The sequence below is a fragment of the Pseudoalteromonas sp. K222D genome (assembly GCF_017653575.1).
Classification (GTDB): Bacteria; Pseudomonadota; Gammaproteobacteria; order Enterobacterales; family Alteromonadaceae; genus Pseudoalteromonas; species Pseudoalteromonas nigrifaciens.
Window position 1 is genome coordinate 1 of record NZ_JAGGDL010000028.1, and the last position, 50,069, is coordinate 50,069.

Consider the following 50,069-nt stretch of genomic DNA (forward strand, 5'->3'; position numbering starts at 1 on the left):
TCCATTTGAGCAGCACCAGTGATCATGTTTTTAACATAATCGGCGTGACCAGGACAATCTACGTGTGCGTAGTGACGAGTAGGCGTATCGTATTCAACGTGAGACGTTGAAATTGTGATACCGCGCTCGCGCTCTTCTGGAGCGTTGTCGATTGATGCGAAATCTTTAGCAACACCGCCGTATACTTTTGCAAGTACGTTAGTGATTGCTGCAGTTAATGTAGTTTTACCGTGGTCAACGTGGCCAATTGTACCTACGTTAACATGCGGTTTTACGCGTTCAAACTTTGCTTTTGCCATGACGGAACCTATCAGTTTTGTGTATCTATATTACATATGAAAATAATCCACCATAGGTAGATTAAGTTGATTTTTTCAAATTTCAAATAGTTTTTTCTGACAGATAAAGGAAGCGCTTAAGGAGGTTCTTAAAACTGGTGCTGATAGGCAGAGTCGAACTGCCGACCTCACCCTTACCAAGGGTGCGCTCTACCAACTGAGCTATATCAGCATCACCATAAACTGGAGCGGGCAGCGGGAATCGAACCCGCATCATCAGCTTGGAAGGCTGAGGTAATAGCCATTATACGATGCCCGCGTTAGGAACCTGTTCTTAAAATACCTCTAACCGTCAAGAATAAAGTGGTGGAGGGAGCTGGATTCGAACCAGCGAAGGCTGAGCCGTCAGATTTACAGTCTGATCCCTTTGGCCGCTCGGGAACCCCTCCACGATAATTCTTTACTAATGCACTTTCGGTAAAAAGGAAAGTGGTGCCGACTAACCGAGTCGAACGGTTGACCTACTGATTACAAGTCAGTTGCTCTACCAGCTGAGCTAAGTCGGCACTGCTTTAGTACGGGGCGAGATATTAGAGTAAGCTTTATTGGGATGCAACTATAAAATTAAAATAAATGAGAATTTATTGTTTAAATGCTCACAATTCAGGCAAAAACCGGCTTTTTTATAATTTATTGCTGTTTTCATCTAATTCATACCAATAATTTAAGCCTTTAATAACCAGCATAGGATCAAAAATACTCTCTTTGAATTGCTGTTGTAATAACGAACCATAACCACCGGCAAAAATAATTTGCGTATTTTTATCATTTAAATAAGGTTTAGCTTGGTTAATTGCTCCTATGGTGGCAACCAAGGCACCATTTTTTAAACCATTTGGGGTGTTTATTCCCAGTTGATTAGTAAATGGCGTATTTTCATCATCAAAAACGCGCTGGGTATTTTGCGTTAACGAGCGGGTCATTAAATCAAGGCCAGGTAAAATCCAGCCACCTAAATGCTGCCCGTCACAATTGAGTACATCAATTGTGGTAGCCGTACCGGCATCAACAACTATGCAGGCCTTATTTGGATACAAGGTAAAACTTGCAATAAGTGCCAGCCATCTATCTATGCCTAAATTATTAAAATGCTCGTAAGCACAGGTGAGCCCACCTAGCGTTTTAGTTACTTTAGCTTCAAAGCAGCTAATACTATTAAAGGCGGCTTGCGCTAAAATAGCATTAAGTAGCTCACTGCGCCCTACGCAAGCATAAATAACGTGTGTAATTGCATGCCAAGGTAAATTATTTAAATCACATGCTTGAACTTGCTCGTTTTGCCACAGCTTAGCTTTAAGTGAAGTATTGCCTACATCTATGAGTAATTTCATAGTTGCGCCTTTCTGAGCGATATTTCGCCGCCGTAATAGCTTTTTACTTCACCATCTTGGCGAATACGAATTCCGCCTTGTGGGTCTATTCCCTCACATATTCCGCGCCAACTACGATGTCCGGTATTTAGCTCTACACATTCACCAGCAAATGCATTTAAAGCATTCCATTGCTGATGCATGCTCTGTAAGCCACTTTCACTATACTGCTCTAAACGCTGCTCTAAATAATAAGTAAGCGAGGCAACCAACTGATTTTTATTAAGCTGCTGCGTATGTTGACTTAAATCAGTCCATGCTTGATCAATGTGCTGACTAAAGCTCTCTGGCATTTGTAAGTTAATACCTATGCCTATAACTAACTGACAAGGACCTTGCGGTTGCGCGTCGAGCTCAACTAATACGCCAGCGAGCTTTTGTTTATTGAGGTAAATATCGTTAGGCCATTTTAGCTCTACTTCTATGTTGTATAGCGCTTTAATAGCATCATATACAGCTAAGCCAACCACTATAGATACGCCCATAGCGGCTTGTATGCCATCATCTAAACGCCAAAAGTAACTATAATATAAGTTGGCTCCAAATGGCGACTGCCAAACCCGGCCCCGACGCCCACGCCCCAACTGCTGCATTTCGGCCACAATAACAGTACCCGACTCAAGCTCAGTTTTTGCTTGTATGCGGCGCATTAGCTCACTATTAGTGGAGTCTATTATGGGGTGTACTTCTACTTTGGCGGTAGTTGCACCTAACGCTTGATAGTGTTGTTGTATTTGCGCTTGGTTTAACAGTCCGACTTGGCTATTTAAGCTGTAACCTTTACCAGTTACCTTAAAAATATCTAAGCCCATTTCTTGTAAGCTTTTAATATGCTTACTAATAGCTGCGCGGCTAATACCCAGTTGCTCGCCTAATACCTGCCCTGAAATAAAACCACCTTGATTGAGGGCATTTAAAATGGCGAGTTTATTTCCATCGGGTGCTTTCATGGCGTTGGCTCCGCTGTAATATGGCATTCACTATTGTTATTAATTAAGCGTACTTCGTGCTCTAACATAATGTTGTAACGAGAAAATACGCTGTGTTGAATATGTTTAATCATCGCAATTAAATCGCTTCCTTGGCTTTGGCCGTAATTTACTAGCACTAGGGCTTGTTGTTTATGTACCTCAATACCTGCAATGCGGTAGCCTTTTAAACCCGCTTGCTCTATTAGCCAACCCGCAGCCACTTTATGGTGCTTTGCACCGTGTTTATAATGCGGTAAATCTGCAAAGGTTGTTAATAAGGCAGCTAAACATTGATTAGTAATAATGGGGTTTTTAAAAAAACTACCTGCATTAGGTAAGGTATAAGGATTGGGCAATTTGCTGTTACGTGTTGCTATTACTTGCTCAAATACCGCTTGTGGCGTAACGGCTGCAAGTTGCTGCAGCGGTCCATAACTCAATACCGGCTGCCACTCTTTAGGCAAGGCTAAATGCACAGTAGTGATCACCGCTTTATTTTTTAACGCGTGTTTAAAAATAGAATCGCGATAGCCAAATTCACATTGCGCATTATTTAAGGTATTAAAGGTTTTGTTTGCTATATCAAAATACTCAACCGACTCTACAAATTTAGCCAATTCAACTCCGTAGGCACCAATATTTTGCACCGGCGCAGCACCCACAGTACCGGGAATAAGCGCTAGGTTTTCAAGCCCGGGAATGTTTTTAGTCAACAGCTCGCTGACTAGTTGATGCCAGTTTTCGCCAGCGGCCACGCTAATTAAGTAATCGTTTGCGCGCTCTTTTATTTGTACACCTTGAGTTGCCATTTTAATAACAGTACCGGTGTAATCATTTAAAAATACCGTATTACTGCCCTCGCCTAATAGGCAAAATGGGGGCTTAAAGCTTTGCGTTTTAAGCTGCTCTAGGTTATTAATTTTAACAAATTGTTGGCATTGGCTGGTTAATGCAAATGTATGTAACGTTTGTAATGAGTGCGCCACAAAGCTCTCTAAATATACCGGTAACTAATCGCGTTAGTTTAACGCATTGTCGCAAATAGCGCATCTGAATGTAAAAATTGCTCAACCCGCCTCGCCAATCATGATATAAAACCAACACTTATTTATTTGTGTTCAGGGTAATTATGAAAATCACACCTCTTTTTTTAAGCCTAGCTATGGCTGGTATGTGCTCACAAGCAATGGCCAATGCTATTGATCAAAACTCGTATGCTAATCTTAATGACGTTATTACTACGCATTTAAACCTTGATTTAGATGTCGACTTTGCCGACAAGCAATTAGAAGGTTTTGTTGAGCACACCCTAGAATGGCAAAATAACAACAGTAAAACTCTAGTGCTCGATACTCGCGATTTAGATATTGATAAAGTAATGTATCAAACGCAAAACGGCACATGGCATAAAGCTAAATTTAGTTTAGCAACACGCGATGATGTTAAAGGCTCAAAATTAACTATTACTTTTAAAAGCCAAGCGCCAAAAGTACGTATTTACTATAATAGCCGCCCTGAAGCGTCTGGCCTACAATGGTTAACACCAGAGCAAACAGCCAGCAAAACACACCCGTTTATGTACAGCCAATCGCAAGCAATTCATGCACGTAGCTGGATCCCAGTACAAGACACGCCAGCAATGCGAGTAACGTACTCAGCGCGCATTCATACTCCTAAAGATATACGTGCGGTAATGAGTGCCGACAATAAAGACGCACTTTATAAAGATGGCGACTACATTTTTGATATGCCACAAGCTATTTCGCCTTACTTAATTGCTATTGGCGCAGGTAATTTAGAATTTAAAGCAATGTCGCATCAAACCGGTATTTTTGCTGAGCCAACTATTTTAGATGCTTCAGTTGCCGAATTTAACGACACCCAAGCGATGATCGATAAAACTAACGCACTTTACGGCGATTATGCATGGGGTCGTTACGATTTGCTTATGCTACCGCCAAGTTTTCCGTTTGGTGGCATGGAAAACCCACGCCTTTCGTTTATTACCCCAACCGTGGTTGCAGGCGACAAAAGCTTAGTAAATCTAATTGCCCATGAGCTTGCTCATTCTTGGTCTGGTAACTTAGTTACCAATGCAACCTGGGAAGATTTATGGTTAAACGAAGGTTTTACCTCGTACGTTGAAAACCGCATTATGGAAGAAGTATTTGGTCGCGACCGCGCAGTAATGGAACAAGCCCTTGATGCAGCAGGTATTCGCGCCCAAATTAAAACGCTTGATGCACCAGACACGCGCCTTAACTTAAAGCTTAATGGCCGCGATCCTGATGATGCGTTTAGCTCTGTACCTTATACCAAAGGGCAATTATTCTTAATTTACCTAGAAGAAAAATATGGCCGCGATAAGTTTGACGCCTTTGTAAAAACTTACTTTAACGAATTTGCCTTTAAATCTTTAACCACTGCACAATTTGTTACTTACCTAAAAGCTAACTTAATTGATAAGTACCCTGGTATTGTGAGCATGGATAAAGTAAATGAATGGATTTTTGCGCCAGGTTTACCAAGCGATACACCTAACCCAACATCAGATGCATTTGATAAAGTAGATACAGCAACAGCTACTTGGTTAAATGGCGATATCACAGCAGCGCAATTGCCTACAGCTAATTGGTCGGTGCATGAATGGTTGCACTTTTTAAATAACTTACCGCGCGATTTAAGCCAAACACATATGAGCGAGCTTGATACTGCGTATAACTTAACGCAATCAACTAACGCTGAACGTGCATTTGCTTGGTTTATGCTAGCGGTAGGTAATGGCTACCAGCCAATTTATCCGGCGCTTGATAAGCACTTAACCAGTATTGGTCGTCGCAAGCTAATTGTCCCGCTTTATAAGTCACTTATTGATAACGGCAAAAAAGACTGGGCACAAAGCGTGTACTTAAAAGCACGCCCGGGTTATCACCCACTAGCACATGGCACTATAGACGCATTATTTGAATAAATTATTTAAATAAAAACGAGCTTAATAAGCGAGTGTTTAAAATACAAAAAGGGCCGACATTCGGCCCTTTTTAATTGCATAAAAAAGCTACTTGGTTACTTTTTCTAAAAAGGCTTGTTGCTGAGCTGGAGTTGCTTGTTGCCACCAAAAGTCGAGCATTGCTGCTGCGCTAGGCATGCCTTTACCATTAATAGGTGCAACGAGTTTACTTACTTCGCTGGCGCTTGTTGCCATTGCCGTTGTATTACTAACTTGCTGTACTGGCACAGTGTTTGTAAGCTGGGCATTAGAAATTACACTTAATGGCGCAGCCAGTGCACTTCCTTTTGCTTTTAAGCTTACTTGTGGCGACTGTGCAAATACTTTAGCCGCAACCGCATTTTTGGCACGATTAAACTCTAAAGTATAATCTTTACCCGCTTCAATAGTTACATTTACCCAAAATGGTTCAGACTCTACCACTTCGTGATCGTCGTAACCTAGGTCATACAAGTCAGTATATTTAAGCTTTAATTTATAACTACCCGGTGCTAGCTCTATGTCGTCAACACGGCTAAATATCGAGCTTTCAATAATACGCTCACCAACTTGCAGAGGTACAAACTCTTCTGGAAAGTGAATATTTTCTGCCATGCTCGACACACTAAACAATAGCGCTGCGGCACTACCTAATAATATTGATTTACGCATATTTTCTCCTTTATTTGATTTCAGTTTGACACTGCTTGTAAAGTTTGTCATTAGTGGAGCTTACTTTAATCATACTTAATTAGGGGCCATATAATGAGCCAAGAGACTATTTTTACTAAAATAATTAATCGTGAGATCCCAGCTGATATTATTTATGAAGATGAGCATACTCTCGCCTTTAAAGATATAAACCCTCAGGCGCCATTTCACGCACTTATTATCCCCAAAAAGGCAATTGCTACTATTAACGATGTAACGCCTGAAAACTCGCATTTAGTAGGTAATTTATATGTAGTAGCGGCTAAATTAGCCAAGCAACTAAACTTTGCCGACGATGGCTACCGAGTGGTCATGAATTGCAATGAACATGGTGGCCAAACCGTATATCATATTCATTTACATATGCTTGCAGGTAAAGAGATGGGCTGGCCTCCTTATCAAAACACCAAAAAAGTGGCGCTATAAACAGCTATTTATTTTATACAATTAGTTATAAGCTTTTTAGGTTGTTTTATTTTGTAATCGCAATCAATAAATAATTACTTATTTGCAACATTTTATGTTTAAATAATCATAATATCGTACTTGCTTTTTGCGTTACAACGCGACTTTCTAATACAAAAGGTGTGGAGGTCGTGGTAAACTTAATCATAAGCTTTATAAAAGAGTAAAAATAATATGAGCAGTTCAGCCTTTTTGTTATTAGATGAAGAGCCCATTAACACTATTGGTATTAACGTTTTAGAACCTTTGTTAAAAACGCAAGGTATTAGCGTAACCACAGGCACCAATATTTTAGATGTGCCTGTAGGAACACGACTTTTGTTTATCGAAACATCGAGCAAAGATGCGTGGGGAAAATTAAAAGAGCAACTGGTTAATTTACGGATTAAATGCGATATCGTATTATTTAATTTGGATGAAAACCCAGAGCTTGCTAATCGTGCCTTACTTAGCGGAATTCGTGGTGTATTTTACACCACAGATAACGCCGATGTATTGATGAAAGGTATTCGCTTACTACTTGAAGATCAACTTTGGTATCGCAGAGATATAATGTGTAATGCATTAAATCGTATGTTGCAGTTTAATAAAGATGCACTGCATAAGCTTACCGAAGGCGATATTGAGCCAGTTAAACTTACCAAGCGCGAAAAAGCCATAATTTCATTAATGAGTAATGGCTCAAAAAATAAAGAAATTGCTGAAGAGCTAAGCATTAGCCCTCACACAGTTAAAACTCATTTATACAGCGCATTTAGAAAAACAAAATGTCGTAACCGTATTGAGCTACTATCGTGGGCACAGCAGCATATTCCAGACGAAATACGTTAATTTAAACTTTAGTTTAAACACAAAACAGGCACATACGTGTCTGTTTTTGTATCTGGGCAAGCTTAATCAGCAAACTCAAACTTTAAATAATAAGTCGCTCCCCAGCAAATAAAATATACGTTTTAATTTCAATACAGTTCAATGTGTTAAACAATATATTGAGCTATTTTCGGTTAAGTAATTATTGTTATACTTTTAATCTAATAACACGCTATTGGTGCCTCAATGCTCGACTCTTTTACCCTATATTTTGCCAGTATCGCCGTTATGGTTGTAATGACCCTGCTAAATTTTTTAACCTGGCGCACCAATAAACACACTCCAGGCACTCTGCTTTATATTTTTTATCCTGTTTTATTGCTCGGCGTTATTATTGGCTTTACTCTGATCGGGCGAGTCCCTGAACTTGTCGCCATTAGCATTGCCAATATATTGATGTTTGCGGCCTCAATTGTGCATTGCCTTGCTATTAGCCAGTTTTTAGATTATCGCGGTATTGGCTTTAAACTTGTTTGTGCATTTACTGCTTTTAGCAGCGTAATGCTGGGTTATTACAGCTTTTTTTCGCCATCTATTCAAGATAGGCTGTTTATATCTGATATACAGCATATAGCTGAAGCTGCATTTTTACTGTTTATATTTATAAAGTATGCACGTAAGCCCTATCCCAACGGCAGCATTGTTTATATTATAATTTTAACTTTAGTTGCCGTAAGCTTTATTGCCCGCTCGATATTTATGCAAAAAATTGAGCAACATGACACCCTATTAAGCCCTTGGTTTAGCTCGTTACTTTTTTTAAACGGGGTTATAGCACCTATGTTTTATGCCGCTGGCATGGCACTGTTGTGTAATGAGCGCAGAGAGCAGCATCTTAATAAGCTCACTAAAAAAGCCCGTAAAGACCTAGAAATACGTGGGTTGTTTTTATCAACTATCAGCCACGAAATTCGCACCCCTTTAAACGGCATTTTAGGCAGTGCTCAGTTAGTTATGAACCAAACAAGTGATGCTCGCAATAAAGCCTATTGCGAGGCAATTATTAACTCTGCCGAATCCCTTAATTTACTGGTTGATAAAGTACTCGACTACGCCAGCCTTGATCAAAGCGACGAAGCTCTTTACGAAGAAGATATTGAGTTTAAAACTTGGATACAAAATTTATGCTTATTACTAAGCCCTCTGGCAGAGCAAAAGCAACTTAAGTTTGAGCTACTTTGCAATATACCCGATCAAGCCTGTTACTACTGCGATCAGCAAAAACTCAGACAAATTATTATTAACCTTGTGGGTAACGCAATTAAATTTACCGACCAAGGTAGCGTTAAAATTCAAATTGATCTAATCACTGAAAAACAACTTGAACACACTATTAAAATAAGCGTAAAAGACTCAGGCCCCGGCATCGAGAATGACGAAATAGCCTACCTAACCGAACCCTATGTGCAAAGTAGCGCCGGAAAAGAAAAAGGCGGTACAGGCCTTGGTTTAGCAATAACCAGCCGCTTACTCGAAAAACTGCATAGCAAGTTAGAAATAGCCAGTAGCCTAGGGAGTGGCAGCGTGTTTAGCTTTGATATTACGTGTGCGCTGGGCGAACTCAGCCTAGTAGCGCAACGTCATCAAAGTAAAGATTATTTAACCGGTTTAAAGGTGTTGTTAGTAGAGGATTTAGATTTAAATCAAAAAATAGCCGTAGAATTTATGGCCGACGACGAACATAAAATTAAGTTAGCAAAAGACGGTAAAACTGCAATAGAGTTAATGCAAGCGCATCATTTTGATGTAGTGCTGCTCGATATGAACCTACCTGATTTGACCGGCCAACAAGTACTTAAAACATTGGCTAAAATTGAGCATAAAAACCAGCGCACTCCCGTACTAGCCTTTACTGCAAGCTTAAGCCCTAGTGAGGTAAAAGAGTACTTAGCGCTGGGTATAAAAGACATTGTAGGTAAACCTATTAAACACCAAAAATTGCGCCAAGCACTAAGCGATTCACAGTCAACTAAAACGGCTACTGTAGCTGTAGATTTGGTTGATACTTTATATGACGCAAGCGCTAGCGAAACGCTTACCAGCTCTTTTAGTATTGATGAAGTGTCGTCTATTTATAACGAGTTTGTGCTCTCTACCCGCAGTAAACTAAATCGCTGCCAAGCGCTCGTAGAACAACAGCCCGAGCAATGCATTAAATTATTACATCGCCAAGCCAATACCGCACTACAGCTGGGCTTTAACCGTTATGGTTTAGCGCTGAAAAAAATAGAGCGTCGTATGCTTGATAAAAAGCCGCTAAAAAACGCCATCAATGAAGCGCTCGACCTTTGGCAGCAAAGTTTAGAAGAGTATTTAAGGTGTGTACGCAAAGGGCTGCAGTAAAGCGTTGTTAGTTTCTGCCATATTTATCATCAAACCGTTCAATGTCGCTTTCATCTAAAATAGTGCCTGTTTGTACCTCAATTACTATTAACGGTGTATTTTTATTATTAGCCAAACTATGAATTTGCTTAGCGGCAATATAACAAGACTGATCTGCACTGAGTGTTAGTGCTTGCTTATCAATGCATACATCGGCAACCCCAGATACAACTACCCAATGCTCGGCACGATATTGATGGCGCTGCGTAGAGAGCTTAGCGCCGCTGTTTACGGTTATTTTTTTAACCTTAAATCCACTGCTTTCTACCAAGGTACGATAATTTCCCCACGGCCGATAAACAACTTGGTGGTGGGTTAACTTGTCAGTTTGCGTAAGTGCTACTTTTTTGAGTAATAACGGCAGTGCATCAAGCTCATTTTGATTCGCAATAAGTGTGGCATCGTGGGTATGAATAACAGCTAAATTACTTACCCCTAAGGTGGCAATAGTATGATCGGTTTCGCTTATTATTAGATTGTTTTTACTGTTTTGCGCTACATAATTAGCATTTACATTGTTGCCTTGCGGATCTTTTTTTAGCAACTTAGCAAGTGATGAAAAACCACCTACGTCACTCCAGTTTAAGGCAACAGGCATGACAACTACGTTATCACTGCGCTCTAAAATAGCATAATCTATGGAGTCACTCGGGCAAGCTTCGAGCGTTTTTGCACTGGGGCGTGTAAAGCCTAAGTCCTGACTAAAATTGGCGGCGTTAGCCACACAATTGGCAATTTTAGGTGCAAAGCGAGCCAACTCTTGTAAATACGCTGCAGCAGTAAACAAAAACATACCGCTATTCCAACTATAACTTCCATCTAACAGGTAGCTTGTTGCGGTGGTTAAGCTGGGTTTTTCTTTAAATTCAGCTACTTCAAAGCAGTCAGTACCGGTAATGGCGCTTCCTTGTTTTATATACCCGTAACCTGTGTGTGGCTCGGTAGGCGTAATAGAAAAGGTAACTAATTTACCTTGCTCAGCTAATATTGTCGCGCCGTGTAACTGCTCGGTGAGTAAGTTAAAATTATTTATATGATGATCCGCTGGCATAACTAACAGTGGCCCTGTTATGCCATTTTGTAGCGCATAATGCGCAGCTAAAGCAATTGCTGGGGCAGTATTTTTACCTGTGGGTTCTAAAAGTAATGCGCGCGGATTTGCACTAGCAGCTTGCTCAGCAGCAATAAATCGGTGCTGTTCGTTACATACTAAAATAGCTCGATTGAATACCCTACCGGTTACCCGTGTTAGGGTATTTTGTAATAACGACTGCCCAGTAGGTTCAGCATCGAGTAAGGGTAAAAACTGTTTTGGCATTGCTTGGCGCGACAACGGCCATAAACGAGAGCCAATGCCGCCCGCTAAAATAACTGGAGTGATTAAAGAGTTGTTCATAGTGCTGCCGCCAATAAATATCAGCGGCTATTTTAACACTTAATTAGCCGCTGGCTAATTTAAGCTGCTTTATACTAAGTTAAAAGCATCCGCATCTAAATGCGCCGGAAATTTAGCCTTAAAGTCATTTAATGGTGCTTTGTGCAAAGTAATGGTTATTAGCGCTTGGCTATTATCTGCAGCTTTTACTAAAGCATCACCTTTAAAGTCATATACCGCTGTGCCACCATTGTGAGCAACACCATTGGCATCATCACCAATGCGATTTACCCCAACCACATAACATACATTTTCCATCGCTCGCGCCATTAATAATGTATCCCAAACATGGCGTCGCACTGCGGGCCAATTAGCAATATTAATCATTACATCGTAATCGTTGTTATTGCGCTGAAATACCGGAAAGCGTAGGTCGTAGCACACTTGTGGTAATAGCTTAAAGCCATTAATATTAAACACTTTGCGCGCTTGTCCTGCTACTACAAAGTCGCCTTCGTTGCCTAAACAAAACAAATGACGCTTATCGTAAAAGTCTACTTCTCCATTGGGCTGCACCCAATAAAACCGGTTGGCCTTTTTACTGCCTTGCGTAACAAATACTGAGCCTGCAATTACTGCATTATGTTTATGCGCTTGCGCCTTTAACCAGGTAAGTACTTTGCCGTTTTCAGGCTCAGCGCAATCTAAGTTTATTGCAAAGCCTGTGGCAAAGGTTTCGGGCAGTAAAATCAAGTCTGACTGCTGAGTCACTGCATCTAACTGCTTATTAAACATAGCTAAATTAGCGTCTTTATCGAGCCAGTGTAGTGAGCTTTGCAATAATGTAAGTGTTAAAGTTGACATAGCTTTGTGCCGCCCTCTTTTAAGTTTTTAGTGTAACCTGAACTCTGGTTAAGAGATTTACTAACGTATTGAATCATATTTATATTTAACTTTATTTTCTCTAGCCAAAGATTTTCAGTGAAAATAAGGCGAATTTACGCGTTAATAGCTGGCCTATTGCAAGTAAATTCAACGCAGTTAGCGCTGAAAATAGCTGCTTGAGATAGGTTTATTATCCGGAGATCAGGTTAAGTATAAATGACCAACTTAATTGTTATTAGAGTTTGATAAAACATACCTTATGCTGGTAGCTTAGTTATTAACACTCTATATCCTTAATTGTGGTTTTGCACGCAAAGCGGTGCTACCATCACTTAAGATAGAAGTTTAGCCGTCTAAATACAATTAACTGATGCTCGTTTGTGAGGAATATATGCAAAACAACAATACCGCTATTTCGCAACTTATTGAAGCTGGGAAGTGGGTTAGCCAAAAAGAGTGGATACCCGCAACCGGTGGGAATTTTTCAGCAAGAACTGAGTCGGGCTTTGTAATAACAGCTAGTGGCCAAGATAAAGGCAAGTTGACCAATGAGCACTTTTTACAGCTAGATCTACAAGGCAAGCCTCTGGCAGGAACAAAAAAACGCTCAGCCGAAACACAACTGCACTTGAGCTTGTATCAGCTAATTCCCGAAGCGCAATGTGTACTGCACACGCATTCTGTTGCGGCTACCGTGCTTTCGCAAATAACAAAAAGTCATAAACTCGATTTAACTGGCTACGAAATGCAAAAAGCTTTAAGCGGTTTTACCTCGCATTTAGAAACCCTAAGCATTCCTATTTTTAATAACGACCAAGACATAGACCATTTAAGTTTATTGGTAAGCGACCATCATTTACACACTCCTATTGAACACGGAGTGCTTATACGTGGCCATGGTTTATATGCTGTAGGGCGAAATATTGATGAAGTTCGTCGTCATTTAGAAGTGCTGGAATTTTTATTTAGCTGTGAATTAGAGCGTTTAAAAATTACCGGCATTCAAGCAAGTAATAATAATAAATAAATAAATAAATAAAATTAAGGCCCATTGTTATATTGCGTAACAATGGCCCTTAATTAATGACCTAATAAATATTGAGTGCATAAAAAAGCAGCTTAGTTTAGTGCGCTTAAGCACTCACATATTTAATGCTCACTGTGTTATTTATAATTTTCGTAAATTTTATCTAATGGCTCTGAAAGACCACTTTCTTGAACTATACGCACATGTTCACGTTTTAACTCTCGCGCACTAGATACGCCGCACGAGTGCGCGATTAAGCCCGCTCCATAGTGCACATACTTATTATAGTTTGCCACACGCTGTGCTTTGTCTGCCACATTTAAGCCACGTTGCAGGCGCTTGTCGTGCGTGGTGATCCCTGTAGGGCAAGTGTCTTTATTACATTGCATTGCTTGAATACACCCTAGTGCAAACATATGGCCGCGAGCAGATACAACAAAATCAGCCCCCAGTGCTAATGCCCATGCAACTTTAGAGGGTACGATTAACTTACCTGAGGCAATAACCTTTACTCGCTCTCTGAGCCCATGTTTTTCTAACAAATTAATTACTAATGGCAAGCTTTCTCGCAGTGGTAAGCCCACTGAATCTAATAATGACTGTGGTGCGGCGCCTGTGCCACCGTCTGCACTATCAATAGTAATAAAGTCGGGCGCTGACTCAATACCGCGATGATTTATTTCAGCGAAAAGAGTTTCTAACCAAGTATACTCACCAATTACCGCTTTAAAGCCGGTTGGTTTACCGGTTGCGTTACGTACGGTTGCCAACATATCAAGAATATCTGACGGCTTTTTAATTTCAAGATGGCCATTAGGGCTAATTGAATCTTGCCCTTCGGGAATACCGCGTATTTTTGCAATTTCAGCGTTAACTTTTCGCCCAGGTAACATACCGCCTTTACCTGGTTTAGCGCCTTGGCTTAGCTTTATTTCAAACATTTTTACTTGTTCGTGAGCTGCTATTTCTTTTAATTTAGCAGTGCTTAAATTGCCATTATCGTCGCGCACACCGTATTTAGCAGTACCAATTTGAAATACAATATCTCCCCCGCCTTCTAAATGATACGGGCTTAAACCGCCTTCACCGGTATTATACCAACAGCCAGCAAGCTTAGCTCCTTTAGATAAAGCACGTACTGCAGGTTTTGACAAAGCACCAAAACTCATACCTGAAATATTAAATATTGAATTAGTGGTGTAAGGTGTTTTACAGTAAGGGCCTAAAGTCACATTACTAGGATCGAGCGCTTCTTCATCTAAAGTAGGAAATGCACAGTTCATAAACATCACTGTACCGGTTACTTCAAGGCTTTGAGTCGAGCCAAACGCAGCAGTATGATCAACATCTTTTGCAGCGCGATATACCCAACTACGTTCAGCACGATTAAACGGCATTTCTTCTCTATCAAGTGCGAAAAAGTACTGGCGGAAAAATTCGCCTTGGCGCTCAAAAAAATATCGAAACCGACCAATTACCGGATAGTTGCGCCTAATTGCATGCTTTGTTTGGGTTATATCTCTAAAATAAAAAATAATAACCGATAAAACTATAAACCCTAATACAACAATAAAAAGGCTCGCAAATACATTAATACTTAGAACTATAAAATTGTTCACTCAAAACCTCTCTGCAGTACTTTTTCGCCAATAAATGAAAATGGCTTCAATAGACAAATGCGCATATCACTTATTATAGATGATATGCGCATTTTATTAATTTATAACCCTAGGGTCTGTTGACCTTTGCGGATTGAAATTTGTTCAAACTAGGGGCGATTTAATCACGGCGCGAGGTTTGTAACCTAGTGGGCTAAGTAAAAACCGAGCAAAGCTTCCGCGTCCTGCTCACGCCCCTTACCTACATCCATGTAGGCAACAAAGAGTCAATCGCCCCTAGGCAGAACCCTTCGGGCAGCGCATGTTTGGCATTGATGCTACGTTATCGCCTATTTATGGGGAGTAACCACACCACATAGGCTCTGCCTTGCCTAAATACCAAACACACTGCTGCAAATTTAACCTTGAAAGATAAACAGACCCTAATATAAGCCATTACGATTGATGCGGATTAATTAAATATCCTGTTTAGCTAGTTCGTTTTTAATATACAAACGAATTTGCTGCTCAAGTACAGATAACGGTACTGAACCATGGCGTAGCACTTGATGATGGAACTCTCGCACATCAAATTTTTGGCCAAGGGCCTGCTCCGCTTCTTTACGTAAGCGCTTAATAGTTAATTCTCCAATTTTATACGATAACGCCTGCGCAGGCCATGAAATATAACGATCTGTTTCAGTTTTAACGTTGTGCAACGACAAAGCAGTGTTATCGCCCATAAAGTTCATCGCGCGTTCACGGCTCCAGCCATACATATGCATTCCCGTATCAACAACTAAACGTGCAGCGCGCCACATTTCATAGGTTAAACGTCCGAAACGGCTATATGGATCTTGATAAAACCCAGCTTCTATTCCTAAGTACTCAGAATAAAGCCCCCACCCCTCGCCAAATGCTGATAAATATGCATCACGACGATAACTCGGCAAATTTTCTAGCTCAGTATTAAGTGATATTTGTAAATGGTGCCCTGGTACAGCTTCATGCAGCGTCAACGCCTCTAGCGCGTAAAGAGGTCGCTTATCTAGCGCATAAGTGTTTACCCAGTAATAACCAGCTTGATCGTCGCGGCTCGAACCCGAGTAACGCCCTGTAGTATATTTAGGAGCAATATTGGCGGGAACAGCCACTACGCCATAAGGTTTGCGCGGCAAGGTATGAAATAATGTAGGCAGTTGCGCATCCATTTTTTTAGCAATATAAGCAGCTTCTTTTAGTAACTGCTCAGGGGTCGTTGCGTAAAACTGCGGATCAGTACGTAAAAAGTGGATAAATTCAGCGAACGTGCCTTTAAAACCAACTTCTTTTATTACCTCTTCCATTTCGCTACGAATACGTGCCACTTCTTTTAGGCCCAACTCATGAATTTCTTTTGGGGTCATATCTGTAGTGGTGTAATGCTTGGCGCGATTAGCATAAAAAGCAGCCCCATTAGGCGTTGCCGAAATACCAATACTGTCTCGAGCACCTGCTTGATACTCTTCAGTAAAAAAGGTGAGGTAATCTTTATATGCTGCTATTACTTGTTCTTTAATTATTGTTTTAGCTTGGAGTTGCAGCTCATAAAATTCGCTGCTACTTAAGCCTGCAGTATTCGTTAAAAATGGCTGATAAAATTCAGATTGTGTTACATCATCAACAATATAAACACTAATTGAATCTTCATAACCTTTAAGTACAGCTTTAGGCTGCGTTAACCCTATTGCTAAACCTTGTTTCATCCAATAAACATTTTGCTCAAAAAAGCGTGGTACCTGAGCTAATCGCGCTAAATAATTTTTATAATCTTGTAACGTTTTATATTGTGAACTTTTAACCATAAACGACAAGCTTGAATGAAACCCATATTCAGATGTAAGCGGCATATAGTGGGCATTAAATACATACTCATCCACGCTATTTTGCACTTGAGCACGCAAAATACTAAAGTTAATCCGATTTTCATCACTTAACTTATCAATGTTTACCGTATCTAAATCGGCAAGTAGTTGGGTATTTTTTTTATATTCTTGCGCTAAATACTCGGCAGTTAAGTTAGGTAGTAAGTAGCCATCTACCCCCTGAGGATTATTACTGTAGGGGCTAGCATCTTGTCTATTTTGCACAATGTTTTCGGCAACTTGAGTAAATTGCTTATCGGCATTAAGTGAGGTTGTTTGGCATGCACTTAAGGTGCATAAAAAAGTAATTCCCAGTAGCGAGTGGCGTAATGGTCGAGATAAAAGTTGATTCATTATTATATAGCTTCACAATTAAATAGATTTTGTAAACCTATCGCAGGCTAAATAAATAGCAAGATAAATACGACCAAGCACGCAAAAACTAATACGACTGATATAAGCAGGTTGGTATTTAATAACCAGTAATAAAACATGCTTTTGAATGAAACAAAAAGTAATTGATGATAAAAGCAGCCATTATGTTGCTAAAGTTACAATTTAGATAACTAACTGTCGTTTTTACTTTTAAATAACCGATATAATGATTATGGTACAAGTGCTTGGATGCGAAACGCTTCATTGGATGAGTTTATAAATTAATACGCATATGTATTTAGTTGGTATTTGCAAATGATGTTCCATGACTCTATGACTGTAGCACAAGATAAAATGACAAAAGTGTGTGTATTTTTAGAGCGCCATGCTTTGCCACCTACACCACTTAATTATCAGGTTGTTTATACTTATATTAGCCAAGTAAACAACGACCTTAATAGCGCCATTGAGCGCGCTATTGCAAGTAACACTCTTATTGACAGTTTATTTACCGAGCAACTCTACTTTGAGCATTTAAATCAAGGCCATGCCACTGAAGTGTCGATGATAGAGAATGTTAATGGGGTAATTAACTCGCTGTCTAAAAGCGCACAACACACTGAAAAACAATTTATTAATTTTGCCGGCCATATTAGCGAGTGTATGCATTCGCTTGATGAAAATAACATTAAAAATAGCCGGATCGCACTTACAAGGCTAGATCAGCAAACAGCAACACTGTTAACGCAACACAAACAGTTTAAACAACAATTAAGTAATGCTAAACAACTCCACGAAAAAACTAAAAAGCAGCTTAACACCCTGCGTAAACAACATATTATTGATAGTCAAACTGGCTTGTATAAACGCCATTATTTAACCAAGCAAGTGCAAATATGGGCAAATCAACATAAACCGGTTTGTGCTATTGCTATTCAAATAGACAATTTAGATCACTTTATTGATAACTTTGGCGATGTAATCGCAGAAGCAATTTTAAGCAAAGTGGCTAAACAAGTACAAAAATATGTGTTTCAAAGCGGCCTAGCGGGGCGTACTGCAAAAGATCAATTTACTGTACTACTTACCGACGTAGATTGTGAAACAACCAATTTAATTGCAGAAAAAGTACGCGCTGGTGTTGCAAAGCTGCGCTTTATCAGCTCAAAAAACGCGCTGGCATTACCTGCAATTAAGCTCTCTTTGGGGATTGCACAGCAACAACAAGCTGACTTTGAGCAATTAACTAAAAGTGCTTCTAATGCGGCATTTAAAGCACGCTCTTTAGGGCAAAATAGCTTTACTGCGGAGCATTAATTAGCTGATAAATCATATTCAAATTGCACCTTCAGGGCACAATCAAGTACACTAGTCTTTATTACCACGATAGAGATTAATGATGAGCGAAACACCACAAAAGACCACGCATTTTGGCTATAAAACGGTAGCCGAAAACGATAAAGCCTCAATGGTTGCAGACGTATTTCATTCAGTTGCGGCAAAATATGACGTAATGAATGACTTAATGTCTTTTGGGGTACATCGTTTATGGAAACGTCAAACAATAGCCAGCTCTGGCGTTCGTAAAGGCCACCATGTTTTAGATTTAGCCGGTGGTACGGGCGATTTAACTGCAAAATTTAGCCAACTAGTCGGAGAAACCGGTCAGGTTATACTCGGTGATATTAACTCGTCTATGTTAAAAGTGGGCCGTGAAAAACTCCATAATTTAGGCTTAGTTGGCAATATTGACTACGTGCAAATGAACGCTGAAGCCTTACCATTCCCAGATAATAGCTTTGATCTGATCACTATTGCATTTGGTTTACGTAATGTAACCGACAAAGACAAAGCATTACGCTCAATGTACCGCATTTTAAAACCAGGCGGGCGCTTACTGGTATTAGAGTTTTCAAAGCCAGAGCATGAAATACTCAGTAAGGCATACGACTTTTATTCATTTAACTTATTACCAACTATGGGTAAGTTAGTGGCAAACGACAGCGAATCGTACAAGTATTTAGCTGAGTCGATTCGTATGCATCCAGATCAAGACACGCTTAAAAGCATGATGTCTGATGCAGGCTTTGAGCAAACCACTTATCAAAACTTAACCGGTGGTATTGTTGCGCTGCATCGTGGCTTTAAATACTAAGGTAAATAATTATGGCGCTTGAGCAAGCAACCGAAAAAAATTCTACTGAGGCTCCCTCAACTGATTTTTTTATGTTACCCAACTTAGTACTTTCGCTCGTGGAGCGAATACTTAATCAAGCACTTAAACTCGATACAAGCCTATCGGGAAAGTTGGCAGCAGTTAAGCATCAGCGCTTAGTCGTTGATGTTAGGGGCTCTCAGCTAAAGCTGCTGCTAGTGTTTAGCGACAAGCAACTTCATTTATATAGCGCAACCAGTGATACAGACGCAGATTGCATGATTAGCGCCGACCTTAACACCCTGCTTGCGCTAAAAAACCCAGCCATGCTTACCCAGCTAATTCGCCAAGACAAACTTGATTTACAAGGCGATTTAAACATAGCTCAAACCTATAGCAATGCATTTTCAACACTAGATATAGATTGGCCTGAGCAGCTTTCATCGCACCTTGGTGATGCTCCCGCACAACAATTATATTTACACTTCAAAACGCTCCAGCAACACGGCAATAAAGCAAAAGCGCAGTTAAGCCGCACCCTAACAAGCTTATGCCAAGATGAATTGGCAATTACCATTCATCCGTTAGAGCTTAAACAATTTAAACAACAAAACCGTGAGCTTAAAGGCCAAGTTGCTGCTATAGAACAACGTATTAATGCCTTACTAACCACTTTGACTACCCGCTAAGGATTTTTTGTGTCAACTGCACGACTGTATTACATCACTAAAACACTGCTTAGCTACGGATTAGATGAGTTAGTACCAAAACATAAAATCCCTTGGTTTGCGAAAATAGCCCGAGGTAGTTTATTTTGGCTGCGTAATCAGCATAAAGATAAGCCCGCAGGGCTGCGATTACGTTTAGCCCTACAACAGCTTGGCCCAGTATGGGTTAAGTTTGGCCAAATGCTCTCTACGCGTCGTGACTTACTGCCGCACGAAATTGCATTAGAGCTGGCATTTTTGCAAGATCAGGTTGAACCTTTTCCCGGCGAACTTGCACAAAAAATAATAGAAAAAGCTCTCGAAATTAATGACATAAGCGAGCGTTTTAGTGAGTTTTCACAAACACCACTGGCGTCGGCATCAATAGCACAAGTACATACCGCAACGTTAGTTGACACAAATGGTATAGAGCAAGATGTAGTTATTAAAGTAATCCGCCCTAACATTAATCAACAAATTAACGCCGACTTAGCCTTAATGGAAAAGCTCGCTAAGGTGTTAGCAAAAGTACACCACGAGTCAAAACGTCTGCGTCCTGTGGAAGTAGTAAAAGAGTACAAAAAGACTCTACTTGATGAACTTGATTTAATGCGCGAAGGTGCAAACGGCATTCAACTTAAACGTAACTTTGAAGACTCAGATTCGCTTTACATCCCTACCGTTTATAGCGATTACAGCCGCCATAATATATTAGTAATGGAGCGTATTTATGGTATTGCGGTATCAGATACTGATGCTTTATTAGCGCAAAACACCAATATGAAACTACTGGCTGAGCGTGGCGTTGAAGTGTTTTTTACCCAAGTGTTCAGAGACAGCTTTTTTCATGCTGACATGCACCCAGGTAATATTTTTGTTTCTCGTGAGCACCCCGAAAACCCTAAATATATTGGTATAGATTGCGGTATTGTAGGCACCTTAAACAAAGAAGATAAACGCTATTTAGCGGAAAACTTTATAGCCTTTTTTAATCGTGATTATCGCCAAGTTGCGCAGTTGCATGTGGACTCGGGTTGGGTACCGCCCGACACCAGTATTGAAGAGTTTGAATTTGCTATTCGCACTGTCTGCGAACCTATATTTAATAAGCCTTTAGCTGAAATTTCGTTTGGTCATGTATTGGTTAATTTATTTAATACTGCAAGGCGCTTTAATATGCAGGTACAACCACAATTGGTATTACTGCAAAAAACCTTACTGTATGTTGAAGGTTTAGGCCGCCAGCTTTATCCACAATTAGATTTATGGAAAACCGCTAAGCCCTTTTTAGAAGACTGGGTTAAGCAACAAGTTGGTCCGTTATCGGTTATAAAGCAAATGTATGCACAATTACCCTTTTGGGCCGAAAAAATGCCAGAGCTGCCCGATCTAATTTATCAAAGCTTAAAACGCCCATCACAAATTCAAGTACAGGCTCCGAAGAGATCTCATAAACCTTTGGTTTTAGGTTTGTTTAGCAGTGCGGCTATGGTTATTGCTGCATTATTTTATTTACAGCACGATTTAATTGCTGCAAGTATCGCTATAAGTAGCGCTATTATTGGTTTTATAGCAGCATGGCGTAGCACATAAACTAAGTGCTATTTACATTTTTAGGCGTATAATTAGTATTTAAAATATACACTTTATAATTATGAAAACGGGAGATAAACATGGGATTTGGCGGTATTAGTCTTTGGCAGTTATTGATTGTATTAGCAATTATTGTACTTTTGTTTGGCACTAAAAAATTACGCGGTATTGGTGGTGATTTAGGTGGAGCAGTTAAAGGCTTTAAAAAAGCAATGTCTGACGAACAAAATACAGATAAAGAAAAGCCAGAGCAGATTCAAAAATCAGAAGAAAGTGCACCGCTTGATTCTGCCGATACTGAAAAAAATAAAGACAATAACAAGGTTTAATTAGCATGGGGATGTGGGAGCTAATTGTTGTTTTAATTGTTGGTTTAGTGGTGCTTGGTCCAGAGCGTTTACCTGTAGCAATTAGAACGGTAAGCCGCTGGATAAAAACTGCAAAGTCGCTTGCTAACTCAGTGAAAGCTGAAGTGAGCGAAGAGTTGCGTGTGCACGAATTACACGAAAACCTTAAAAAAGCGGAGCAACAAAACTTAACCGATTTAAGTCCTGAACTACAAAGTTCACTAACTGAACTACAACAGGCCGCTCAGTCTGTGACCCACAGTTATAAAAAAACTCAAATCGATCCCTCTAATAAGCAAAATATTGATGATACAAAGTGAAATTAATTTCTCACTTTGTGGTCAGCTTACTAAATGGTATAAATAATAATGGCTGAGGAAGTAAAACCGGGGTTTGTCGCGCATTTAATTGAATTACGCGACCGGCTGATTAAATCACTATTAAGTATTTTAGTTATTTTTATTGCAATAGTGTATTTTGCAAACGACATTTATACATTTGTTGCAGCGCCATTAATTTCACATTTGCCAAGCACTGCAACCATGATAGCAACTGATGTCACAGCGCCATTTTTTGCCCCTTTTAAACTAACGTTATTTGTCGCATTATTTGCCTCTATTCCGTGGATATTACACCAGGTTTGGGGTTTTATAGCTCCGGGGTTGTATAAACACGAAAAACGTATGTTAATGCCAATACTCGCCTCAAGCATCTTTTTGTTTTATGGTGGTATTGCCTTTTGCTACTTTGTAGTACTGCCTATTATTTTAGGCTTTTTTACCAGTGCGGGTCCTGCAATGCTCACCTTAGCACCGGATATAAGTAGCTACTTAGGGTTTGTACTAAAACTATTTTTTGCCTTTGGTGTCGCTTTCGAAATTCCAGTAGCCATTATGCTGCTGTGCTGGAGCGGCGCTACAACAACGCAAAGTTTAAAAGAAAAACGCCCCTATATTGTAGTGGGTGTTTTTGTAGTGGCGATGTTTTTAACACCGCCCGATGTATTGTCACAAACTTTATTAGCGCTACCTATGCTTATTTTGTTTGAGCTAGGCCTAATTCTGGCTAAATTTTATACCGCTAAACCACAACAAGAATCTGAGGAATAATATGAACAAAAAACTACTCTCACTATTAGTTTTGTTAAGCGCACCGACTTTTGCAGCCACTGCTATTAACGAGCAAGCACTGCAAGCATGTAGCTTTATTGAAAACGACTTTAATCGTCTGCTTTGTTACGATAATACGGTTGCCGGTAAACCGCTGAGCAAACCTACTGTAAATAAAACACTCTCACCAACAAATACAGAAGCCACCGCACCTGTTGCTGTAGCGGTAACACAAGCAGAAGAGTTTGGTTTAGAGCATAAAAATATTGCGAAAGAAAATGACAGCTCTATTAGCTCAACTGTATCAGCCATTAAAGAAGCAGCTTATGGTGAGTTAATTATTACTCTAGAAAACGGCCAACAATGGCGCCAAATTGGATCTGACGGCATAACGCTAAAAGAAGATGACAACGTGGTTATTAGTCGTGGTGTATTTAATTCTTTTTTATTAAAAAAAGAAGGTCAAAACCGCTCTATACGCGTTAAACGTACTCAATAATGCCATACAGTTTAATTGATGCTGGGGTTAATTTAACTAACCATCAGTTTGATGAACAGCATCAAGATATTATTGCCCGCGCTAAAGCTGCGGGAGTAAAGCATATGCTGATTATAGGCTGCGATGTAGCAGCCAGTGAGCAGTCGCTTGAGCTGGCTATAGAGCATCAGCAATTTTCTACAGCAGGCGTACATCCTCACGATGCTAAATCGGCTACTGATGAGCTTGAGACGCAACTCACTCAACTTGCAAGCCATAAACAAGTTATAGCCATTGGGGAGTGCGGCCTTGATTATAACCGTGATTTTTCGCCTCGCGATGTACAACGAAGTGTACTTAGACGCCAGCTTGCCCTAGCTGAACAGCTAAACTTACCTGTATATTTGCATGAACGTGATGCCAGCGAAGACATGCTCAGTATTTTAAAAGAATTTAATGTACGCGGCGTATTACATTGCTTTACAGGTAACGCTCAGGCATTAAAAAGCTACTTAGCGTTAGGGCTTTATATAGGCATTACCGGCTGGGTTTGCGATGAACGCCGTGGAAAAGAACTACAACAATTAATCCCCAGTATCCCTCTTAATAAACTGCTAATAGAAACTGATGCGCCTTTTTTGATTCCGCGCACCGTTAACCCAAAGCCTAAATCTCGCCGTAATGAACCTGCCTTATTAACTTATGTGTGCGAAACAATTGCCCAATTATATAACCTTACTCCTGAGGCAATAGCGCAGCAAACGACTCTAAATTTTTATAATATTTTTGATTTAAAAGCTAAGTAATGAAAGTTATTGGGGTGTTATTAAGTCTATTAACTATCCTTTTTGCTGGTTTAGCAGCCGCTAATACGATAGAGATAGATGAGCAGTTTACATCTGAAAAAATAAACTCTATTTATTATTCTTTTGCGCCTACATCTATAACAACCGCCCAGCAGAGCGATCTTAAACAGTGGCAAACGTTAACCAACAAACCTCTTAATTTAGGCGTTGAACAACGCCCTGTTTGGATCCAATTTACAATTAAAAACACGCTCAATACACGTGTAACGCCAATACTCTCTATCGATAATCCGCTATTAAATGAAGTACAGGTATATCACTTACTCGATAAGCGACGATCCTCCTCAATAAATATTAATGCCCCTCCTTTACTGCCACAACAACAAATAAAAAACGAACCTTTGCTGGTAAAATTAACGCTTCCTACTCACAGTAATACCACTGTTATCGTTAAAGTGAGCAATAGCTCAGGATTACGCGTGCCTTTAACCTTATGGCAGGCAGATGCGCTCTTTACATATAAAAGTAAGCTTAATTTGCTTTACGGATTATTAATTGGCTTTGTTTTTTCTTTAGCGATTAGCTGTCTTATTTTATATGCTTTTTCGCGTAAGCAATACTTTGCTTATACGGGCGCTATAACATTAATGCTCAGCATCTTATTATATTTTATTTGTGGCTTTAGTTTCATCCACACACGTTCTGCGGGCACAGTACAACTTATGATCCCCATGTTGGTGATGCTGATAACGGTACTTTTTTTACCTCTACAGCAACAGGTATGCCAGCCTAAAACCGTTACATGGTTTAAAGTGCAAAAAATTATAATAGCTATATATGCACTGCTTATTGCGTTTATTTGGCTTTTTCCCACACTTGTTGTCACCTTATTTTGCCTTATTACCACTCCCATTGTTTTAGGCTACTATGTTGTAACAACCTTACTTTGTATTCGCCAAAACCCATCAGAACCCCAAAAAGCACTTTTGCTAGCTTTATGCAGCTTTTTAGCCGCAATTGTTTATTTTATTATTACTGTTTCAGGGCTTTATATATTTACAAACAGTAGAGTGGCTTTTGTGTTTATTTGCTCTCTTAGCTGCGCTTTCTCCCTTGGATATGCGGTGATGAAACTCTTTATTTTACAGCGCGATGAACAAGTAACTACTCAACAAACCTTAATAGCCAAAAGTGCTGCCCAAGATGCCTTATTACATGAGCGGCTATCTTTACAAGAAAGCGTGCGTCAAGAGCTCGAAACACAAGTAGATGAGCGTACTTTTGAGTTACAAGTAACACTAAGAGAACTAGAAGAAAAAAACCGTGAGCTTGAACAGCTAAACATGGAAGATCCCTTAACTGGTATTAAAAACCGACGCTTTTTTGATAAAAAATTAGTGATGGAGTTGCGCCGCTCGCGTCGCGAACAAACACCATTAAGTGTTATTATGCTTGATATAGACAAATTTAAGGTAATAAACGATACCTATGGCCACCTAACTGGCGATCAGGTTATTCGTACTGCTGCTGATACTATTAAAAAGCAATTACAACGCCCGCTTGATGAAGTAGCACGTTACGGCGGCGAAGAATTTGTGGTGCTATTGCCCAACACCCAAAATGATGGCGCGATAGCCATTGCTGAAAAAATTCGCCACGCTATTGCTACTAATAATGTGCATGTGGCTGGCACTACTATTTCATTTACAATCAGCGCGGGAGTGTATACTAGCGTTGCTGAAGATATAAATAATCCTGAAATTTTTACCGAACGTGCCGACAAAGCACTGTATTTTGCCAAGCAGCATGGTCGTAACCAAGTGATTAATTTTCCAATCCCACAATCCCAAAGTAGGAGCGTATAAATATGGCCCAATCTGGTCTAGATCTTTTCCCATATACTCGCATGCGCAGAATGCGCCGCGATGATTTTTCACGCCGTCTTATGGCTGAAAACCAGCTTAGCGTTAATGATCTTATTTATCCGGTATTTGTACTCGAAGGTAAAAACCGTCGTGAAGCAATTGAATCAATGCCCGGTATCGAGCGCTTATCAATTGACTTACTGCTTATAGAAGCCAAAGAACTGGTTGAGCTCGGTGTGCCCGCCATTGCTATTTTCCCGGTAACACCGGCCGACAAAAAGTCATTACATGCTGAAGAAGCGTATAGCGATGATGGTTTAGCACAACGTACAGTACGTGCATTAAAAGAAGCATTCCCTGAGTTAGGTGTAATTACTGATGCCGCGCTAGACCCGTTTACCACCCACGGACAAGACGGCATTATTGATGAAAGTGGCTATGTAATTAACGACATCACAACTGACATACTAGTTAAGCAAGCACTGTCGCACGCCCGAGCAGGTGCTGACGTTATTGCCCCTTCGGACATGATGGATGGCAGAATTGCCGCTATTCGCGAGGCACTTGAAGCCGATGGCTACATTCACACTCGCATTATGGCTTACTCAGCTAAATACGCCTCAAGCTATTATGGCCCATTTAGAGACGCGGTAGGCTCTGCCGGTAACTTAAAGGGTGCTGATAAAAAAACCTATCAAATGGATCCAGCTAATTCTGACGAAGCCATTCGCGAGGTCGCGCTTGATTTGCAAGAAGGCGCCGACATGGTAATGGTTAAACCTGGCATGCCATATTTGGATGTTGTACGCCGAGTTAAAGATGAGTTTGGCGTGCCAACCTTCGCTTATCAAGTAAGTGGGGAATACGCTATGCACAAAGCTGCTATTGATAACGGCTGGTTAGCTGAAGAGGCCACTATTATGGAGTCGCTACTGGCATTTAAACGTGCTGGCGCCGACGGTATTCTTACCTATTTTGCTAAGCAAGCTGCACAATACTTAGCTAAAAAGTAAGCCTTACAAGGCGGGCAACAAGCCCGCCTTACTTTATTTTTAATTACAAACTTAAATAGTGCTACATCATTTTTACGCTGCTATAACTCAACAAAAACTGCTACCTATATAACCAGTATTAGCCCTCCTCTTTGCTTTATTTAATTGGGATTAATTTTGTACCAATTAAAACCTAATATATACAAATGTAATTCAGACAAGCTTCAGTAAACTTTGTGTACTATCCGTACTAAATCTACTCACTCTCGTATTTAGCCTGTAAACAACAAAGCATACTTGAGCCTTTTTATACGTTTATTATTAAAAGTACCAATGAAACAAATTAATAAATCGATATTAATCTTAACTGTAAAAATAAGTCATGTTTTTATAAAGGAACGAAAATGAAAGCACCAATTCACCTAATATCAACATGGAAAAAAGCCTCAGTACCATTACTTAGCTTGTTTCTTGTTTTTTCAGCTCAGCAAGCATTTTCCGCTACGCTTGACGTTGCCATCCCGCAAGACAGTTTATTTGATGTGATCAGCGCCCGCGCTCAAAAATTAGCGAGTGAGGAGTATATTGCCCCTAAAAACATCGAGCTAGATGCGCTAAATAATATTGAATATCAAGATTATCGCTCTATTCGTTTTAAACAAGACAAGTCAATGTGGAAAGATGAAGGTCTTTACGAGCTACAGTTGTTTCACCCCGGCTTTTTATATAAAACACCAGTAACAATTAATACAGTTGATAGCGATTCTAAACTTAGCCGTTTGCCGTTTAGTACTGACTTTTATCAGTACGATGGTACTGCAGCACCTTTAAAAGATGAAATAGCCAAGAGTATTGCCAATAAACAATTAGGCCATGCTGGATTTAGGCTGCATTACCCAATTAATACCACTGAGTACAAAGATGAAGTAATGGTGTTTCAAGGTGCTTCTTATTTTAGAGTTGTTGGGCCTAATCAAGTGTATGGCCTATCGGCGCGAGGGTTAGCAATTGATACTGCTGAAGCGTCTGGTGAGGAGTTTCCTGTGTTTAAAGAGTTTTGGCTAGTAAAACCACAGCCAGAACAAACTAACATTATCATTTTTGCACTGCTTGATAGCCCATCGGTTGCCGGCGCCTATAAGTTTAGTATTGACCCTACCACCAACACCAGCGTTAAAGTAGATATGCAAATTTTTGCCCGTAAAGACGTGAAAAAATTAGGCGTAGCACCACTAACAAGCATGTTTTATCACGGCGAAAACAGCACTAAATTTTTTGACGATTACCGCCCAGAAGTGCATGACTCAGACGGACTGTTAACCCAATCTCAGGATAACAACTGGATTTGGCGTCCGCTTAATAATCCGTCGCAACTTAGCGTAACCTCTTTTTCATACGAGAACCCTAAGGGATTTGGCTTAGCGCAACGTGATCGTGAATTTAATAATTACTTTGATATTGAAGCGCATTATCACAACCGCCCTAGCCTGTGGATAGAGCCTGAAGGTGACTGGGGAAATGGTCGAGTAGAGCTGGTAGAAATACCGACAGATACAGAAACAAACGACAACATAGTGAGCTACTGGGTACCTGAAAAACCATTTAAAGCAGGCGATTCGTTAAAGCTAAGCTATAAAATGACCACCTTTAATGCTTACTTAACTCAGCATGATAAGGCACGCGCAGTTCGCACTCGCATTGGTAGCGCGGCATTACCGGGTGAAGATAATCCGCCACCTAAAAGCCATCGCCAATTTACGGTTGATTTTGCTGGGCCTGATATAAATAAGCTTTCAGAAAAGTTAAATTTAAATGCCGACATCCAATTAACAACGGGTGAGGTTAGAGATGTAACTGTGCAAAAATTACCTGATTCATTAGGCTGGCGAGTTGCTTTTAAAATAGCTCCACAAAACGGCAAACCTGTAGACATGCGCTTATCGTTAAAGCTGCATGATAAAGAAATTAGCGAGGTATGGAGTTATGTTTGGTATCCAAATGACATCAAGTAAACAAACCACCAAAATATCTATGCCCTTTAAGGCACTTCGTATTTGGTTATTTGCCATTGCCGCAATTGGTATATCTGCGTATGGCATCTCTATTATGTTTGAAATTTTAAACTCAAATGGTATGACACCACTTGAATATGCTTTGCTGGCATTATTTTCAATTACCTTTGCATGGATTGTTACCGCATTTTGTAGTGGTACTATAGGGTTTGTACTGCAGTTACTGCGTATTGATCCGCTTACCCTTAGGCGCATAAAACCTATAAAGCTTGATAGTCAGGCATTTTCTCAGCAAAAAACTGCCATAGTAATGCCTATTTATAACGAAGATACACACCGTGTTATTGCTGGCTTTGAAGTTAGCTTACAGTCATTAAAAGAGACTGGGGAATTAGCCAACTTTGATTTTTATTTACTCAGTGATACACAAGATCCAACAATAGCTAAAAATGAACTAAGTGCTTGGCATGCTTTGTGTGAGCGCCTAGGCGAGACATCAAAGCAGTTGTTTTATCGTCGCCGCGAAGATAATAAACACCGTAAAGTAGGTAATTTAACCGACTTTTGTGAGCGCTGGGGAAGCCAGTACGATCATATGATTGTGCTTGATGCCGACAGCGTTATGACAGGTAAATGCATGCTAGAGCTAACGGCAAGCATGATTAACAACCCGCAAGTAGGACTTATTCAAACCATTCCTATTCCGGTACGCCAAGATACCTTTTTTGGTCGTTTTTTACAGTTTGCTTCGGTACTTTATAGCCCTATGCTGGCAACAGGATCGGCATTTTGGCAAACCGATAAAGCAAACTACTGGGGCCATAATGCCATAATTAGAGTAAGCGCATTTATTGACTGCTGTGGTTTACCCACACTTAAAGGCAATGCTCCTTTTGGTGGTGAAATACTCAGCCATGACTTTGTAGAAGCATCATTACTACACAGTGCAAATTGGGAAGTATTACTACTTGCAGATATTGAAGGCAGCTATGAAGAAGTCCCAAGTAATATTTTAGATTATGCCGTGCGCGACAGACGTTGGGTACAGGGTAATATTCAACACATTGGATTACTCCCGTCACCAAAGTTAAAGCTGATGAGCAAATTTCACTTTTTACTTGGCGCTACCGCTTATATTTCGTCATTAATATGGTTACTTATGCTCGCGTTAAGTACGGTTGATGCCGTAACACGTGCTTTAAATAGCGACGTTTATTTTAACCGCGCTTATCAATTGTTCCCTACTTGGCAAATAGCTAAAACCGATTTAATTGATGCTCTGCTCTATCTTACTATTGTTATTTTATTGCTACCAAAACTAATGGGTATAATCGTAACCTTGGTGCACAGAAAAAACCGCTTCGGTGGTGCTATTAAGCTTACGTTAGGCGCAATTATAGAAACAGTTTTTGCTATTGTCATGGCTCCATTAATGATGGTGTTTCATGCTTATTTTGTTGTTTGTGTGTTTTTAGGCAAAAAAGTTAAGTGGGATGCTCAACCACGAGAAGGCCGTATGGTGCCATGGAAAGAAGCGTTTAGTTATACGTTATTTTCTACTTTGGTCGCTATTGCTTGGGGTAGCACAGCGTATTACTTCACGCCGGTATTTTTTTGGTGGCTATCACCTATATTACTAGGTTTAGTACTAGCTGCACCTATAGTGCGTTATTCAAGCAGTATAAAACTGGGGGTTAAACTCAGAAAGCTAGGTATATTTATCTGCCCTAGTGAAGTAGATAACGATACCATGCTAGAGGCACTTAAAGTGCACCTTAAAGAGATTTCGGTACCCACCGCAGGGCAATACCCTTTAACTATACCCGCATTGCCAAAAGAGCACTTGGTTACCATGCCAATACAAAGCTTTAATAAGTCACGCTCGCCAAAGATGAAAGCGCTAAAAGAAAAGCTAATTAAAAAGCTTAGCTAGCGCCACACTTTAAAATAAAAAAGGAGCTACAAATAGCTCCTTTTTTATTGTCGGCAATTAGCTGTTTACACCTTTTTTATTAATTGTATTAAATTAGTAGCGTTTATAGGCAAAGGTATACCACTCAACAATAATATCATGGAGTATAGCGCATCATCGCAATACTCCTCACACTATATAACTTTTCATACACACAGCTAAGTTAATAACTCATTGGGCTCGCTGTAATCGTTATATTTAACGCCAAATTAGCGCATGCTGGGCATTTACGCGCCGTTATTACCTAGCCTTAAAAGGAAACGCAATGCTGTAAATTTAACCTCGAAAGATAAGCACACCCTAATATATCAATTTTATTATGGGCAATAAAAAACCCGCAACATGTGCGGGTTTTTTTAAAGAGTTAAGGTGCTAATTACTTAGCAGCTTTTTTCTCTTTTTCTGCAGCGATTACAGCTTCAGCAACGTTATTAGGACATGGTGCGTAATGTGAGAACTCCATAGAGAACTGACCACGACCTGATGTCATTGTACGTAATGAACCGATGTAACCGAACATTTCTGATAACGGTACGTCTACTTTAATGCGAACGCCAGTTAAACCAGGCTCTTGGTCTTTCATCATACCACGACGACGGTTAAGGTCACCGATTACGTCACCTACATGATCTTCCGGCGTGAACACGTCAACTTTCATGATTGGCTCAAGAAGTTGTGCACCCGCTTTAGGGATAGATTGACGGAAAGCACCTTTAGCAGCGATTTCGAACGCGATTGCTGATGAATCCACTGCGTGGAAGCCACCATCAAAAAGCTCAACTTCAACGTCAAGTACTGGGAAGCCAGCTAGAACACCAGTGCCCATCATTGACTTAAAGCCTTTCTCAACTGCAGGCCAGAATTCTTTAGGTACGTTACCACCAACAACAGATGATTTAAACGTGAAACCAGAAGCAACTTCGCCTGGCTTAATACGGTAATCAATTTTACCGAACTGACCAGAACCACCAGACTGTTTCTTATGCGTGTAGCTATCTTCAATTTCTTTAGTGATAGTTTCACGGTAAGCAACCTGTGGTTGACCAACAATAAGGTCTACACCGTAAGTACGCTTAAGGATATCTACTTTGATATCTAAGTGAAGCTCGCCCATTCCTTTAAGAATAGTTTCGCCTGAATCTTCATCAGTCTCAACTTGGAAAGATGGATCTTCTGCAACCATTTTACCGATAGCAACACCCATTTTCTCATTACCGCCTTTATCTTTAGGCTGTACAGCAATCGAGATTACTGGAGTTGGGAATACCATTGGCTCAAGTGTTACTGGGTGCTTAGGATCACATAATGTGTGACCAGTTTGCACGTTTTTCATGCCTACGATAGCAATGATGTCACCAGCTTGTGCGCTAGCTAATTCATTACGGTCATCTGCTTGCATCTCAACCATACGGCCAACACGCTCAGTTTTACCAGTAAACGCATTAAGGATAGTGTCACCCTTGTTTAGTTTACCTGAGTAAATACGTACGAATGTTAACGCACCAAAACGGTCATCCATTATTTTGAATGCTAACGCTTTAAATGGTAGGTCTGTAGATACGATAGCGAATTCGCCGTTTTCATTACCTTCTTCATCCATAAGAGGTTGAGGATCAACTTCTGTAGGAGATGGTAAGTAATCAACAACTGCGTCAAGAATAAGCTGCATACCTTTGTTTTTGTATGCTGAGCCACAGTATGTTGGGAAGAAAGCAAGGTCACGAGTACCTTTACGAATACAACGCTTCACATCTTCAATTGAAGGGATTACACCTTCCATGTACGTTTCTAGTAGCTCATCGTCTTGCTCAACAGCAGTTTCGATAAGTAACTCATGGTATTCCTCAACTTGGTCAACCATGTCTGCAGGAACGTCTTCAATAGTGTAGTTCTCTGGAAGACCAGTCGCATCCCAAACATATGCTTGCTTGGTTAGAACGTCAACAACACCAACAAACTCATCTTCTCTACCGATTGGTAAAGTCATGATTAATGGAGTTGCACCAAGTACTTTTTGTACTTGATTAGTTACACGGAAGAAATCAGCACCCATACGGTCTAATTTGTTTACGAAAATAACACGTGCTACACCTGACTCATTCGCATAACGCCAGTTAGTTTCTGATTGTGGTTCAACACCACCAGAGCCACAGAATACACCGATGCCGCCATCTAATACTTTAAGTGAACGGTAAACTTCAACAGTGAAGTCAACGTGTCCAGGAGTATCGATAACGTTAAAACGGTGATCTTTCCAGAAACAGCTTACAGCCGCAGACTGAATAGTAATACCGCGCTCAGACTCTTGATCCATGAAATCTGTAACTGATGTGCCATCGTGCGTGTCACCACTTTTGTGGATTTGACCAGTAAGCTTTAGTATACGCTCAGTGGTGGTAGTTTTACCCGCATCAACGTGCGCGAAAATACCAATGTTTCTGTACTTCGATAAATCTGCCATTAGTTTACTCTTAATAAAGTCGAAAAATTATTCGGCCAGAGTATAACATCACTTAAAGCGAACATCACCATAGAAGTCGCTTAAAATGCAGCCAATTATATAAAAAAAATGATCCATCCTTTGAAATAGCTATTTTTTGTAGTGCGAGCGAGCGATCTATTTACCTAATGAGGCCTTACCTTACTCTGTACTCTTTATTTTATTGGCATATTTTATAGCAACGCTCTGGACGACCAATACTACCATAGCTTTGATCAGCTCTAACCTGCTCTGCTTCAAGCATGTATTCTAGATATCGGCGAGCAGTCAATCGGCTTACACCCACTAAATCACCCATTTGCTGAGCTGTAAATGCTGTTTCTTTATGTTTATTAAATGCAGTTATTATTTTTTTTAAGGTAAGCGAGTCGACTCCTTTGGGTAAGCGTGTTGTGGTACTAACACGCTCTTTTGAACCAAATAGGGTATCAACCATAGACTTCGTCACCTCAACAGCAGCCGAAAAACATTGTTGGCGAGCTTCAAAACGTGCCAGAGCTTGATCTAACCTACTTAACATGAGTGGTTTTATAATAAATAAATTGGTAGCTTTTTAAGTTATAAAAAACCCGCAACAATGCGGGCTTAATTAATAAGCTATTATTAAAATGTCATTTCGGGTGTGTTTTTAGGGATAATTAAACGCCCCTGTGTTTTCGCTTGAATTTCTTCTACGCTCACTCCGGGGGCGCGCTCTAATAAATGAAATGCACCATCTTTAATTTCCAGTAAGGCCAAGTCGGTAATTACTTTATTAATACACCCCACACCGGTGAGCGGTAAGCTGCACTCACTGAGTAATTTTGACTCACCATGCTTATTAGCGTGGGTCATGGTACAAATAATGTTTTTTGCACCAGCCACTAAATCCATCGCACCGCCCATACCTTTTATTAACTTATTGGGGATCATCCAGCTAGCAATATTGCCGTTTTGGTCAACCTCAAAGGCACCCAATACGGTTAAGTCAACATGACCGCCGCGGATCATCGCAAAGCTTTCGGCTGAGTTAAAAATTGCTGCGCCAGTGGCGGCAGTAACGGTTTCTTTACCGGCGTTTATCATATCAGCATCGAGCGCATCGGCAGTAGGATACTGCCCCATACCCAGTAGGCCATTTTCTGATTGCAGCATTACTGCAATATTATCGGGGACATAGTTAGCTACTAAGGTAGGAATACCAATGCCTAAATTAACGTAATAGCCATCTTGTAATTCCATCGCGACTCGCTTGGCGATTTGTTCACGTGTTAATGCCATTAGCTTACTCCTTATTGCTTTGCTGCTTGGGTGGTCACTTTTTCTATGCGTTTTTCAAACACCCCTTTTATAACCCGATCGATATAAATACCGGGAGTGTGTATTTGGCTTGGCTCTAACTCCCCAGGCTCTACAATTTCTTCTACTTCGAGTACAGTTATCTTACCTGCGGTGGCGGCCATAGGATTAAAGTTCATCGCGGTATGGCGATAAATACAATTACCAAAGCGATCCGCTTTCCAGGCTTTTACAATGGCAAAGTCACCGGTAATACTGTGTTCTAACAAGTAGTCTCGACCATTAATATTGCGCGTTTCTTTGCCCTCAGCCACTGGCGTGCCTACTCCAGTGGCGGTATAAAAAGCAGGAATACCTGCACCACCAGCGCGCATTTTTTCAGCCAGTGTACCTTGTGGAGTAAGCTCTACATCTAGCTCACCACTAAGTAGTTGCTGCTCAAATAAGGCATTTTCGCCCACATACGAGGCCACCATTTTGCGTATTTGTTTATCCTCTAGTAACACGCCTAAACCAAAACCATCTACGCCACAGTTATTAGACACCACAGTTAAGTTACGAATACCTTGGCGTTTAATTTGGCCAATAAGTCCCTCCGGTATACCGCACAAGCCAAAACCACCGGCAATCACTGTCATGCCATCCTCAAGCCCTGCCATTGCTTCGCTGTAACTGCTTACTACTTTATCGAATCCTGCCATTGTTAGCTCCTATTGTGCGGTCCAGCCGCCATCTATTGCTATAGCTTGTGCGGTAATGTTTCGCGCCGCATCAGCCATTAAAAAGGTTACCGTATGGTGTATTTCATCTAAACCAATAAAGGCTTTTTTAGGCATGGGTGCTAGCATAATAGTATCGATAACTTGTTGCTCAGATAAACCATGCTCTTTGGCTTGTGCGGCAATTTGCTGCTCTACTAGCGGAGTTTTCACATACGCGGGGCACACGGTATTAATGGTTATATTGGCATCTCCTGTTTCAAGCGCTATGGTTTTACTAAAGCCAATTAAGCCATGTTTGGCGGCCACATAGGCCGACTTATATTTAGAGGCCACCATGGCATGAATAGAGCCAATATTAATAATTCGGCCAAAATTTTGTTCGCGCATTTTAGGCAATACCGCTTGGGTCATCATTGCGGGCCCAACGAGCATTACTTGCTGCAAAAATTGCCATTTATCAGCCGGAAATTCTTCAAGCTTTGCTACGTGCTGAATGCCGGCATTATTTATAAGTACATCAACAGCTTGCGGTAACTGCTTAAAAAAAACGGTAATTGCCTCGCTGTCGGCCACATTTAATGCATAACCTTGGGCTTTCCCGCCATTAATAACAATATCTTCTGCCGCTTCTTTTGCGTGCGCTGCATTTAGGTCGGTTACTATAATATGATGACCCGCTGCGGCTAATTGCTGTGCTATATATAAGCCAATACCGCTGGCTGCACCGGTTATTAAAATTGTTTTGCTCATGCAGGCCTCCTAGTTGGCTAAAAACTCACTAATTTGCTGCGCTTTAGGCGTAATCGAAAATAGCCCATCTAAATGACCCCAGCCTCCCGCAATTTCAGAAATAGTAACCTCCTTACCTAGTTCATCCATTATTGAGTGCATTTTGCGGACATTTTCGGGACGTAGTAATAAATCGTTAGTGGCAGGTAGCAATAAGGTTTTTGCCTGCACCTTTTTTAGGGCATCAGTTAAATTGGCTGATCTACCTGCGGTAAATAACTGCGATGCTCGCACTAAGTACAACACATGGTTTGCATCTTGTAGCTTAGCTTTAGCTAATGCTCTAGCCTCTAAAACCTGGTTTACTTTTGGTAAGGTACGAATATCTTGCAGTGCGTCGTCATCTAGCACCTCAAAATTTGGGAAACTAGCGTTATAAATAAGCGGATGCATAGCATCTTGGGTAATGTTTAGTAGCGTAGCGGTAAGCCCTGCAAGCGGGCGCTCTTTATTATAGTAATTACCTTGCTGCCAGTTTTTATCTAAACGAATTGGCATAGCCCACTTTTCTAGTGCCGACACAGTCCATGCATCCATGGTTGCCGCACCAATTACATGTACTAAGCGCTCTACTTGCTCTGGATAACGTACCGCCCACTCCAGTGCCTGAAACGATCCCATTGAGGCACCTATTACGGCATGCAGTTTGTTAATACCTAAACTATCGAGTAAGCGTTTTTGCACTTCAACAAAATCAGTAATGGTCACTACCGGAAAATCAAGGCCATACGGTTTACCTGTTGCCGGATTAGTTGATGCAGGGCCAGTCGTAATTACATTAGGATCGTGCCAATTGGCATTAACTAAAGTGTCTGAGCTAATTACAAAGTATTTATTAGTGTCGATTGCTTTACCTGGACCAATTAACGCATCCCAATAACCCGCCAAGGCATCATCGGCTTTATATTTACCAGCTGCATGCGACGTGCCCGAAAAATAATGCGTAATTAGTACCACATTATCTTTAGCTTTATTTAAAGTACCGTAGCTCTCCCAGCCTACGTCTACTCGGCTAAGCGTAACTCCCGACACAGTAGTAAAATTTTTAGTGGTAAAATGTTGTTTTTCAACCAACATAGGCGCTGTTTTATCATTGCTATAAGCAACTGTGCTTACTATTAACAGCAGTACACTCATTATTAATTTAGTTTTCATTGTTATCCCTTAAAAGAAAATAAATAAGCCAATTGCTAATGCAACCCCAATTAGCGGTACTACGGTTGTTAACGCAGCCATAGACCAATAAGCACGCTGATGTGTTTCTTTACAAATAGCGCGGATCAAAGTAACTACATAACCATTGTGCGGCAAGGTATCTAGCGCACCTGAACTAATAGCTACCACGCGGTGTAGTTGCTCTGGGTTAACCCCCATATCTATATATCCTGGAGCAACCAGTGGTAATGCAATAACTTGCCCTCCTGAGGCAGAACCCGTTAGCCCCGCTATTACACTTACCGCTACGGCCGCGCCTACTAGCTCATTACCTGGCATATGGGTCATTACTTCAACCGCGGCAGTAAATGCTGGTGACACTTTGGCAACTGCACCAAACCCAACCACCGCGGCTGTATTTCCTATTGCCACTAATGCCCCGGTTGTTCCTACATTTACAGCGCCAGCCAGATCATGAAAGTACTTAAAGTTAATTACCATAATACTCAGCACGCCACCTAGTAGGGCAATAATAAGCGCGGTTTGTTGTAATGTATCATGTAAAGTGAATGACAATAGCAGCACCACTAATAGCGGAATAAGCCCAGTAATAGGGTGTGGCCTTTTACGATCAACCACGCTTGGATCGTCATCGCGCTCTTCAAAATGCTCACCATTGGCAAGCGCTTTTTTTATCATTTTATTGAGCCAATAATAGCCAAATGTCGCCATAAAAATAGCCACCACTAGGCTTACTTCCCATGCGGCATAGGGGGAGGTGCCTAAATATTTTATTGGGATCCAATTTTGAATTTCGGGCGATCCTGCCGAGGTCATAGTAAAAGTAACCGAGCCAAAAGCCAGCGTAGCCGGAATAAAGCGCCGTGGCAGGTTTGCGTCTTTAAATAAGCTAAGCGCCATCGGGTACACCGAAAAAGCCACCACAAATAAACTAACACCACCATAGGTTAATACCGCACACGCTATCACTATTGCTAAAACAGCATGTTTCATACCTAATTTGCCAACTATATAACTGGCCACACTATCGGCAGCGCCGGTGTCTTCCATAAACTTACCAAATAGTGATCCCAGCAAGAACATAAAAAACCATGCACTTAAAAAACTAGCAAAACCATCCATATAAGCATTAATAAAATTAATATCGGCCGTGACAGGAAAAATTGCCATGTCGCTACTCAGTGCTACAAGTAACGCGCATAGCGGTGCGGCTATAAATAAATTTACCCCGCGCAAAGTTAAAATAATCAGCAGTATTAAACCACCTACTAGCCCTATCATGCTCAGCATAAGCTTTCCTAAAGTTATTGTTATTACAAAGATGAGGTGACATCGCAGTAATGTTAATTATATTGTTGCTTATTTGTAATTAAATACATAGCACTATGGTACTACATAGTTATATTTAGGCTTGCAGGCATTGTTATATATGGGTTTAACCTAGGTATAGCACTATGGTACTAATTCATTTTTTGTAACAATCTTCTAAAGTAGTTAACAGGTGACATGAGCAATGAGTAAAGGTCTGCAGCAATCTTAGTAGTTAGCGATGGCGAGGCTTAAACAACGGCACTTAGGTATAGGCAAATAAATAGCTGGTATTTATTCCGTTGGCATTAATCACAACAATAAAAGGTAATCAACATGATAAAGCTCAATAAAAAAGTCGCACCCGTTACACTCGCTGTGTCATTGGCGCTGATCGGTGCAAATAGTTATGCAGCAGAACAACAAACTAACCAAGTTAACAAAGGCGAGCTAGAGCGCATTGAAGTAACGGCGCGTAAAACGGTAGAAAACTTACAAGAAGTACCGGTAGCAGTAACCTCTATTGGCGCACAAGAACTGGCTGAAAACGGTATTAGTGTAATGACCGAAGTACAACAATTTTCGCCTAACACTACACTGCAATCTAGCCGTGGTACTAACTCAACTATTACTGCATTTATTAGGGGTGTAGGCCAACAAGATCCGCTATGGGGATACGAAGCCGGTGTAGGTATTTATATAGATGACGTATACATAGCGCGTCCACAAGGCGCGGTACTTGACTTGCTCGACGTGCAACAAATTGAAGTCCTACGCGGCCCGCAAGGCACGCTATATGGTAAAAACACTATTGGCGGCGCAATTAAATACGTCACCAAAGAAATGGATGGCGATGCAACCCTTAACATTAAAGGCACGGTAGGTAGTTATGGTCAAAAAGATCTAAAAGTTACCGGGCAACTACCGCTTATTGATGAAAAGCTCTATGTTGGCTTTGGTTTTGCTACTTTAAACCGCGATGGTTTTGGTGAGTTTTTAACCTCAGATTTAACCAATCAAGATCGTGAAAACTACAACAAAGACGTAACCGCAGCCCGCGTTACCCTAGAGTACACGCCAACAGATGACTTATTTTTTAAACTTGCTTGGGATAAAACCAAAGACACCTCAAACTCAAAAGGCGGCTATCGTTTACTACCTAGTATACTCACTGACGCTCCAGTACCCGACAGCGTATACGACTCTTACACCAGCTTACCTACCTGGAACGAAGTAGAGCTTGAAGGTTATAGTTTTACCGCACGTTGGGATATGAGTGACAGCACAAGCATTAAATATGTTGGCGCCAGCCGAGATGGTTACTCGCCAACCAATATCGACTTTGATAACACCTCAAAGCGTATTTTTGATGTACCCGCTATATATGAAGATGAGCAAACCACTCACGAAATACAGCTAAATCATCAAGGCGATAACTATAAATTAGTGTCGGGCTTGTATTACTACGATGGCGAGTCGTGTGGCCAGTTTGAAGCCATACTCGAAGAATTTGGTAAATCTTTAAACTTACCAGGTTTAACTCGTGAAGTAAGTGGTTGTAGTAACTCAACAAGTAAAGCTGCCTATATTCAAGGCTCTTACGACTTTGATAACAAATGGTCAATGACCCTAGGCGCGCGTTATACCAAAGACAGCAAAGAAGCGATTGTAAATAATGGCCTCATATTCGACACTGTTTACCCTGAGTCGGGCTGGATCCCAGGTTATGTTCGCCCAGAAGGACAACTAGTACCTACCGTACTAGATGATAGCGAAGATTGGTCGCGCTTTACCCCAAGAGCGGGCGTTGAGTACCAATACAGTAACGATATTATGTTTTTTGCCAGTTACGCCCAAGGCTTTAAGTCGGGTACATTTAACCCAAGAGCCACCACGCCTGAACCAGCAGCAAAGCCAGAAGTTGTTGATTCATTTGAATTTGGTATGAAAAGCGAATGGAATAATAACTTACGCGCAAACATAACCTTGTTTACCCTTGATCATAAAGACCGCCAGTATATTTCGGTACTCCCAGGCGACAGCGGATCTGACCTAAACCAACGTTTAGGTAATATTGGTGAATCAACATCAGATGGCGTAGAAATAGAGCTTAACTATGTTGCTACTGAGTCACTAAGCTTTAATGCCTCAATTGGTTATATAGACAGTAGCTTTGATAACGTAATTGATTTTGACCCAAATACCGGCGCAGCCTTTGATAAATCTGATCGCTTTAGCGTATCAAACACGCCAGACTTAACCTTTAACTTAGGCGCTACGTACCGCATGTACACAGATATGGGCGACTTTGTAGTTAATGGTAATTACTACCACCGTGGTGATTACGCCTTATTTGAAGAAGACAGCCTACTAACTCAAGACGCGTACGGACTGCTTAATCTAGGCGTTACTTGGTACAGCGCCGACGGCCATTGGACCGCTGGTGTATATGGTAAAAACCTCACCAATGAAGAATACATGATTGGCGGTTACCAGTTTGTAGCACCCGATCCGAGTGATCCAACGAATGTAAGCAAATACCAGCCTGGTTTAGGCGGTGATAATACCTTAATTGGCTACTTTGGCGACCCACGTACTGTGTCGTTAACTGTTGGCTACCGCTTCTAGTCTTTATTATGTGAAAGGTTTGTCTGTGTTATCCCCAACAGACAAACCTTGTTTCACGGTGCAAAATCACTTATAACTAAATGTATTGGAGAATATTTGGAATGTCTTTTGCTGTGAATACCATAATTGCCGACGACCACCCGTTGTTTAGAAGTGCATTACGCCAAGCAGCCGCAACCTGCGTTCCTGAAGAGCATATACAAGAAACCAGCGACATAGACGGACTGTTTGCCTTACTCAAAATACACCCAGAAATAGAACTTATATTTTTAGATTTAACCATTCCCGGTGCTAATGGCCTACAAGCGCTATCGCAACTACGTAATCATTACCCCGACATTTTAGTAATTATGGTTTCTGCCAACGAAACTCCCAGCATTATAAAACAAGCTATGAGCTTAGGTGCCGCAGGTTATATTCCTAAATCATCATCGCTCGATATAATAGGCGAAGCTATTGGCCATGTACTCAATGGCGACACTTGGCTGCCCGCAGATATTGATTTAACCGACGTAGTTGTTAATGACGAGCAAAGCAGCTTTGCCCTAAATCTCGAAAAGCTTACCCCGCAACAATACCGCGTACTTGCCATGATTGCCGACGGTTTACTGAATAAGCAAATAGCTTTTGAAATGTCGATTCAAGAAACCACTATTAAGCAGCATGTTTCTGCTATTTTACGCAAACTCAACGTTTATAACCGCACCCAAGCTGGCATTTTATTTAACCAGCTATCGCAAGTCGGTAAGTTAGAAGTAAACTAGCCCACAAACACTACACCGTTAACTTACTTGGTTAGTCGCTTAATCATACGCTTTAATGCCGGTGCTTTTAGCGGTTTATACAATAGCGGATAACCTGCATCAAGCACTTGCTCACGTATGCTTTCATCATGATTTGCTGTATTTACAATTACCGGCAAGTTAGTAAGCTGCGCCTTATTAAGCACCTCAAGCCCGGTTACACCATCATCGAGCTGATAATCAATAATAAGTAGTTGTGGTAATGCAGCGCTTGCTTTTAATTGCTCAAGCTCAGCTAAATTAGTTGCCGTGGCTATTTCGCAGCCCCAGTTTTGCAGTAGTTGCTTAAGTGCATCAAGCACATTTTTATCGTTATCAAGCAGCCAAATACGCAAGCGGCCTAGCTCAGTATCGGGGTTAAGCATTACCCGCTGAGTAGGTTGTACCGCTTTACTTACTGTGCATACCATCGTGAGCGTAAATTGCGTTCCTTTACCTAGCTCAGAACCCATAACCAAAGGTATTTGCAGTAAGTCGCAAATACGCTTAGTGATCGACAGTCCTAACCCTAGGCCTTCGGCATTGGGCTTTTCGCCCAGCTGTTTAAACTCTTGATAAATACTTTGCTGATCGCTTGCGGCAATCCCCACACCGGTATCTTCAATAACAAACGACACATGGCTGTCATCTTCAAGCAACACTTTTAAGCGTACCTCGCCGCGCTCGGTATAGCGTATGGCATTACTAAGTAAATTACGTAATACCCGCCGCAACAGTGCTTTATCTGTATGTATGCGTACATCGCATTGCTTTACAATAAATTTAAGGCCTTTTTCTGCTGCTAATGCCGAATAATCGTTGCGTAGCGGCTCTATTAAACTACTAACATCAAACTCGCTGGCCTGCACTTTAAATGAGCCAGAATCTAACTTGGTTAATTCTAAAATACTGCTAAGCAGTTCTTCTGCACTGCCTAATGAGTTTTTAATATTGAGTGCTAGCGCTTTTAGCTCAGAGCTTTGTGCTTTTTCGTTCATTAAAGAACAAAACAAGCTGGCGGCATTAAATGGTTGCAATAAGTCATGGCTGGCCGCCGCAAAAAAGCGGGTTTTGCTCACAGTAGCTTGCTCGGCTACTTGTTTTGCCTGCGATAACTCTTGGTTAGCTTGCGTTAATGCTGCGGTACGAGTTGCTACTTTTTCCTCTAGGCTTACATTGGCTAGCGTTAGTGCTTTTTGTTGTTTTACAAACTCGGTAATATCGGTATAAGTAGTTACAAAGCCACCACCGGGCAGTGGGTTGCCTTGCATTTCGAACACTCGGCCATCGCTGTGCGAACGCTGAAACTTATAAGCACTGCCTTGCTTTAAATACGCTAAGCGCTTATCTATTTCAATGGCAATATTACCGCTATTAAATAACCCTCGCAGCGCATTAAAGCGAATAATATCGGCTACTGGGCGGCCAATATATAAAGCATCGTCTGGGTAAGTAAACATACGTTTATAGCCTTTATTCCACGCCACTAAACGCAATTCACTATCTACCACACTTATACCTTGTTGAATGTTTTCAATTGTAGATTGTAAAAGATCGCGGTTAAATTTAAGTACTTGGCTGGCTTCATCTACAAATTCGGCCACTTGCTCTAATGGTTGGCGCTGCTCATTTTTAGCTACGTCTAAAATAAGCCGTGCCGACGCACCGCCTATTACTGCCGACATTTCACGCTCTACCAATAACTCTAACTCGGCTTTAGCCGGGCTTTTCCATTGGCTTTTATCATCAGGAAAATAATGATTAACTAACGATTGGCTGGCCTCTTTTTCAGCAAAACGCTGCAATAAAGCCCCCAGGTCATGATAACTCAACGGATGCAATGTAGTATCTAGGCGCGAATCATGGGGTTGTGCAATAAATTTATTACTTTGTAATCGCTCAGCAAGAGTGGCTTGGCTAAAAAAGGGCATTAATAAATACACTAAGCAATTTGCACCTAAAGATAGCAATAACGCTTGGCTAATACTCTCCAAACCAAGCGACAATAAATCGGTAGGTGCCAGCCAAGCTATTTGCCATGGCCCTTCTGTTAGCCAACTACTTTGGCTACCCAGGCCACTGGCCAAGTTTGGTAATAGTAAGGTATAACCCCAAATAACAAAGCCGGTTAAAATACCCAGTTGCGCGCCTCTGCAAGAGGCATGTCGCCACCACAAACCAATTATCATGGCAGGTGCAAACTGCGCCACTAAAGTAAACGACATTAAGCCCACTGTGGCTAAAGTGCTGGTTTCTCCAAGTACTCGGTGAGTAAAGTAACTAAGTAGTAAAATGAGCACAATAACAATTTTGCGCGCATGTAATAAGTTGTTTTTATCTAACCCACGGCTACTTGAGGTAAGCTGCGAGCGACGTAAAATAAACTGATTAATAAAATCATTAGTGATCATTACCGATAATACAATCGACGATACAATCACCATACTGGTTGCTGCCGAAAACCCACCTAAAAACGCCAATAGCGTTACCAGCGTATTGTTTGCCGCCATAGGCAATGCTAATACAAAAGAATCGTGGCCAATATCATTACCATTAAAGTAAACCAAGCCGGCGTAAGCTATAGGTAAAATAAATAAATTAATTAGTAGCAAATAAAGTGGAAATATCCACCGCGCTTTGGCCAGTTCATTGTCGTTATTGTTTTCAATAAAGCTCATATGAAACTGACGTGGCAAACATAACGTAGCTAAAAGCCCTAGTAAGGTGTGCGCAACATATACATAAACAGGGCTTTGCGTAGCGGTAACTTGGGTGGGTAGTTTAAGCTCATAGGCTTTTTCGTATAAGGCGACTGGGTTATCAAATAGTGCAAAGCAAACATATAAACCCACTGTAATAAATGCCAGTAACTTTACCACCGACTCAAACGCAATACTGGCGATAAGCCCTGGGTTATGCTCGCTTGGGCGTAACCGCCTAGCACCAAATAAAATAGCAAATAAAGCTAAAAGCAAGGTGATATAAAAAGTACTGTCGGCCCACACCGCATTACTTTGCGTGGGTGCTCGGTCGGTAAGCAAGTTAATACTTTGCGCCGTAGCACTGAGCTGCAAAGAAATATACGGCACAATTGCAATCACCGAAATAAGCGACACCAAACCCGACAAACTCGATGATTGTCCATACCGAGTGGCTATAAAGTCGGCCATTGAGGTAAGTTTTTGTTGCCGACAAATATGCGCAATGCGGCAATATAGCTGCCAACCAAAAATAAATAATATAATAGTGCCCGCATAAGTAGGGGCGAGCCACCAGCCATTACTTGCAGCCTGTGCGGTAGTGCCAAAAAAAGCCCACGAGGTACAATAAACCCCTAACGACAAACCATAAGTTAAGCCTTTAAAAGGTAAAACCTTACGCTTATCGGCCCACCCTGCAACAGCAAACAATATGCCTAAATACACCACGGCAATTAAGCTAATCGACCAAATAGAAAACATAGTTTTATTCTTTTAATTATTTTTATAATTATTTAACTAGCATATGTGTTTTTGCAGAAAAAAGCAGCACCCACTTTAGTGCTAACAATTCAAAATATGCACGATAAAAATAAATAAGAACTATTTGCATTTGAATGTTGACACGCACCCAAATCTAATTGATAATCACTATCAACAAGAAGGGAGTACATCCTAACTTGTTACGAAATAAACTGATTTGTTTCTCGACCCTGGAACAACGTGTAGCGCACGTTAACTGCTATGGTTACTTGTAAATTCAACACAACGCCCCTTGATGTTGATAACGAGTAACCGCCCTACTATTTTACTTGCTACATTGCTCATATCGGTGACGGTAGATATGAAACTAAAAAAGCCCTTACGGGCTTTTTTTATGTCTGTAATTTAACAAACTTTAATTACTTTCAGTTATCTAAATTCAGGTTAATTATTAACGACGATTTTTACGCGCTCGCGCTCGGCGTTGTAACTTTTCGTCTTCTTTGGCTTGCTTTTTAGCCGCCGCAGCCGCACGTAAACCAGCAACCATTATCTCTTCCTCCTCACGCATTTGTGGGGTTTCCATAGTAATGCGGCCAATAATGCCATCGCGTAGTTCGTTAATTAAAATTTCCGACATTTTGTAAGTGTCTATTTGGTTACCACCACGAATACAACCACGCTTTTTACCCGCTAATTCAACAAACTCCCAGTCACTCTCTGGTAGTTCATCTATTTTGTAGCGTGTTTTTAGTAGCTCAGGGTACGCCTTTATTAAATACTCAGCTGTGTAGCTCGCCACTTCTTCATACTCAAGTGCTGTATCGCGTATTGCGCCAGTTGCGCCTAAGCGGTAACCCGAGTTTTCATTTTCAACTTTTGGCCATAGCATACCCGGCGTATCGTAAAGCATAATGCCGTCTTCAAGCTTAATACGTTGCTGCGCTTTAGTTACCGCAGGTTCGTTACCTGTTTTAGCAACTATACGCCCAGCTAACACATTAATTAACGTAGATTTCCCCACGTTAGGAATACCCATAATCATGGCTTTAATTTGCTTATCGGCACCCACCTTGTGAGGCACTAACTTTTTACACAGCTCATTAATACGGTGTACTTCAGCCGCTTTATCATTACCAAAAGCAATTGCTTTTACGCCGTTTTCTTGCTCAAAGTAATCTTTCCATATTTGAGTCATTTTGGGATCAGCTAAATCGGCTTTATTCAAAATTTTAATTACCGGTTTACCTTCACGCAGCGTCGCCACCATAGGGTTTTCGCTACTATAAGGAATGCGCGCATCAAGCACCTCAATAATCACATCCATTTGCGGCATTATTTCTTTAATTTCGTTACGGGCTTTATTCATGTGCCCAGGGAACCACTGTATTCCTGCTCTACTCATTTGATTTATATGACCTTTAATTAAAGGCCGCAGCCTATGGGTACTAATGTGGGTACTAAAAGTAAAACTATGCTTTTGTACTTTTCGTTTATATAGAGAGTTTACTACATAACAAAGCACCAGACTCAAAAATATACTTTGGTCAGCTTTATAATCAAAACTTTCCTTTAAACCAATTAATTAAAGTCTCCCTATCTCTAAAATACCAATACACACAAAAGGCTACAAAATAGCATACAGTCATGATTAAGAACGCTTTCACAAAGTATTGAAGAGTTATAAGTATCAGATTTGTTAGACTTATGTACTCATTCTCATAAAACGCAAACAGAAAACATGAGAACCCCATAAATAACATGAAGGTTAAAGCCACCACGTATTTACTTGTACCGAAATCAAACTGTAATTTAATAATAATTAAAGTCAAAGTTAACGCAGGAACGAGCCAAAGCAAATTTTCATTCATCTATTCACCCTTAAAATAAACACAATTTCTCTATAAAGTTTAATTTATTACCTCTTCTTATAGTTATCTTGGAAACTTCCAAAAGTTAGTTTGCATATATGTTTAACCTGTTAGAAATTAAAATATTCCAAAAAAACCTTGCAATTCAGCTCTCAATTATTAAAGTTCCTATGCGGTTCAAACATAACTTAACTAGGAACTCTAATGAATCGCATTGCTGAAAAACTACAATCTATCAAGAATCGCCTCTTATCATTCACCCCAGAGGGCAAAGACGAAAGCTCAGACTACTCACCCTATCTGCAACTTATCAAACCTTTCATGGACATATCTAAAAGGGCAAATGTACTAAGCTTTTCTAGAATGAAAGCCGATCGTCTAATGTTTGAAGTAAAATGTAGTGGGATGAAGTTAGACACCGGCATTCATAATTGTAGTGATGATGTTGAACTAGAGGTGTTAAGGGAGTCAAGTTACGCATTTTACAAAAGCATCTTTCTCAGGAACCAGGTTCATAATCTTACTGATCTCTCCGTGTTTAAAGAAAAAGCTATATTAGCCCTTAAAAAACTTAAATATAAAATAACAATTATCGACGATGAGCTGCTCCTGGCGTCAAAAGGCAAAAATATAGCAGTTGTTCAATTAGGTGTTAACTCTACTTTTAAAGGACTACAAGATATTTCTTGGAACGCAGAAAGGGTTAGGCTTTTAGAGGAAGCAAAACAAAACCACAATGCCTCGGCGGCTATTTATTTGACTCCAGGATCGACTTCAAAACAATTTAGACAAATTGAGAAACGCTCTGATGTGTTTGTTTTAACTGGCTGGGATATTGTTCAGTTATTTGCTGAAACAAAGATCACACCTTTATCGTATTCAGCATAGAAGGCTGAAGCTATGAGCCTATTAATCCAGCATATCGAATTAAACCCCAAAGCTGACAACAGTCAAAAGCTACGATTTCAATTAACAATTTATTTAGCGGATACAGGAAATAATCTAAGGAAAGAAATTATATCCCTTCCTTGTAAAGAAGCCACTTATCTATGGGCTTGGCTTGATGCTAAGGGAGTGCAAAAAAGGTCGAATGCAAAGGCGCTTGGTTATAATAAAGCTGGCAAGTTAGCTCAATTAATAAGTAGGCGCAACATACATAGCCTTAACTTTAAATCTGACTTTGAGGCGTATGCTTTTTTTAAGAAGCACTTTGACAATTCATTTCTTGCTTTGCTTCTTGGTAAAGATCATGACGAAATAGCAACAAAGTTAGAAGAGAATAATAACTACAAGGTACTTGGAGGTTACTTAGGCGGTGAAACCGAAAGTAAAGATAAAACTAGGTTTAAGACCTTCTTATTAAAAAATCTGAAAGATGCCACTTTAGTTAATCAATTACTTCCTGAACCACTGAAAAATAGAAGTGGTAAACGAATTCAAAATCAGTTCCAGTTCACAATTTCAAACTACAAAATTTTATAAGGATTTACAGCTATGGGCAAAGTACTCGTTGGTATTTTAATATTTATTACTTCATTTTTTGTTATTGCAAAAGTCTCAGTACTAATTGGTATGTTAATACTTATATGGGGTAAGTGTTGTATTATACAGGGCTTCGCTACTTGGGGAGATAGCCCTGAAGTAGCTACTTACAGGCGACCAATGTCTGCCACGGAACAAAAGCATATGAGAATTGCGCGTAATAGAGCAGCAATAAATCGCAGTAAAGCGCCTAGCCAATCAAGTGTTCAATTAAGTAATAGTTACTCTACATCTAATTTGAGTTCAAATAGCTACACTAGTGATGGTGATGGTGTCGTTATTAATCCTGCGAGTGGTCTAGTAATGAATGGGGGTTACGGTGGGTTTGATTCAGAAGGAAATACTTACGGTACAGATAGCCATAATGATTATAGTTACTGATTAAAACAACCGAATAAATTATATTAGCTTAGGCTTGAGCTGGCAGTCATTTAACTTTAAAAAATGACTGAAACCAGTTTAGCGCTAAAAACATCTTACTTTAGGATGTATTATTAGAGGTAAAAATGAAATTATACGAACAAGAATTTAACGAGAACTTTGATATAGGCTTCGACTTAGAAGATCACCCATACCTAATAGATAAAAGCTGGCATAACGATCAATGTCCAAGCTTTTACTTCCCCCCTGTGTCAGGATCTGACTCTTATACACAAATAAATTAGGCTTCAATTGAACTTTATTTATATCAGTCGATCAGATCAGTTATAACGAAA

42 protein-coding genes and 4 tRNA genes are annotated in these 50,069 nt (G+C 40.5%); 24 read left to right on the top strand and 22 right to left on the bottom strand.

Features of this window, described 5'->3' with window-relative positions; all coding sequences use genetic code 11:
• The 8 genes from J5X91_RS13200 to murB all read right to left on the bottom strand — a co-directional run.
• Positions 1-299, bottom strand: a 299-nt coding sequence (locus J5X91_RS13200; RefSeq protein WP_244363788.1) for a GTP-binding protein, incomplete at its 3' end; no start/stop codon positions are given.
• A gap of 135 nt (positions 300-434) precedes the next feature.
• Positions 435-510, bottom strand: a tRNA-Thr gene (locus J5X91_RS13205).
• A 12-nt stretch (positions 511-522) separates the two neighbouring features.
• Positions 523-597: transfer RNA gene (locus J5X91_RS13210), tRNA-Gly, on the bottom strand.
• A gap of 45 nt (positions 598-642) precedes the next feature.
• Positions 643-727: transfer RNA gene (locus tag J5X91_RS13215), tRNA-Tyr, on the bottom strand.
• A gap of 41 nt (positions 728-768) precedes the next feature.
• Positions 769-844 (bottom strand) — tRNA-Thr (locus tag J5X91_RS13220).
• A 117-nt stretch (positions 845-961) separates the two neighbouring features.
• A complete protein-coding gene (locus tag J5X91_RS13225) occupies positions 962-1,669 on the bottom strand; it encodes a pantothenate kinase (RefSeq protein ID WP_011329539.1) in 708 nt (235 codons plus the stop codon).
• Positions 1,666-2,658 carry a bifunctional biotin--[acetyl-CoA-carboxylase] ligase/biotin operon repressor BirA gene (gene birA, locus J5X91_RS13230; RefSeq protein WP_011329540.1) on the bottom strand — a complete coding sequence of 331 codons (993 nt, stop codon included), beginning with the start codon at positions 2,656-2,658 and terminating at the stop codon, positions 1,666-1,668. Before birA ends, J5X91_RS13225 begins: the two co-directional genes overlap by 4 nt.
• The gene (gene murB / locus J5X91_RS13235) at positions 2,655-3,665 is read right to left on the bottom strand and encodes a UDP-N-acetylmuramate dehydrogenase (RefSeq protein WP_208834992.1); all 1,011 of its coding nucleotides are present in this window, start codon (positions 3,663-3,665) and stop codon (positions 2,655-2,657) included. Before murB ends, birA begins: the two co-directional genes overlap by 4 nt.
• 143 nt (positions 3,666-3,808) lie before the next feature.
• On the opposite strand from murB, the gene J5X91_RS13240 reads away from it, so the two are divergent.
• Positions 3,809-5,650 carry a M1 family metallopeptidase gene (locus tag J5X91_RS13240; RefSeq protein ID WP_011329542.1) on the top strand — a complete coding sequence of 614 codons (1,842 nt, stop codon included), beginning with the start codon at positions 3,809-3,811 and terminating at the stop codon, positions 5,648-5,650.
• Between the two features lie 87 nt (positions 5,651-5,737).
• On the opposite strand, the gene J5X91_RS13245 is transcribed toward J5X91_RS13240, so the two are convergent.
• A complete protein-coding gene (locus J5X91_RS13245; protein ID WP_208834993.1) occupies positions 5,738-6,340 on the bottom strand; it encodes a DUF2057 family protein in 603 nt (200 codons plus the stop codon).
• 93 nt (positions 6,341-6,433) lie between these two features.
• Between J5X91_RS13245 and J5X91_RS13250 the strand changes: the two genes are divergently transcribed.
• The 3 genes from J5X91_RS13250 (at position 6,434) to J5X91_RS13260 (ending at position 10,057) form a co-directional block, all read left to right on the top strand.
• Positions 6,434-6,805 (top strand): histidine triad nucleotide-binding protein, encoded by a 372-nt coding sequence (locus J5X91_RS13250; RefSeq protein WP_011329544.1) that lies wholly within the window; start codon positions 6,434-6,436, stop codon positions 6,803-6,805.
• Positions 6,806-7,018: 213 nt separating this feature from the next.
• Complete coding sequence (locus J5X91_RS13255; RefSeq protein WP_086994433.1) at positions 7,019-7,675, top strand: response regulator transcription factor; 657 nt, start codon at positions 7,019-7,021, stop codon at positions 7,673-7,675.
• A 225-nt stretch (positions 7,676-7,900) separates the two neighbouring features.
• Complete coding sequence (locus J5X91_RS13260) at positions 7,901-10,057, top strand: ATP-binding protein (protein ID WP_208834994.1); 2,157 nt, start codon at positions 7,901-7,903, stop codon at positions 10,055-10,057.
• A 7-nt stretch (positions 10,058-10,064) separates the two neighbouring features.
• Here the strand turns inward: J5X91_RS13260 and J5X91_RS13265 are convergent, their stop codons facing one another.
• Both J5X91_RS13265 and J5X91_RS13270 read right to left on the bottom strand, forming a co-directional pair.
• Complete coding sequence (locus J5X91_RS13265) at positions 10,065-11,492, bottom strand: mannose-1-phosphate guanylyltransferase/mannose-6-phosphate isomerase (protein WP_089368878.1); 1,428 nt, start codon at positions 11,490-11,492, stop codon at positions 10,065-10,067.
• Between the two features lie 69 nt (positions 11,493-11,561).
• Positions 11,562-12,335 (bottom strand): amidohydrolase, encoded by a 774-nt coding sequence (locus tag J5X91_RS13270; protein ID WP_208834995.1) that lies wholly within the window; start codon positions 12,333-12,335, stop codon positions 11,562-11,564.
• Positions 12,336-12,747: 412 nt separating this feature from the next.
• Here J5X91_RS13270 and J5X91_RS13275 point away from each other — a divergent pair, with 412 nt between their 5' ends.
• Positions 12,748-13,383, top strand: a complete 636-nt coding sequence (locus tag J5X91_RS13275; RefSeq protein ID WP_208834996.1) for a methylthioribulose 1-phosphate dehydratase — start codon at positions 12,748-12,750, stop codon at positions 13,381-13,383.
• Positions 13,384-13,520: 137 nt separating this feature from the next.
• Here J5X91_RS13275 and J5X91_RS13280 read toward each other — a convergent pair whose 3' ends face one another.
• Both J5X91_RS13280 and J5X91_RS13285 read right to left on the bottom strand, forming a co-directional pair.
• On the bottom strand, positions 13,521-15,002 hold the full coding sequence (locus J5X91_RS13280) for an FMN-binding glutamate synthase family protein (protein WP_011329550.1): 1,482 nt from the start codon (positions 15,000-15,002) through the stop codon (positions 13,521-13,523).
• Between the two features lie 455 nt (positions 15,003-15,457).
• The gene (locus J5X91_RS13285) at positions 15,458-17,239 is read right to left on the bottom strand and encodes a DUF885 domain-containing protein (RefSeq protein ID WP_208834997.1); all 1,782 of its coding nucleotides are present in this window, start codon (positions 17,237-17,239) and stop codon (positions 15,458-15,460) included.
• A 354-nt stretch (positions 17,240-17,593) separates the two neighbouring features.
• Between J5X91_RS13285 and J5X91_RS13290 the strand changes: the two genes are divergently transcribed.
• The 13 genes from J5X91_RS13290 (at position 17,594) to mdoH (ending at position 31,257) form a co-directional block, all read left to right on the top strand.
• Positions 17,594-18,577 carry a GGDEF domain-containing protein gene (locus tag J5X91_RS13290; RefSeq protein ID WP_197182285.1) on the top strand — a complete coding sequence of 328 codons (984 nt, stop codon included), beginning with the start codon at positions 17,594-17,596 and terminating at the stop codon, positions 18,575-18,577.
• A gap of 82 nt (positions 18,578-18,659) precedes the next feature.
• Complete coding sequence (gene ubiE, locus J5X91_RS13295) at positions 18,660-19,415, top strand: bifunctional demethylmenaquinone methyltransferase/2-methoxy-6-polyprenyl-1,4-benzoquinol methylase UbiE (protein WP_011329553.1); 756 nt, start codon at positions 18,660-18,662, stop codon at positions 19,413-19,415.
• Positions 19,416-19,426: 11 nt separating this feature from the next.
• Complete coding sequence (locus J5X91_RS13300) at positions 19,427-20,104, top strand: SCP2 sterol-binding domain-containing protein (RefSeq protein ID WP_197182255.1); 678 nt, start codon at positions 19,427-19,429, stop codon at positions 20,102-20,104.
• Positions 20,105-20,113: 9 nt separating this feature from the next.
• On the top strand, positions 20,114-21,715 hold the full coding sequence (gene ubiB, locus J5X91_RS13305; RefSeq protein WP_197182254.1) for a ubiquinone biosynthesis regulatory protein kinase UbiB: 1,602 nt from the start codon (positions 20,114-20,116) through the stop codon (positions 21,713-21,715).
• An 80-nt stretch (positions 21,716-21,795) separates the two neighbouring features.
• On the top strand, positions 21,796-22,044 hold the full coding sequence (gene tatA, locus J5X91_RS13310) for a Sec-independent protein translocase subunit TatA (protein WP_197182253.1): 249 nt from the start codon (positions 21,796-21,798) through the stop codon (positions 22,042-22,044).
• Between the two features lie 5 nt (positions 22,045-22,049).
• Positions 22,050-22,382: a Sec-independent protein translocase protein TatB gene (gene tatB / locus J5X91_RS13315; protein ID WP_058374404.1), complete on the top strand. Its 333-nt coding sequence runs from the start codon at positions 22,050-22,052 to the stop codon at positions 22,380-22,382.
• Between the two features lie 48 nt (positions 22,383-22,430).
• Positions 22,431-23,171: a twin-arginine translocase subunit TatC gene (tatC, locus tag J5X91_RS13320; RefSeq protein WP_208834998.1), complete on the top strand. Its 741-nt coding sequence runs from the start codon at positions 22,431-22,433 to the stop codon at positions 23,169-23,171.
• Between the two features lies 1 nt (position 23,172).
• Positions 23,173-23,670 (top strand): hypothetical protein, encoded by a 498-nt coding sequence (locus tag J5X91_RS13325; RefSeq protein ID WP_011329557.1) that lies wholly within the window; start codon positions 23,173-23,175, stop codon positions 23,668-23,670.
• Positions 23,670-24,455, top strand: a complete 786-nt coding sequence (locus J5X91_RS13330) for a TatD family hydrolase (protein WP_208834999.1) — start codon at positions 23,670-23,672, stop codon at positions 24,453-24,455. The genes J5X91_RS13325 and J5X91_RS13330 overlap by 1 nt, the downstream gene beginning before the upstream one ends.
• Complete coding sequence (locus tag J5X91_RS13335) at positions 24,455-26,320, top strand: diguanylate cyclase (protein WP_208835000.1); 1,866 nt, start codon at positions 24,455-24,457, stop codon at positions 26,318-26,320. Before J5X91_RS13330 ends, J5X91_RS13335 begins: the two co-directional genes overlap by 1 nt.
• A 2-nt stretch (positions 26,321-26,322) precedes the next feature.
• Positions 26,323-27,333, top strand: a complete 1,011-nt coding sequence (gene hemB, locus J5X91_RS13340; RefSeq protein ID WP_011329560.1) for a porphobilinogen synthase — start codon at positions 26,323-26,325, stop codon at positions 27,331-27,333.
• Positions 27,334-27,716: 383 nt separating this feature from the next.
• Positions 27,717-29,324, top strand: a complete 1,608-nt coding sequence (locus J5X91_RS13345; RefSeq protein WP_182678397.1) for a glucan biosynthesis protein G — start codon at positions 27,717-27,719, stop codon at positions 29,322-29,324.
• Complete coding sequence (mdoH, locus tag J5X91_RS13350) at positions 29,296-31,257, top strand: glucans biosynthesis glucosyltransferase MdoH (protein WP_089368883.1); 1,962 nt, start codon at positions 29,296-29,298, stop codon at positions 31,255-31,257. Before J5X91_RS13345 ends, mdoH begins: the two co-directional genes overlap by 29 nt.
• 415 nt (positions 31,258-31,672) lie before the next feature.
• Here mdoH and fusA read toward each other — a convergent pair whose 3' ends face one another.
• From fusA to J5X91_RS13385, 7 genes are all read right to left on the bottom strand, one after another.
• Positions 31,673-33,757: an elongation factor G gene (gene fusA, locus J5X91_RS13355; RefSeq protein WP_011329565.1), complete on the bottom strand. Its 2,085-nt coding sequence runs from the start codon at positions 33,755-33,757 to the stop codon at positions 31,673-31,675.
• A 199-nt stretch (positions 33,758-33,956) separates the two neighbouring features.
• Positions 33,957-34,316: an HTH domain-containing protein gene (locus J5X91_RS13360; protein WP_208835001.1), complete on the bottom strand. Its 360-nt coding sequence runs from the start codon at positions 34,314-34,316 to the stop codon at positions 33,957-33,959.
• A gap of 83 nt (positions 34,317-34,399) precedes the next feature.
• Positions 34,400-35,056: a 3-oxoacid CoA-transferase subunit B gene (locus J5X91_RS13365; RefSeq protein ID WP_024594936.1), complete on the bottom strand. Its 657-nt coding sequence runs from the start codon at positions 35,054-35,056 to the stop codon at positions 34,400-34,402.
• An 11-nt stretch (positions 35,057-35,067) separates the two neighbouring features.
• Positions 35,068-35,775 carry a CoA transferase subunit A gene (locus J5X91_RS13370; protein WP_011329568.1) on the bottom strand — a complete coding sequence of 236 codons (708 nt, stop codon included), beginning with the start codon at positions 35,773-35,775 and terminating at the stop codon, positions 35,068-35,070.
• 9 nt (positions 35,776-35,784) lie between these two features.
• On the bottom strand, positions 35,785-36,546 hold the full coding sequence (locus J5X91_RS13375) for a 3-hydroxybutyrate dehydrogenase (protein ID WP_208835002.1): 762 nt from the start codon (positions 36,544-36,546) through the stop codon (positions 35,785-35,787).
• A 9-nt stretch (positions 36,547-36,555) separates the two neighbouring features.
• Positions 36,556-37,740 carry a homoserine O-acetyltransferase gene (locus tag J5X91_RS13380; protein WP_182678405.1) on the bottom strand — a complete coding sequence of 395 codons (1,185 nt, stop codon included), beginning with the start codon at positions 37,738-37,740 and terminating at the stop codon, positions 36,556-36,558.
• Positions 37,741-37,749: 9 nt separating this feature from the next.
• The gene (locus J5X91_RS13385) at positions 37,750-39,051 is read right to left on the bottom strand and encodes an SLC13 family permease (RefSeq protein WP_011329571.1); all 1,302 of its coding nucleotides are present in this window, start codon (positions 39,049-39,051) and stop codon (positions 37,750-37,752) included.
• Between the two features lie 354 nt (positions 39,052-39,405).
• On the opposite strand from J5X91_RS13385, the gene J5X91_RS13390 reads away from it, so the two are divergent.
• Entirely contained in the window at positions 39,406-41,697 is a 2,292-nt protein-coding gene (locus J5X91_RS13390) for a TonB-dependent receptor (protein ID WP_058374420.1), read from the top strand.
• 101 nt (positions 41,698-41,798) lie between these two features.
• Positions 41,799-42,461 carry a response regulator transcription factor gene (locus J5X91_RS13395; RefSeq protein ID WP_011329573.1) on the top strand — a complete coding sequence of 221 codons (663 nt, stop codon included), beginning with the start codon at positions 41,799-41,801 and terminating at the stop codon, positions 42,459-42,461.
• Between the two features lie 23 nt (positions 42,462-42,484).
• Here the strand turns inward: J5X91_RS13395 and J5X91_RS13400 are convergent, their stop codons facing one another.
• The gene (locus tag J5X91_RS13400; RefSeq protein WP_208835003.1) at positions 42,485-45,940 is read right to left on the bottom strand and encodes a PAS-domain containing protein; all 3,456 of its coding nucleotides are present in this window, start codon (positions 45,938-45,940) and stop codon (positions 42,485-42,487) included.
• Positions 45,941-46,391: 451 nt separating this feature from the next.
• Positions 46,392-47,345 carry a ribosome biogenesis GTPase YlqF gene (gene ylqF / locus J5X91_RS13405; protein WP_011329575.1) on the bottom strand — a complete coding sequence of 318 codons (954 nt, stop codon included), beginning with the start codon at positions 47,343-47,345 and terminating at the stop codon, positions 46,392-46,394.
• A 670-nt stretch (positions 47,346-48,015) separates the two neighbouring features.
• Between ylqF and J5X91_RS13410 the strand changes: the two genes are divergently transcribed.
• The 4 genes from J5X91_RS13410 (at position 48,016) to J5X91_RS13425 (ending at position 50,018) form a co-directional block, all read left to right on the top strand.
• Positions 48,016-48,699, top strand: coding sequence for a hypothetical protein (locus tag J5X91_RS13410; protein ID WP_208835004.1), 684 nt, complete (start codon positions 48,016-48,018; stop codon positions 48,697-48,699).
• Positions 48,700-48,711: 12 nt separating this feature from the next.
• A complete protein-coding gene (locus J5X91_RS13415; protein WP_208835005.1) occupies positions 48,712-49,293 on the top strand; it encodes a hypothetical protein in 582 nt (193 codons plus the stop codon).
• Positions 49,294-49,305: 12 nt separating this feature from the next.
• Positions 49,306-49,734: a hypothetical protein gene (locus J5X91_RS13420; protein ID WP_208835006.1), complete on the top strand. Its 429-nt coding sequence runs from the start codon at positions 49,306-49,308 to the stop codon at positions 49,732-49,734.
• Positions 49,735-49,859: 125 nt separating this feature from the next.
• Positions 49,860-50,018, top strand: a complete 159-nt coding sequence (locus J5X91_RS13425) for a hypothetical protein (RefSeq protein ID WP_208835007.1) — start codon at positions 49,860-49,862, stop codon at positions 50,016-50,018.
• Positions 50,019-50,069: the final 51 nt, after the last annotated feature.

What these genes read in the sequence shown, in the direction of transcription:
- J5X91_RS13225 (WP_011329539.1), bottom strand. Translation starts at nt 1,669, where the DNA reads ATGAAATTACTCATAGATGTAGGCAATACTTCACTTAAAGCTAAGCTG.
- birA (WP_011329540.1), bottom strand. Translation starts at nt 2,658, where the DNA reads ATGAAAGCACCCGATGGAAATAAACTCGCCATTTTAAATGCCCTCAAT.
- J5X91_RS13240 (WP_011329542.1), top strand. Translation starts at nt 3,809, where the DNA reads ATGAAAATCACACCTCTTTTTTTAAGCCTAGCTATGGCTGGTATGTGC.
- J5X91_RS13245 (WP_208834993.1), bottom strand. Translation starts at nt 6,340, where the DNA reads ATGCGTAAATCAATATTATTAGGTAGTGCCGCAGCGCTATTGTTTAGT.
- J5X91_RS13250 (WP_011329544.1), top strand. Translation starts at nt 6,434, where the DNA reads ATGAGCCAAGAGACTATTTTTACTAAAATAATTAATCGTGAGATCCCA.
- J5X91_RS13255 (WP_086994433.1), top strand. Translation starts at nt 7,019, where the DNA reads ATGAGCAGTTCAGCCTTTTTGTTATTAGATGAAGAGCCCATTAACACT.
- J5X91_RS13260 (WP_208834994.1), top strand. Translation starts at nt 7,901, where the DNA reads ATGCTCGACTCTTTTACCCTATATTTTGCCAGTATCGCCGTTATGGTT.
- J5X91_RS13265 (WP_089368878.1), bottom strand. Translation starts at nt 11,492, where the DNA reads ATGAACAACTCTTTAATCACTCCAGTTATTTTAGCGGGCGGCATTGGC.
- J5X91_RS13270 (WP_208834995.1), bottom strand. Translation starts at nt 12,335, where the DNA reads ATGTCAACTTTAACACTTACATTATTGCAAAGCTCACTACACTGGCTC.
- J5X91_RS13275 (WP_208834996.1), top strand. Translation starts at nt 12,748, where the DNA reads ATGCAAAACAACAATACCGCTATTTCGCAACTTATTGAAGCTGGGAAG.
- J5X91_RS13285 (WP_208834997.1), bottom strand. Translation starts at nt 17,239, where the DNA reads ATGAATCAACTTTTATCTCGACCATTACGCCACTCGCTACTGGGAATT.
- J5X91_RS13290 (WP_197182285.1), top strand. Translation starts at nt 17,594, where the DNA reads ATGACTGTAGCACAAGATAAAATGACAAAAGTGTGTGTATTTTTAGAG.
- ubiE (WP_011329553.1), top strand. Translation starts at nt 18,660, where the DNA reads ATGAGCGAAACACCACAAAAGACCACGCATTTTGGCTATAAAACGGTA.
- J5X91_RS13300 (WP_197182255.1), top strand. Translation starts at nt 19,427, where the DNA reads ATGGCGCTTGAGCAAGCAACCGAAAAAAATTCTACTGAGGCTCCCTCA.
- tatA (WP_197182253.1), top strand. Translation starts at nt 21,796, where the DNA reads ATGGGATTTGGCGGTATTAGTCTTTGGCAGTTATTGATTGTATTAGCA.
- tatB (WP_058374404.1), top strand. Translation starts at nt 22,050, where the DNA reads ATGGGGATGTGGGAGCTAATTGTTGTTTTAATTGTTGGTTTAGTGGTG.
- tatC (WP_208834998.1), top strand. Translation starts at nt 22,431, where the DNA reads ATGGCTGAGGAAGTAAAACCGGGGTTTGTCGCGCATTTAATTGAATTA.
- J5X91_RS13325 (WP_011329557.1), top strand. Translation starts at nt 23,173, where the DNA reads ATGAACAAAAAACTACTCTCACTATTAGTTTTGTTAAGCGCACCGACT.
- J5X91_RS13330 (WP_208834999.1), top strand. Translation starts at nt 23,670, where the DNA reads ATGCCATACAGTTTAATTGATGCTGGGGTTAATTTAACTAACCATCAG.
- J5X91_RS13335 (WP_208835000.1), top strand. Translation starts at nt 24,455, where the DNA reads ATGAAAGTTATTGGGGTGTTATTAAGTCTATTAACTATCCTTTTTGCT.
- hemB (WP_011329560.1), top strand. Translation starts at nt 26,323, where the DNA reads ATGGCCCAATCTGGTCTAGATCTTTTCCCATATACTCGCATGCGCAGA.
- J5X91_RS13345 (WP_182678397.1), top strand. Translation starts at nt 27,717, where the DNA reads ATGAAAGCACCAATTCACCTAATATCAACATGGAAAAAAGCCTCAGTA.
- mdoH (WP_089368883.1), top strand. Translation starts at nt 29,296, where the DNA reads ATGTTTGGTATCCAAATGACATCAAGTAAACAAACCACCAAAATATCT.
- fusA (WP_011329565.1), bottom strand. Translation starts at nt 33,757, where the DNA reads ATGGCAGATTTATCGAAGTACAGAAACATTGGTATTTTCGCGCACGTT.
- J5X91_RS13360 (WP_208835001.1), bottom strand. Translation starts at nt 34,316, where the DNA reads ATGTTAAGTAGGTTAGATCAAGCTCTGGCACGTTTTGAAGCTCGCCAA.
- J5X91_RS13365 (WP_024594936.1), bottom strand. Translation starts at nt 35,056, where the DNA reads ATGGCATTAACACGTGAACAAATCGCCAAGCGAGTCGCGATGGAATTA.
- J5X91_RS13370 (WP_011329568.1), bottom strand. Translation starts at nt 35,775, where the DNA reads ATGGCAGGATTCGATAAAGTAGTAAGCAGTTACAGCGAAGCAATGGCA.
- J5X91_RS13375 (WP_208835002.1), bottom strand. Translation starts at nt 36,546, where the DNA reads ATGAGCAAAACAATTTTAATAACCGGTGCAGCCAGCGGTATTGGCTTA.
- J5X91_RS13380 (WP_182678405.1), bottom strand. Translation starts at nt 37,740, where the DNA reads ATGAAAACTAAATTAATAATGAGTGTACTGCTGTTAATAGTAAGCACA.
- J5X91_RS13385 (WP_011329571.1), bottom strand. Translation starts at nt 39,051, where the DNA reads ATGCTGAGCATGATAGGGCTAGTAGGTGGTTTAATACTGCTGATTATT.
- J5X91_RS13390 (WP_058374420.1), top strand. Translation starts at nt 39,406, where the DNA reads ATGATAAAGCTCAATAAAAAAGTCGCACCCGTTACACTCGCTGTGTCA.
- J5X91_RS13395 (WP_011329573.1), top strand. Translation starts at nt 41,799, where the DNA reads ATGTCTTTTGCTGTGAATACCATAATTGCCGACGACCACCCGTTGTTT.
- J5X91_RS13400 (WP_208835003.1), bottom strand. Translation starts at nt 45,940, where the DNA reads ATGTTTTCTATTTGGTCGATTAGCTTAATTGCCGTGGTGTATTTAGGC.
- ylqF (WP_011329575.1), bottom strand. Translation starts at nt 47,345, where the DNA reads ATGAGTAGAGCAGGAATACAGTGGTTCCCTGGGCACATGAATAAAGCC.
- J5X91_RS13410 (WP_208835004.1), top strand. Translation starts at nt 48,016, where the DNA reads ATGAATCGCATTGCTGAAAAACTACAATCTATCAAGAATCGCCTCTTA.
- J5X91_RS13415 (WP_208835005.1), top strand. Translation starts at nt 48,712, where the DNA reads ATGAGCCTATTAATCCAGCATATCGAATTAAACCCCAAAGCTGACAAC.
- J5X91_RS13420 (WP_208835006.1), top strand. Translation starts at nt 49,306, where the DNA reads ATGGGCAAAGTACTCGTTGGTATTTTAATATTTATTACTTCATTTTTT.
- J5X91_RS13425 (WP_208835007.1), top strand. Translation starts at nt 49,860, where the DNA reads ATGAAATTATACGAACAAGAATTTAACGAGAACTTTGATATAGGCTTC.